The 54,403-nt window shown below is 67.4% G+C and carries 56 protein-coding genes, 1 tRNA gene and 1 pseudogene (2 of these 58 only partly in view); 20 read left to right on the top strand and 38 right to left on the bottom strand.

What is annotated here, in order from left to right:
• Nucleotides 1–134, bottom strand: partial view of a hypothetical protein gene (locus CJ014_RS17200; RefSeq protein ID WP_133121874.1) — the 5' portion only. Its footprint begins 52 nt before the window's first position; 134 of the gene's 186 nt are visible here — the first part of the coding sequence; the start codon lies at nucleotides 132–134; the stop codon falls past the left edge of the window.
• A gap of 172 nt (nucleotides 135–306) precedes the next feature.
• Here CJ014_RS17200 and CJ014_RS17195 point away from each other — a divergent pair, with 172 nt between their 5' ends.
• Together CJ014_RS17195 and CJ014_RS17190 are read left to right on the top strand one after the other, a co-directional pair.
• Nucleotides 307–1,107: an SDR family NAD(P)-dependent oxidoreductase gene (locus CJ014_RS17195; RefSeq protein ID WP_100081714.1), complete on the top strand. Its 801-nt coding sequence runs from the start codon at nucleotides 307–309 to the stop codon at nucleotides 1,105–1,107.
• Between the two features lie 143 nt (nucleotides 1,108–1,250).
• A complete protein-coding gene (locus tag CJ014_RS17190) occupies nucleotides 1,251–1,658 on the top strand; it encodes a DUF2177 family protein (protein ID WP_100081713.1) in 408 nt (135 codons plus the stop codon).
• Here CJ014_RS17190 and CJ014_RS17185 read toward each other — a convergent pair.
• From CJ014_RS17185 to CJ014_RS17175, 3 genes are read right to left on the bottom strand one after another with little or no spacing between them, the layout of a single operon-like run.
• Nucleotides 1,625–2,431 carry a DUF1295 domain-containing protein gene (locus tag CJ014_RS17185; RefSeq protein ID WP_100081712.1) on the bottom strand — a complete coding sequence of 269 codons (807 nt, stop codon included), beginning with the start codon at nucleotides 2,429–2,431 and terminating at the stop codon, nucleotides 1,625–1,627. The genes CJ014_RS17190 and CJ014_RS17185 overlap by 34 nt on opposite strands.
• A gap of 2 nt (nucleotides 2,432–2,433) precedes the next feature.
• Entirely contained in the window at nucleotides 2,434–3,081 is a 648-nt protein-coding gene (locus CJ014_RS17180) for a ChrR family anti-sigma-E factor (protein ID WP_100081711.1), read from the bottom strand.
• Nucleotides 3,078–3,659 carry an RNA polymerase sigma factor gene (locus CJ014_RS17175; RefSeq protein WP_100081710.1) on the bottom strand — a complete coding sequence of 194 codons (582 nt, stop codon included), beginning with the start codon at nucleotides 3,657–3,659 and terminating at the stop codon, nucleotides 3,078–3,080. Before CJ014_RS17175 ends, CJ014_RS17180 begins: the two co-directional genes overlap by 4 nt.
• A gap of 201 nt (nucleotides 3,660–3,860) precedes the next feature.
• Between CJ014_RS17175 and CJ014_RS17170 the strand changes: the two genes are divergently transcribed.
• From CJ014_RS17170 to CJ014_RS17155, 4 genes are all read left to right on the top strand, one after another.
• A complete protein-coding gene (locus CJ014_RS17170) occupies nucleotides 3,861–5,204 on the top strand; it encodes an NAD(P)/FAD-dependent oxidoreductase (RefSeq protein WP_100081709.1) in 1,344 nt (447 codons plus the stop codon).
• Nucleotides 5,201–5,977: a DUF1365 domain-containing protein gene (locus CJ014_RS17165; RefSeq protein ID WP_100081708.1), complete on the top strand. Its 777-nt coding sequence runs from the start codon at nucleotides 5,201–5,203 to the stop codon at nucleotides 5,975–5,977. Before CJ014_RS17170 ends, CJ014_RS17165 begins: the two co-directional genes overlap by 4 nt.
• Nucleotides 5,974–7,209: an SAM-dependent methyltransferase gene (locus CJ014_RS17160; RefSeq protein WP_100081707.1), complete on the top strand. Its 1,236-nt coding sequence runs from the start codon at nucleotides 5,974–5,976 to the stop codon at nucleotides 7,207–7,209. The genes CJ014_RS17165 and CJ014_RS17160 overlap by 4 nt, the downstream gene beginning before the upstream one ends.
• 174 nt (nucleotides 7,210–7,383) lie before the next feature.
• A complete protein-coding gene (locus tag CJ014_RS17155) occupies nucleotides 7,384–8,025 on the top strand; it encodes a nucleoside triphosphate hydrolase (protein ID WP_100081706.1) in 642 nt (213 codons plus the stop codon).
• 18 nt (nucleotides 8,026–8,043) lie between these two features.
• Here the strand turns inward: CJ014_RS17155 and CJ014_RS17150 are convergent, their stop codons facing one another.
• From CJ014_RS17150 to CJ014_RS17115, 8 genes are all read right to left on the bottom strand, one after another.
• Nucleotides 8,044–9,030 (bottom strand): LacI family DNA-binding transcriptional regulator, encoded by a 987-nt coding sequence (locus tag CJ014_RS17150; protein ID WP_165790877.1) that lies wholly within the window; start codon nucleotides 9,028–9,030, stop codon nucleotides 8,044–8,046.
• 84 nt (nucleotides 9,031–9,114) lie between these two features.
• Nucleotides 9,115–9,876: a glutamine amidotransferase gene (locus CJ014_RS17145; protein WP_100081704.1), complete on the bottom strand. Its 762-nt coding sequence runs from the start codon at nucleotides 9,874–9,876 to the stop codon at nucleotides 9,115–9,117.
• Nucleotides 9,877–9,910: 34 nt separating this feature from the next.
• Entirely contained in the window at nucleotides 9,911–10,831 is a 921-nt protein-coding gene (locus CJ014_RS17140; protein WP_100081703.1) for an ABC transporter substrate-binding protein, read from the bottom strand.
• 96 nt (nucleotides 10,832–10,927) lie between these two features.
• Nucleotides 10,928–12,064 (bottom strand): N-methyl-L-tryptophan oxidase, encoded by a 1,137-nt coding sequence (solA, locus tag CJ014_RS17135; protein ID WP_100081702.1) that lies wholly within the window; start codon nucleotides 12,062–12,064, stop codon nucleotides 10,928–10,930.
• Nucleotides 12,065–12,090: 26 nt separating this feature from the next.
• A complete protein-coding gene (locus tag CJ014_RS17130; RefSeq protein WP_280952343.1) occupies nucleotides 12,091–12,894 on the bottom strand; it encodes an amino acid ABC transporter ATP-binding protein in 804 nt (267 codons plus the stop codon).
• The gene (locus CJ014_RS17125; RefSeq protein ID WP_100081701.1) at nucleotides 12,891–13,766 is read right to left on the bottom strand and encodes an amino acid ABC transporter permease; all 876 of its coding nucleotides are present in this window, start codon (nucleotides 13,764–13,766) and stop codon (nucleotides 12,891–12,893) included. The genes CJ014_RS17130 and CJ014_RS17125 overlap by 4 nt, the downstream gene beginning before the upstream one ends.
• A gap of 404 nt (nucleotides 13,767–14,170) precedes the next feature.
• Nucleotides 14,171–14,947, bottom strand: a complete 777-nt coding sequence (locus tag CJ014_RS17120; protein ID WP_100081700.1) for a class I SAM-dependent methyltransferase — start codon at nucleotides 14,945–14,947, stop codon at nucleotides 14,171–14,173.
• A 69-nt stretch (nucleotides 14,948–15,016) separates the two neighbouring features.
• The gene (locus CJ014_RS17115) at nucleotides 15,017–16,474 is read right to left on the bottom strand and encodes a glycosyl transferase family protein (protein ID WP_245427415.1); all 1,458 of its coding nucleotides are present in this window, start codon (nucleotides 16,472–16,474) and stop codon (nucleotides 15,017–15,019) included.
• A 336-nt stretch (nucleotides 16,475–16,810) separates the two neighbouring features.
• Between CJ014_RS17115 and CJ014_RS17110 the strand changes: the two genes are divergently transcribed.
• The 5 genes from CJ014_RS17110 (at nucleotide 16,811) to CJ014_RS17090 (ending at nucleotide 22,936) form a co-directional block, all read left to right on the top strand.
• The gene (locus CJ014_RS17110; RefSeq protein ID WP_100081699.1) at nucleotides 16,811–17,728 is read left to right on the top strand and encodes a siderophore ABC transporter substrate-binding protein; all 918 of its coding nucleotides are present in this window, start codon (nucleotides 16,811–16,813) and stop codon (nucleotides 17,726–17,728) included.
• 66 nt (nucleotides 17,729–17,794) lie between these two features.
• On the top strand, nucleotides 17,795–18,766 hold the full coding sequence (locus CJ014_RS17105; protein WP_100081698.1) for an ABC transporter permease: 972 nt from the start codon (nucleotides 17,795–17,797) through the stop codon (nucleotides 18,764–18,766).
• Entirely contained in the window at nucleotides 18,756–19,724 is a 969-nt protein-coding gene (locus CJ014_RS17100; RefSeq protein WP_100081697.1) for an iron chelate uptake ABC transporter family permease subunit, read from the top strand. Before CJ014_RS17105 ends, CJ014_RS17100 begins: the two co-directional genes overlap by 11 nt.
• A complete protein-coding gene (locus CJ014_RS17095) occupies nucleotides 19,721–20,479 on the top strand; it encodes an iron ABC transporter ATP-binding protein (RefSeq protein ID WP_100081696.1) in 759 nt (252 codons plus the stop codon). Before CJ014_RS17100 ends, CJ014_RS17095 begins: the two co-directional genes overlap by 4 nt.
• 288 nt (nucleotides 20,480–20,767) lie before the next feature.
• Nucleotides 20,768–22,936: a FepA family TonB-dependent siderophore receptor gene (locus CJ014_RS17090; RefSeq protein WP_100081695.1), complete on the top strand. Its 2,169-nt coding sequence runs from the start codon at nucleotides 20,768–20,770 to the stop codon at nucleotides 22,934–22,936.
• A gap of 244 nt (nucleotides 22,937–23,180) precedes the next feature.
• Here the strand turns inward: CJ014_RS17090 and CJ014_RS17085 are convergent.
• A tRNA-Met gene (locus tag CJ014_RS17085) sits at nucleotides 23,181–23,257 on the bottom strand.
• 181 nt (nucleotides 23,258–23,438) lie between these two features.
• On the opposite strand from CJ014_RS17085, the gene CJ014_RS17080 reads away from it, so the two are divergent.
• Nucleotides 23,439–24,644, top strand: coding sequence for a lytic murein transglycosylase (locus CJ014_RS17080; protein ID WP_165790876.1), 1,206 nt, complete (start codon nucleotides 23,439–23,441; stop codon nucleotides 24,642–24,644).
• 43 nt (nucleotides 24,645–24,687) lie between these two features.
• On the opposite strand, the gene CJ014_RS17075 is transcribed toward CJ014_RS17080, so the two are convergent.
• The 3 genes from CJ014_RS17075 to CJ014_RS17065 form a co-directional block, all read right to left on the bottom strand.
• A complete protein-coding gene (locus CJ014_RS17075; RefSeq protein WP_100081693.1) occupies nucleotides 24,688–25,188 on the bottom strand; it encodes an Hsp20/alpha crystallin family protein in 501 nt (166 codons plus the stop codon).
• A gap of 217 nt (nucleotides 25,189–25,405) precedes the next feature.
• Nucleotides 25,406–26,668 (bottom strand): multidrug effflux MFS transporter, encoded by a 1,263-nt coding sequence (locus CJ014_RS17070; protein WP_100081692.1) that lies wholly within the window; start codon nucleotides 26,666–26,668, stop codon nucleotides 25,406–25,408.
• Between the two features lie 243 nt (nucleotides 26,669–26,911).
• Entirely contained in the window at nucleotides 26,912–27,142 is a 231-nt protein-coding gene (locus CJ014_RS17065) for a hypothetical protein (RefSeq protein WP_100081691.1), read from the bottom strand.
• 71 nt (nucleotides 27,143–27,213) lie between these two features.
• Between CJ014_RS17065 and CJ014_RS17060 the strand changes: the two genes are divergently transcribed.
• Entirely contained in the window at nucleotides 27,214–27,453 is a 240-nt protein-coding gene (locus tag CJ014_RS17060; RefSeq protein ID WP_100081690.1) for a type II toxin-antitoxin system Phd/YefM family antitoxin, read from the top strand.
• Nucleotides 27,454–27,466: 13 nt separating this feature from the next.
• Here the strand turns inward: CJ014_RS17060 and CJ014_RS17055 are convergent, their stop codons facing one another.
• From CJ014_RS17055 to CJ014_RS17030, 6 genes are all read right to left on the bottom strand, one after another.
• A complete protein-coding gene (locus CJ014_RS17055) occupies nucleotides 27,467–28,558 on the bottom strand; it encodes an ABC transporter ATP-binding protein (RefSeq protein WP_100081689.1) in 1,092 nt (363 codons plus the stop codon).
• Nucleotides 28,559–28,577: 19 nt separating this feature from the next.
• Nucleotides 28,578–29,327: an RraA family protein gene (locus tag CJ014_RS17050; protein WP_100081688.1), complete on the bottom strand. Its 750-nt coding sequence runs from the start codon at nucleotides 29,325–29,327 to the stop codon at nucleotides 28,578–28,580.
• 125 nt (nucleotides 29,328–29,452) lie between these two features.
• Nucleotides 29,453–30,733, bottom strand: coding sequence for an ABC transporter substrate-binding protein (locus tag CJ014_RS17045; RefSeq protein WP_133121873.1), 1,281 nt, complete (start codon nucleotides 30,731–30,733; stop codon nucleotides 29,453–29,455).
• 29 nt (nucleotides 30,734–30,762) lie between these two features.
• Nucleotides 30,763–31,605: a carbohydrate ABC transporter permease gene (locus tag CJ014_RS17040; protein ID WP_100081686.1), complete on the bottom strand. Its 843-nt coding sequence runs from the start codon at nucleotides 31,603–31,605 to the stop codon at nucleotides 30,763–30,765.
• An 11-nt stretch (nucleotides 31,606–31,616) separates the two neighbouring features.
• Nucleotides 31,617–32,552, bottom strand: coding sequence for a carbohydrate ABC transporter permease (locus CJ014_RS17035; protein WP_100081685.1), 936 nt, complete (start codon nucleotides 32,550–32,552; stop codon nucleotides 31,617–31,619).
• 4 nt (nucleotides 32,553–32,556) lie between these two features.
• Nucleotides 32,557–33,528: a mannonate dehydratase gene (locus CJ014_RS17030; RefSeq protein WP_100081684.1), complete on the bottom strand. Its 972-nt coding sequence runs from the start codon at nucleotides 33,526–33,528 to the stop codon at nucleotides 32,557–32,559.
• 106 nt (nucleotides 33,529–33,634) lie between these two features.
• On the opposite strand from CJ014_RS17030, the gene CJ014_RS17025 reads away from it, so the two are divergent.
• On the top strand, nucleotides 33,635–34,417 hold the full coding sequence (locus CJ014_RS17025; RefSeq protein ID WP_165790875.1) for an IclR family transcriptional regulator: 783 nt from the start codon (nucleotides 33,635–33,637) through the stop codon (nucleotides 34,415–34,417).
• Between the two features lie 35 nt (nucleotides 34,418–34,452).
• Here CJ014_RS17025 and CJ014_RS17020 read toward each other — a convergent pair whose 3' ends face one another.
• From CJ014_RS17020 to flhA, 13 genes are all read right to left on the bottom strand, one after another.
• A complete protein-coding gene (locus tag CJ014_RS17020; protein ID WP_165790874.1) occupies nucleotides 34,453–35,574 on the bottom strand; it encodes an extensin-like domain-containing protein in 1,122 nt (373 codons plus the stop codon).
• A gap of 478 nt (nucleotides 35,575–36,052) precedes the next feature.
• On the bottom strand, nucleotides 36,053–36,943 hold the full coding sequence (locus CJ014_RS17015; RefSeq protein ID WP_100081681.1) for a metal ABC transporter solute-binding protein, Zn/Mn family: 891 nt from the start codon (nucleotides 36,941–36,943) through the stop codon (nucleotides 36,053–36,055).
• A 19-nt stretch (nucleotides 36,944–36,962) separates the two neighbouring features.
• Nucleotides 36,963–37,835, bottom strand: a complete 873-nt coding sequence (locus tag CJ014_RS17010) for a metal ABC transporter permease (RefSeq protein WP_100081680.1) — start codon at nucleotides 37,833–37,835, stop codon at nucleotides 36,963–36,965.
• Nucleotides 37,832–38,587 carry a metal ABC transporter ATP-binding protein gene (locus CJ014_RS17005; RefSeq protein ID WP_100081679.1) on the bottom strand — a complete coding sequence of 252 codons (756 nt, stop codon included), beginning with the start codon at nucleotides 38,585–38,587 and terminating at the stop codon, nucleotides 37,832–37,834. The genes CJ014_RS17010 and CJ014_RS17005 overlap by 4 nt, the downstream gene beginning before the upstream one ends.
• The gene (locus CJ014_RS27880) at nucleotides 38,584–38,748 is read right to left on the bottom strand and encodes a hypothetical protein (RefSeq protein ID WP_165790873.1); all 165 of its coding nucleotides are present in this window, start codon (nucleotides 38,746–38,748) and stop codon (nucleotides 38,584–38,586) included. Before CJ014_RS27880 ends, CJ014_RS17005 begins: the two co-directional genes overlap by 4 nt.
• A complete protein-coding gene (locus CJ014_RS17000) occupies nucleotides 38,749–39,051 on the bottom strand; it encodes a nitrate reductase (protein WP_100081678.1) in 303 nt (100 codons plus the stop codon).
• Complete coding sequence (locus CJ014_RS16995; RefSeq protein ID WP_100081677.1) at nucleotides 39,048–40,034, bottom strand: CobW family GTP-binding protein; 987 nt, start codon at nucleotides 40,032–40,034, stop codon at nucleotides 39,048–39,050. The genes CJ014_RS17000 and CJ014_RS16995 overlap by 4 nt, the downstream gene beginning before the upstream one ends.
• Before the next feature lie 31 nt (nucleotides 40,035–40,065).
• Nucleotides 40,066–40,464, bottom strand: a complete 399-nt coding sequence (locus tag CJ014_RS16990; protein ID WP_100081676.1) for a Fur family transcriptional regulator — start codon at nucleotides 40,462–40,464, stop codon at nucleotides 40,066–40,068.
• Between the two features lie 123 nt (nucleotides 40,465–40,587).
• Complete coding sequence (locus tag CJ014_RS16985; protein ID WP_207765780.1) at nucleotides 40,588–41,283, bottom strand: class I SAM-dependent methyltransferase; 696 nt, start codon at nucleotides 41,281–41,283, stop codon at nucleotides 40,588–40,590.
• Nucleotides 41,273–41,737, bottom strand: coding sequence for an Rrf2 family transcriptional regulator (locus tag CJ014_RS16980; protein WP_100081675.1), 465 nt, complete (start codon nucleotides 41,735–41,737; stop codon nucleotides 41,273–41,275). The genes CJ014_RS16985 and CJ014_RS16980 overlap by 11 nt, the downstream gene beginning before the upstream one ends.
• Nucleotides 41,738–41,806: 69 nt before the next feature.
• A complete protein-coding gene (locus tag CJ014_RS16975) occupies nucleotides 41,807–43,069 on the bottom strand; it encodes a hypothetical protein (protein WP_100081674.1) in 1,263 nt (420 codons plus the stop codon).
• Nucleotides 43,070–43,100: 31 nt separating this feature from the next.
• Nucleotides 43,101–44,312, bottom strand: coding sequence for a GTP-binding protein (locus CJ014_RS16970; protein ID WP_100081673.1), 1,212 nt, complete (start codon nucleotides 44,310–44,312; stop codon nucleotides 43,101–43,103).
• A gap of 479 nt (nucleotides 44,313–44,791) precedes the next feature.
• A complete protein-coding gene (gene flhA, locus CJ014_RS16965; RefSeq protein WP_100081672.1) occupies nucleotides 44,792–46,891 on the bottom strand; it encodes a flagellar biosynthesis protein FlhA in 2,100 nt (699 codons plus the stop codon).
• Nucleotides 46,892–47,586: 695 nt separating this feature from the next.
• Here flhA and CJ014_RS16960 point away from each other — a divergent pair.
• From CJ014_RS16960 to CJ014_RS16935, 6 genes are all read left to right on the top strand, one after another.
• Nucleotides 47,587–48,591: an ABC transporter substrate-binding protein gene (locus CJ014_RS16960; protein WP_100081671.1), complete on the top strand. Its 1,005-nt coding sequence runs from the start codon at nucleotides 47,587–47,589 to the stop codon at nucleotides 48,589–48,591.
• Between the two features lie 230 nt (nucleotides 48,592–48,821).
• Entirely contained in the window at nucleotides 48,822–49,709 is an 888-nt protein-coding gene (locus CJ014_RS16955) for an ABC transporter permease (RefSeq protein ID WP_100081670.1), read from the top strand.
• The gene (locus tag CJ014_RS16950; RefSeq protein WP_100081669.1) at nucleotides 49,702–50,778 is read left to right on the top strand and encodes a quaternary amine ABC transporter ATP-binding protein; all 1,077 of its coding nucleotides are present in this window, start codon (nucleotides 49,702–49,704) and stop codon (nucleotides 50,776–50,778) included. Before CJ014_RS16955 ends, CJ014_RS16950 begins: the two co-directional genes overlap by 8 nt.
• A gap of 87 nt (nucleotides 50,779–50,865) precedes the next feature.
• Nucleotides 50,866–51,822, top strand: a complete 957-nt coding sequence (locus tag CJ014_RS16945) for an alpha/beta fold hydrolase (protein ID WP_100081668.1) — start codon at nucleotides 50,866–50,868, stop codon at nucleotides 51,820–51,822.
• Nucleotides 51,819–52,199 carry a VOC family protein gene (locus CJ014_RS16940; protein WP_100081667.1) on the top strand — a complete coding sequence of 127 codons (381 nt, stop codon included), beginning with the start codon at nucleotides 51,819–51,821 and terminating at the stop codon, nucleotides 52,197–52,199. Before CJ014_RS16945 ends, CJ014_RS16940 begins: the two co-directional genes overlap by 4 nt.
• Nucleotides 52,200–52,274: 75 nt before the next feature.
• Nucleotides 52,275–52,640 (top strand): glutathione S-transferase N-terminal domain-containing protein, encoded by a 366-nt coding sequence (locus CJ014_RS16935; RefSeq protein WP_100081666.1) that lies wholly within the window; start codon nucleotides 52,275–52,277, stop codon nucleotides 52,638–52,640.
• A 9-nt stretch (nucleotides 52,641–52,649) separates the two neighbouring features.
• Here CJ014_RS16935 and CJ014_RS16930 read toward each other — a convergent pair.
• The 3 genes and pseudogenes from CJ014_RS16930 to darT all read right to left on the bottom strand — a co-directional run.
• Nucleotides 52,650–53,048: pseudogene (locus CJ014_RS16930) on the bottom strand (GNAT family N-acetyltransferase).
• Between the two features lie 10 nt (nucleotides 53,049–53,058).
• Complete coding sequence (gene darG / locus CJ014_RS16925; protein WP_100081665.1) at nucleotides 53,059–54,123, bottom strand: type II toxin-antitoxin system antitoxin DNA ADP-ribosyl glycohydrolase DarG; 1,065 nt, start codon at nucleotides 54,121–54,123, stop codon at nucleotides 53,059–53,061.
• A 12-nt stretch (nucleotides 54,124–54,135) separates the two neighbouring features.
• Nucleotides 54,136–54,403: the end of a type II toxin-antitoxin system toxin DNA ADP-ribosyl transferase DarT gene (gene darT / locus CJ014_RS16920; RefSeq protein ID WP_100081664.1), read on the bottom strand. 389 nt of this gene lie beyond the right edge of the window; the window shows 268 of its 657 coding nt (coding positions 390–657); the start codon falls outside the window, past its right edge — the gene reads right to left on this strand; it ends in the stop codon at nucleotides 54,136–54,138.

Raw genomic sequence — 54,403 nt, 5'->3', positions numbered from 1 at the left:
TCGACCGGCTTGCCGGCGGCGGCCCGCTGGCCGGCCGCGTCGTCCTGGCGCTTCAGCTCGCGATCGACGATCTCGCGCGAACCCTCCACCGGGTCCTGCTCGCGATGTTCGTTGTTCTTGGCGTTGTCGTTCATGACGGCCTCCTTGCGATCCCGGGGCATCCGGGGCTCGGCCGGCGGTACCGACCAACCGGGACAACCGGTCATCGGGTCGATTGTTCCCGGCGGGAACATCGACGTCTCCCGCGGGTTTCGTCCATCCTGCGGCCGGCTTCGCCGGCCGCGCAACGAACCCGAGGAGAACACCATGGGCCAGATCTATCCCGACCGCGGCATCGCCGTCGTCACCGGCGCCTCGACCGGCATCGGCTTCGAGCTCGCCCGCTGCGCCGCCGGAGACGGCTATGACCTCGTCGTCGCCGCCGACGAACCGGGGATCCACGACGTCGCCGACCTGCTCGGCGAGCACGGCGTTTCCATCCGCGCCGTCGAGGCCGACCTGTCGACGCCCGAGGGCATCGCCCGGCTGATCGACGTCATCGCCTCCGACGGCCGGCCGGTGGAGCTCCTGATGGCCAACGCCGGCCGCGGCCTCGGCCACGGCTTCCTCGACCAGTCCTTCGACGACATCCGCCGGGTGGTCGACACCAACATCATGGGCACGCTCGACCTGGTGCACCGGATCGGCCGGCAGATGCGCGAGCAGCAGTTCGGCCGCATCCTGTTCACCGGCTCGATCGCCGGCTACATCCCGGGCGCCTTCCAGGCGGTCTACAACGGCACCAAGGCCTTCGTCGACAGCTTCGCCTACGCGCTGAGGGAGGAGATGACCGACACCAACATCACCGTGACGGTGCTGATGCCCGGCCCGACCGAGACCGAGTTCTTCGAACGCGCCGACCTGATGGACACCGAGATGGGCCAGGCCGACAAGGACGACGCCGGCTATGTGGCGCGGGCCGGCTATCGGGCGATGATGAACGGCGAGGCGGATATCGTCACCGGCTGGAGCAACAAGCTGCAGACGACGATGGCCGGCTTCATGTCGCCGGAAACCCTGGCCCGCCGCCACCGCAGGATCGCCGAGCCGGGGAGCGGCCTTAGATAGGCGAGGCACGCCGGGCGCCGGCTTTGGCATTCCAAACGGGCATTCCAACGGGCAGCGACGGCGGCCCGGCGATATCGGTTGTCGCCGGGCCGTTGATCCGAGCGGCGCGCCCGAACGTATGAGGGTCAACAAGGGAGACCGTCATGCCCCAAGCCATCGCCATCTACGCCGCCGGACTAATCAGCTTTCTCGCCCTCGACGCCCTCTGGCTCGGCACCATGGTGCCGCGCCTCTACAAGCCGGCGATGGGCGATCTCGTCGCCGATCCCTTCCAGCCGCTGCCGGCGGTGGCCTTCTATCTGATTTACGCCGGAGGGCTCGGCTATTTCGCCATCCAGCCGGCGCTCGCCTCGGGCAGATGGTCGACGGCGGCGATATCGGGCGCCGCGCTGGGCTTCGTCGCCTACGCCACCTACGACCTCACCAATCAGGCGACCGTCCGGGCCTGGCCGGTGGTGATCACCGTCGTCGATCTCGCCTGGGGAACGATTGCCAGCGGCCTTGCCGCGACGATCAGCTATTGGCTGCTGTCGCGGTGGCTTCCGGCTTGATCCTTTGCGGGCGGCAGCGGAAAGAACGGCGACACGCGGGCCTGATAGGCGCGGAAGGCTTCGCCCCGGCTTTCCAGCATGTGCCGTTCGAGCGGCGGAATGCCGGAGACGTGGACGAGCAGCCAATAGATCGAGACGGGCGCGACCAGGACGAGGGCGGTACGCCATTCGGCGCCGCCGACCCCGACGACGGCGATCCCCACCCAGAACAGCCATTCGAAGAAGTAGTTGGGGTGGCGCGACCATCCCCACAGGCCGCGATCGCAGACCTCGCCCGGCCGGTCGCGCCGGAAGGCGGCGAGAGTGCGGTCGGCCCGCCATTCGCCGGCGAGCGCGATCAGGACGATGGCGATCCCCAGGCCATCCTGTGCGCCGAGCGGGCCGGCACGGGCGGCGGCCGCCGCCGCCGAGAGCGCCAGCAGCCAGCCGGCGATGGCCTGCGTTTCGAGGAACAGCAACAGCCGGCGCGGCGCCGCTTCTCCCCATTCGCGGCGGAGAGCGGCGTAGCGCGGATCGTCGCCGTCGCCCCGAAGCGTGCGGCCGATGAGATGGCGGCCGAGGCGGACCGCCCAGATGGCGACCAGCGCCGATACCAGGAGCGGGCGTTCAACGGGGACGGAGAGACCAAGGATCAGCACCAGCGCGGCGACGCCGGTCGACAGCGCCCAGATGCCGTCGATGAAGCCCGACCGGCGCGTCCGTTCGGCAAGGATCGCCGCGGCGCCCATCGCCATCGCCAGGATTGCCAGTGACGGAATGGCATTCGTCGGCATGGCTAGAGACCGATCAGCGGGCCGACGAGGCGGCCGATCAGGCCATGCGGCCGAAGCCGGCCCTCGATGGAGGCGAGGCAGACGCAGGTCTCCCCACCGACGACGACCGGCGTGTGGTGGCTGTCGTCGTCCTCCTCGGCGAGATCGCCGGCGGCGCAACGCCCATGCTCGTCCTCGAAGGCGCCATGCAGGACCAGCGTCAGTTCCTCGCCCGAGTGACCATGCGTCGGCATGCGGCGGCCGGCGCCGATCCGGAACAGGACGAGGCTGGTGCGCGGATCCTCCGGCACGTCGAGGCGGGCGAAGGCCATGCCCGGCCCCATCCAGCGCCAGCCGGACGTCGCCCGTTCGGCGATCGGGGCGGGCAGCTCGATGCCGAGGTCGCGGGCCGGGCGCGCCGCCGGACGGGCGGCGGCGGGGCGCTTCTCGTCGAGGCGGGCCAGCGTGCGTTCGAACAGGCGGGCGTCGAGCTCGGAGGGGGACAGGCGTTCGAGGAGCAGGCCGCCGAGTGCCAGCGTTTCGCGGTGAGCGGCGGCGCAGCCGTCGCAGAGCGCCAGATGGCATTCCACCACCAGCGCGGCGGCCGGCGACAGCGATCCGGCCGCGTGGCGGGCGAGCAATTCGGGACTTGGGTGGCGGCTGGCGGTCATGACGGCTCGTCGAGCAGTTGGCGCAGGCGATTCATGGCGAGGCGGACGCGCGACTTGACGGTGCCGAGCGGTATGCCGAGCGATTTCGCGATCTCGGTCTGCGGCGATTGGGAAAAGAAGGAGAGGGCGATGACCTCGGCCTGTTCGGCCGGCAGCCGGTCGAAGGCGCGGCGCACCCGCGTCTCCTCCTCGCGGCTGATGATCTCGCCTTCGGCCGACGGGCCGGGATCGACGTCGCTCTCCGGCGGCAGGTCGGCATCCCCCAGGCGGCGGGCCAGCCGGCGGCGCCGGTCGATGCCGAGATTGCGGCAGATGGTGAAGATCCAGGTGGACACGGCGCCGATCTCGGGGTCGAACCGCCCGGCCTTGCGCCAGACGGCCAGCATGGTGTCCTGGATCAGGTCGTCGCAGTCGCTGGCGCCGAAGCCCTGCCGGGCGAGATAGGTCCTGAGACGCGGCGCATAGAAGGCGAACAGCCGGGCAAAGGCCTGCCGGTCGCCGGCCCGCGCGATGGCGGCGACGAGACGGGCGTTTTCCGCGCCGTCGATCGGCTCAACCGAGGCATCGACCGGTCTCATGGAACTGACCGCCGTCCCGAAGGTTGCCTTGCCGAAAAAGGAACTCGTCCGTCCACGTCTCATGCCTCTTCTACGCGTCAGCCGCCGCAATGGATCACAGATGCCGCCCTGAGAGCAAATTCGTGACCGCGCCGGTGATCCTGCGCAATGAGCTCAACGTAGAATGGTTCATAGCGTAACCGAGAGGCCAGCGGAGTTCACATGAACGACGACAAGGGAGCTACCGGCGAACGGCTGGAGATCGCCGTGATCGGATCGGGCATTTCCGGTCTGTCGGCTGCCTGGCTGCTCGCCAAACGTCATGACGTGACGCTCTACGAGATCGACCGGCGGCTCGGCGGCCACAGCAACACCGTGCTGGCGCCGACCAAGGGCGCCTCCATTCCGGTCGACACCGGCTTCATCGTCTATAACTACGCCACCTATCCCAACCTGATCGCCCTGTTCGCACATCTCGGCGTCGAGACGGAACCGACCGACATGTCGTTCTCCGTGTCGATCGACGGCGGCCGCCTCGAATATGCCGGCTCCGATCTCGCCGGCCTCATTGCCCAGCCGGCCAACATGGCGCGGCCGCGCTTCTACGCCATGATCTTCGACCTCCTGCGCTTCTACCGCCAGGCGCCGCGCGACCTCGGCCGGCTCGGCGGCATGACTCTCGCCGCTTATCTCGACGCCAACCGCTACGGCCGCGCCTTCCGCGAGGACCATCTCTACCCGATGGCGGCAGCCATCTGGTCGACGCCGGCCGCCGAGGTGGGCGCCTATCCGGCTGAGGCGTTCATCCGCTTCTGCGACAACCACGGCCTCATGAGGCTTCGCAACCGGCCGCAGTGGCGGACGGTGAAAGGCGGCAGCCGCGCCTATGTCGCCCGGCTGGCCGAACCGCTGGCCGGACGCGTCATGATCGGCCGCGACGTCAGGATCGTCGAGCGGTCGGCGGCCGGCGTGGCGATCGAGGACGGGGCGAGCCGGCGCCGCTTCGACAAGGTGCTGGTGGCCTGCCATGCCGATCAGGCACTCGGGGTGATCGAGGCGCCGACCGAGGCGGAACTGCGGCTGCTGGGCGCCTTCCGCTACAGCCGCAACCAGGCCGTTCTGCACGGCGACGACCGCCTGATGCCACGGCGGCGGGCGGCGTGGTCGGCCTGGAACTATCTCGCGGCCAGCGACCGCGCGGCCGGTCCGTCGGTCACCTACTGGATGAACCGCCTGCAGCACATCGATCCCTCGGTGCCGCTGTTCGTGACGCTCAACCCGCTGATCGAGCCGCGTATCGACAGCGTCTACGGCTCCTTCACCTACGAGCATCCGCTGTTCGATCAGGCGGCGATCGAGGCGCAGCGGCAGCTCTGGACGCTGCAGGGCTTCGGCAACGTCTGGTTCGCCGGCGCCTATTTCGGGGCCGGCTTCCATGAGGATGGCTTGCAGGCCGGGCTTGCCGCCGCCGAGGCGATGGGCGGCGTTCGCCGCCCCTGGTCGATCCGGGACGAGTCCGGCCGCATCCATCTCGGCCCCGGGCTTTGGAACGAGGCGGCGGAATGACGCCCGCCCTCTATGTCGGCGAGGTGCTGCACCGGCGCCTGCGCCCGGCGGTCCACAGCCTCAGATACGGCATCTACATGTTCCATGCCGATCTCGACCGGCTGGACCGGCTTCACCGCGCGAGCCGCCTCATGTCGGTCAATGGCCGGAACGTCCTGTCCTTCCACGAGGCCGACCATGGGCCGGCCGGCGAGGGGACGCTGGCCGAGCGCATGCGGCGCCTCGCCCGCGAACGCGGGCTGGCCTGGGATGGCGCCGAGATCGCGCTGATCGCCATGCCGCGCCTTCTCGGCTTCGTCTTCAACCCGCTCAGCATCTATTTCTGCCGCGACGCCGACGGGCGTCTCTCGTCGATCGTCTACGAGGTGCGCAATACCTTCGGCGGCATGCACCACTACGCCCGGGATGTCGCGCCGGAGACGGCCGGCACCATCCATCAGGCGGCGGAGAAGGCGTTCTACGTCTCGCCCTTCCTGCCGATGGAGATGCGCTACCGCTTTCACGTCAAGCCGCCGTCGGACCGCTTCACCATCGCCATCGAGGACCACGACGGCGACGGGCTGATGCTGACCGCCTCGATGTCGCTGACGCGCCGGGCGCTCGACGACCGCGCCATCGCCCGCCTCCTCGTCCGCTTCCCGCTGATGACGCTGAAGGTGGTGGCGGCCATCCATTGGGAGGCGCTGAAGCTCTGGCTGAAGCGCATCCCCTTCCACGCCCGCCCCGGCGGCGGTCCCAAAGGCTTCAATCCAACGGAAAGGTCTTCCGGATGACGTCAGTGTCGACCTCCCTGATCCTCCCCTCGATCGTCGGCCTGGCCTTGCCGGCCCGGCTGCGCGTCGCTTTCATCAAGCGCCTGCTCGGCCACGTCCGCCGTGGGCGCCTCTCCGTCGTGCTGCCGGACGGCGCGCGACTGGCCGCCGCCGGCGAGTTGCCCGGCGCGGTGGCCGAACTCCACATCGTGCGCTGGCGGGCGGTCAGCCGGCTGCTGAGCGGCGGCGACATCGGCTTTGCCGAGTCCTACGTCGATGGCGATTGGGAGACGCCCGATCTCGTCGCCCTGATCGCGCTCTGCGCCGACAACCTCGACACGCTGGTCACGGCGGCCGAGGCTTTCCTGCCGGTGCGCCTCGCGCGGCGCCTCCTGATGCTGGCGCGCCGCAACTCGAAGGCCGGCAGCCGGCGCAACATCATGGCCCATTACGACCTTGGCAACGCCTTCTATGCTCAGTGGCTCGATCCGGAGATGGTCTATTCATCGGCGCTTTACGAGGAGGGCGATGATCTCGAAGCCGCGCAAAGGCGCAAGCTCCAGCGCATCGCCGACATGCTCCACCTCGACGGCGGCCAGTCGGTGCTGGAGATCGGCTGCGGCTGGGGCGGGCTCGCCGCCCATCTCGCCGGCGCCGGCTCCGGGTCGGTAACCGGCATCACGCTGTCGCCGGCCCAGCTGTCGGCCGGCGAGGAGACGATGCGGACGCGCGGTCTCGACGGGAAGGTTTCGCTGGAGCTTCGCGACTATCGCGACATCGAGGGGCAATACGACCGCGTCGTGTCGATCGAGATGTTCGAGGCGGTGGGCGAGGCTTATTGGCGCGGCTATTTTGACAAGCTCAGGCAGGCGCTGAAGCCGGACGGCCGGGCCGTGGTGCAGGTGATCACCATCGCCGACGACCGCTTCGATCATTACCGCACCCACCCGGACGTGATCCAGACCCTGGTGTTCCCCGGCGGCATGCTGCCGAGCAAGGCCCGGTTCGCCAAAGTGGCCGCCGGGGCCGGCTTTGCGCTGCCCGAGCGCCTCGACTTCGGTCTCTCCTACGCCAGGACGCTCTGCGACTGGCGGCAGCGCTTCGAGGTGGCCTGGCCGCGGATTGCCGACCTCGGCTATTCCGCCGCCTTCAAGCGCCTCTGGACCTACTACCTCGCCTATTGCGAAGCAGGCTTCCGCACCGGCCGCATCGACGTCAGCCTCTACGCGCTGGAGCCGGCGCGGCCCTCGTGAACAGGCTCCTCGACACGCCGGCCGATCGGACCCGGCGATCTGCCGATCGCCGGCGGGTCCTCTCGCGCCGAAGGGCTTAGGGTGGAGAACCGGCTGGGGGTAGCGGCAAGCCGGCAGATGGGCTTGTATAGATATCGACCGGTATCGGATCGAATAAGGGGAGCGGGTGGGGAGATGACGGAAGAAGCGGACAGCGTGAGGGATCTCGGGGAGCGGATCCTGGGGATGCACGGCGGAAAGCGCCTGATCGTCGGCGTCGCCGGGGCGCCCGGCTCCGGCAAGTCGACGCTCGCCGAGGCGCTCAAGGCGGAGATCGACCGGGCGCGGCCGGGCCTTGCCGCGGTGTTGCCGATGGACGGCTATCACTACGACGACGCGGTGCTGAGCGAGCTCGGCCGTCTCGCCCGCAAGGGCGCGCCGGATACCTTCGACGTCGGCGGCCTGGCGCAGATGCTGCGCCGGCTCGCCGCCAACGACGAGGAGACCGTCGCCGTGCCGGTGTTCGACAGGCAGATCGAAACGGCGCGGGCCGGCGCCCGGCTGATCCCGCGATCGGTGGGGATCGTCATCGCCGAGGGCAACTACCTGCTGCTGAAGCGGCCGCCGTGGAGCCTGCTCGACGGCCTGTTCGACTTCACGGTGATGATCGACGTGCCGACCGACGTGCTGCGCCGGCGCCTCGAGGCGCGCTGGCAGCATTTCGGCCTGTCGGAGGCGGAGATCCGCCGCAAGGTCGACACCAACGACCTGCCGAACGGCATCACCGTGATCGAAGAGAGCCGCCCGGCCGACTGTCGCATCGCCTTCGACGGCTGAGGCGGGTGATATCGATCCTTACGGATAGCCGAGGCCGGCGGTGGCCACGAGCGTCGGCCGGAGGGCGATCGAGCAGACGGGCGGCGTGCCGGCCTGCTGCAGCAGGATGCGCTCGCCGGCGATGCGGCCGATCTCGTGGGGATCCTGGTTGATGGAGGCGATGCAGGCGCCGCTCAAGAGCGGGATCTCGTCGAGATCGAAGCCGACGACGGGAATGTCGTTCCTGCGTTCGGGCAGCATGTCGCCCAGCGCCTTGATGATGCCGACGGCCATCAGGTTGTTGGTGACGAAGACCGCGTCGAACCGGGCCTCCGACTGGATGATGCGCTGCATCGCCCGGTAGCCGCCGTCGAGGCGGTTGTTGCCGCGCTCGATCCGGACGATGTCGATCGCCGGGCTTGCCTTGGCGGCGCTCAGAAAGCCTTCCAGGCGGGCCTGGCTGGTCGGATTTTCGGGGCCGACCACGCAGGCAACCGTCCGGAGGTTCTGGCCGAGCAGGTGTTCGGCCCCGAGCCGCCCGCCCGCCATGTTGTCGGTCAGGATGGTGTCGTAGGCGCCGTTCGGCACGGCCCGGTCGACCACCACCACCGGGATGCCCGCCGAGACGATCCGCGTCAGATCGGTGGTGTCGGAGGAGGGGGTGATGACGACGCCGCCGACGCGTTCGGCCAGCGCCACTTCCAGGTAGCGCCGTTCCTTCTCCGGGTCGTCGTCGGAACTGCCGATGAACACGCAGGTGTCGCGCGGCTGGCAGATTTCCTCGACGCCGCGGGCAACGCGGGTGAAGAAGGCGTTCTCGAAATCCGGGACGATCAGCGCCCAAAGATGCGAGGTCGATTTCCGCATGCGCTGCGCGGTGCGGCTCGGCGTGTAGTTGAGCCGTAAAACCGTTTCCCGTACGCGCTCCACCAGGTCCTCGCGGACCTTGAGACCGTTGAGAACGCGCGACACCGTTGCAACCGACACGCCGGCGTGGCGGGCTACGTCGTAGATTGTGGCGGTCACGCCCTCACCCCAACGATCGAGAATGGTCAACGATCGGCCGGCCCCCCATGGGGTCGGCCGATTCTATTTCTACAAGAACATGCGCTAAATTTCACGCGCCGCCCATTTGGACATCCGCTCCCACAGCAGCCCGTAATTCTCCCATTCGTGGAGGTTGCCGCACCAGTGATAGACGGGGTCGGTGGTGTAGGCGACCGACCGGCCCTTGCCATACTCGGCGACCGCCATGAACACGTCGCCGCGCACCCTCATCAGCACCTCGGCCTCCGGCTTGGCCTCGACCTGGTTGTAGCCGAGGATGATGCGCTCGGGATCGAACGCGACGCCCTTCAGGATCGGGTGGTCGGCGGCGAGCACGTCGAGCCTGGCGCCGTCGGGCGTTTCGATGCGATCGTCGATGCCGCGCTGGATGAGCACCGGCAGGACCTTCTCGATCGGCGTGCCGCCCCAGATGCCCTTGCCCTCGATGCCGGAGAAGGTGGTGTAGCCGCCGGCCATGATCAGGCCGCCGCCGTTCTCCACCCATTTGCGGAAGTTGCCGACCCGGTCGGGACCCATGGGGACGATACGCTCCCGGTTGCCGGGCAGCAGCGCCAGGTTGTTGTAGCCGACGTCGCTCAGGATGATGACGTCCCATTCGGCGAACTGCTCGGGCGTCATCGGGAATTCCGCCCGCACCTTGTCGGCCGGCATGTGGGTGAGCGCTATGCCCGGGCGCGGCTTCAGCGCCTCGCGCAGGACGCTCGCCGAGTCCCGGTAGTAGTTGTTGATGAAGGTATCCATGCCTTTTGCGGAGATCAGCGTTTCCGCCTGGGTATCTCCGCAGTATAGCACCCGAACTGCCATTCTATCGTCTCCTCTTGGTGAAGGTGATGCCCGGTCAGTTGCTCGGCTGGTTGAAGCGCAAGCCGTCGTTGACCGTGAACGTGTCGAGGCCGTTGGCCTCCATTCCCCAGGCAGTCAGGATCTTGCCGTAGCTGCCGTCGGCCTTCAGTTCGGTGAGCGCGGCCTGGACCGCGTCGCGAAGCGCCGTGGAGGTTTTCTTGAACGGCATGGCGTTGTAGCCGCTGCCGTATTGCTCGAAGGCCAGCACCTCGAGGTTGGCGGCATCCGGCGAGGTCTTGATGATGTAGGCGGCGACGCCGTACTGGTACATGGTGGCGTCGGCGCGCTGGGTGCGCACCTGCAACAGGGCCTGGTTGATATCCGGGAAGACCTGGATGTTGATCGGGTTGCCGGCGCACTTCTCGTTCTGCTTCTCGACCAGCCCCTGCATGACCGAGCCCTGGAGCACGGCGGTGCTCTTGCCGCAGAGGTCGGCGATGGTCTTGATGCCGAGCGGATTGCCCTTCAGAACGACGATGGCGTTGCCGTCGGTGGAATAGTCGACGAAGTCGACCTTCTGCTCGCGGGCCGGCGTGTCGCCCATCGAGGTGATCGCCATGTCGAAGCGGCCCGCCTCGATGGCGGCGATGATGCCGGGGAACTTGACGGTCGACCATTCGACCTTCACCCCCAGCTTGGCGGCGATGGCGTTGCCGAGGTCGACGTCCGATCCGGTCAGCGTCGAGCCGTCGGCCTGATAGAAGGTGTAGGGCGGCACGCTCGGATCGGTGACGATCTTCAGCGTCCCGCCCTTCAAGTCGGCCGGCAGTTTCTCGGTGAGGGCCGGCGAGGCCTCGACCGACAAGGCTTCGCCGTTCGGGCCGATCTTCAGGTCTTCGGCCGACGCCGCATAGGTGCCGGTCATCAGGACGACGAAGGACGCAAGTGCGGCGACTGAATATTTGGACGTTAGCATTCTCGTTCTCCTCTGGTTTTGTTGGACCCTGCGTAATCAGGCCTGTTGGCGGCCTTTTTTATTTATTCCTGCTGGCGACAAGTCTTCGGATGGCGGTCAGGCCGACACGGCCGGGCGGCCGGCGGAAAAATGCGCGCGGATGTAGGCGGTGTCGCCGCCGTCGATGAGATCGGCGATGGCGACGCCGACGGCGGGCGCCATCTTGTAGCCGTGGCCGGAGAAGCCGGCGGCGATGACGATGCGCTCGCTTGCCGGGTGATGGTCGATGATCGGATGGTCGTCGGCGGTGAAGCCGTCGAGATAGACGCCGGATCGGGCCGGTTCCGGATCGACGCCTTCCAGCAGCGTTTGGGCGACGCGCCGCATGATCGCCGTGTCGGCGTGGCTGACGGTGCGGATCACCTCGTCGGGGTCGATGTCGCTCTGAAAATTGACCGGCGGCATGATCTTGATCGTCCAGCCGTCCATCGACGGGAAGCCCGAGTAATCGATTTCTGAAGTGCGCCGGATACAGACCGGGAAGCGGTCCGGCAGGTAGGCTCCGACGTCGTCGACGCCGAACCAGGTTCCGACCAGCCGCCGGGCGATGAAGCGCGGCGACGGCACCGAGATCGCCCGGGTTCCCCAGGCGCCGCAGGTGACCACCGCCGCGTCGAAGCGGCGGGTCGTTCCGTCCGCGGTGACGTCGACGCCGTCGGCGACGGGCTCGATGCGCTCGACCTCGCAGCCCTCGTTGACGGTGGCCCCGAGGGCTTTTGCCGCCCGGACCGCGGCGCGCACGCCGAGCTCGGGCCGGAGCAGCGCCCCGTCGACGTCGAACAGGGCGAATTCGCCGCCGGACAGCCGGTGCTGCGGGAAGCGGCGCCGCAGCTCCGTCTCGTCGAGCACCTCGTGGCGGACGTCGTGCTCGCGGGCGCCCTCGATGGTGCCGAGCAGCCAGTCGGCGCCGCGATCGCCGATGTAGAGGCAGCCGGTGGGGTAGTGGAACTTGCGGTCGGAGCCGGCCTGCAGCTCCTTCCAGAGTTCCAGCGAGCGCTTGAGCAGGGGGATGTATTGCTTTCCCTCGCGGTAGGCGAGGCGGAAGATCCGGGATTCCGCCCCGTGGGCGCCCATGTCGTGCGGAACGCCCATGCGGTCGAAGCCGGTCACCCGGTATCCTCGCCCGGCGAGTTGCCACAGCGCCATGCTGCCCATGGCGCCGACGCCGACCACTGCGATGCTTTTGGAAGCCATGGTTCTCTACTCCGAACAGGAGAGGTTCACTTGATTTTCGACAGAAAGGCCTTGGTGCGCGGCTCGGACGGGTTGGCGAGCACCTCGCCGGAAACGCCCTGTTCGACGATGCCGCCGCCATCCATGAACACGACGCGGTCGCTGACTTCCCGGGCGAAGCCGATCTCGTGGGTGACCACCACCATGGTCATGCCGGTCCCGGCGAGGCCGGTCATCACGGAGAGCACCTCGTGGACGAGCTCGGGATCGAGCGCCGAGGTCGGCTCGTCGAACAGCAGCACCTTGGGTTCCATCGCCACGGCACGGGCGATCGCCACGCGCTGCTGCTGCCCGCCGGAAAGCTGGGAGGGACGATGATGGATGAAGCGTTCGAGACCGACGGAGGCCAGCACGGCGCGCGCGATGTCGCGGGCCTCGGACCGCGGCAGCCTTTTCACCAGCCGCAGCGCCAGCGAGACGTTTTCCTCGGCGGTGAGGTTGGAGAACAGGTTGAAGCGCTGGAACACCATGCCGATGCTGGCGCGCTGCCGGGCGAACACGCGGGCCGGCAGCTCCCAGAGCACGCCGTCGATCTCCTGGCAGGCGACGCGCTCGCCATCGACCCAGACGCCGCCGGCATCCGGCACCTCGAGGAAATTGAGGCAGCGCAGGAAGGTGCTCTTGCCCGAGCCGGACGGACCGATGATGCAGACGACCTCGCCTCGCTTGACGTCGAGGGAGACGCCGCTCAGCACCAGGTGCGGACCGAAGGACTTGGTGATGTCGCGGGCTCGCAGCATCACGCGGGCGGCGGCCGTATCGAGGGCGACGGAGGGGGCGAGCGCGTTCATGCCTGCTCTCCCACCATGCGACGGATGGCCCGGTCGTCGCCGAAGCGGCGCTCCAGCCAGAACTGGATGCCGGAGGCGATGGTCGTCATCAGCAGGTACCAGAGCGAGGCGACGATCAAGAGCTCGATGACCTGGAAATTGCGGGCGTAGATGTCCTCGCTCTTGGTCAAGAGTTCCTGCGCCCCGATGACCGACACCAGCGAGGTGTTCTTCAGCATGCCGATGGTCTGGTTGGCGGTCGGCGGGATGATCACCTTCAAGGCCTGGGGCAGGATGATGTGGGCCATCACCTGGCCGCCGCCCAGCCCGATGCTCTGGGCGGCCTCGCGCTGTCCCTTGTCGACCGAGCCGATGCCGGCGCGGACGATTTCCGACATGTAGGCGCCCTCGTTGAGGCCCAGTCCGAGGAGGGCGGCCATGAAGGGCGTCACCAGGGCGTTGACGGAGACCGACCAGCCGCCGAAGCCAACGGTCGGGAACACCAGCGCGATGTTGAACCAGAAGATCAACTGCACCAGGAGCGGCGTGCCGCGGAACATCCAGACATAGAGCGCCGAGGCCGCCGAGACGGCCGGATAGCGCGAGACGGCCATCACGGCCAGGCAGACGCCGAGCAGGACGCCGACGATCATCGACAGGGCGGTCAGCTCCAGCGTCATCGCCAGCCCGGACAGGATGGCCGGATGGAAGAAGAAGGCCCAGATGACGGTCCAGTTGAAGGCGCCGCTGGTCAGGATGTAGGCGGCGAGCGCGGCGGCCGCGAAAATCACGAGGGAGGTGACGGCCATCCGCTTGCCGCGGCCGAGCACGCGAGGCTTTCCGGAGAGATAATCCTGGGCGCCGCTGACGGCGGAGGGAGACGCGTTTGCCATGTGTACCCCGCTCAGATATCGATTTCAGAGTATGTGAAATCGATATCTTGTCAACTCCAAATCATTCGCATTTTCACGTAAGACGCGTTTAGCCGCCTTATGCCCCCAGCGCGCGTCAAGGTCGATATTTCCCCAAGCACTGAAAAATCAGGACACTTTCCGGGCGCGCGCGCTTGGCGTTCTCAGCCGGCCTTGCCGGGCGACCGGACGGGTTGTCTATCAAAAATGTCTCTTTTTGATAGACAAAACCCTTTGCCTTTCATGGATGCCGCTCAAGATGGTTTGAGTGTCAGAAAGGGCGCTTTTTGAAAGCCAACGGACTTTGTCTCTCATCGCTAAACGGCATACGGGCTTGCTTCTCAAGCGCTGCCCAATTTGAGAGGCACGTCTTGCTGGATCAGCGGCTACGCCTTGCCCGAGGACACCAGCAGGTAGAGCGAGCCGCGATAGGCGGGCTCGCGGCGCAGGGCGCCGTATCTGGCGTCCCAGGCGCCGGATGCGAGGTCGGCGGCGAGGCGGGCGACGGCGGCGTCGGCCTCTTCGGGGGTGATGAAGCTCCAGGCCGAGCAGGACAGGCGCGCCGCCGGTTCCAGCAGCTTTTCCGGCCGGCCGTAATAGGCCTCGTTGAAGCCGTCGCGGCAGTCGAAGGGGATCGGCACGGCGATGCGGGTGATCGGCGTGCCGAGCCCTTCGGCCACCTTGTCGAAGGACGGATAGCGCCGCACCTCGGTGGCCAGCACCTTCGGCGCGTAGTCGGAGAGCCAGAAGGCCTCCACCTCCCGGGGATCGCAGGTGAGGATCACCACCGGGCCGCGGGTGACGCGGCGCATCTCGCGGAGGCCGGCGGCAAGGTCGGTCCACTGGTGGATGGTGAAGCTCGCCATGGCGGCGTCGAAGCTGTCGTCGGCGAACGGCAGGCGCTCGGCGGTGGCGTCGATGGCCGGCGCGAGCTCCGGCGGCCGCTGCGCCCGCATCGAGGCCGACGGCTCGACGGCGGTGACGTGGCGATCGGCCGGCTCGTAGGAACCGGCGCCGGCGCCGACGTTGAGCACCGTCCCGGCCGGGCCGAGCGCCTCGGCGATCATGGCGGCGATGCGCGGATCGGGCTGGCGATAGGCGCTGTAAGTGTGTCCGATCCGGCCGTAATCGGCATCGCCGGCGCTGCCGTCCCGATGGCGCATGGCTTCCCCCTTCCACGTCGGTCCCATCATAGGGACACAATGCGGCAAACGGATGGGCGGCGTTTGCCTTTATGCCTTCTGCCGCCGCCGCGCCCAGGCCTGCCGCGCCTGTTCGCGGGCGTCCTCGAAGCTGCCGCGATCGCCCATAAGGCACAGCAGGGCCACCGCCGCCGTGTTGACGATGGTCGCCTCGGCGAAGGCGTCGCGCGCCGCGCCGGTCCACACGGCCCGCCAGTATTCGTGCTGCGTGAACCCGATCGGGACGCGCTCCCGCTTGGCCGGCATGGCGGGCAGGTTGCTGTCCAGCGGCTTGCCGGCGACCAGGCGAAACAGCGTCGTCATGCGATCCGGCGTTATCTGGGCGAGGTCGCGGCTGGCGCCGATGATCGCCAGTTCGTCGACGCCGAGCAACTGGGCGACGCTGCGGTAAAGATCGCGGTTCGCTCCCTCGGCGGCGCCCAGCAAGACGGCCGGCGCCCTGAGCGGGTTGACGAGGGACACCGCATTGTTGAGCGGATTGCGCATCTCGAACAGCGGATAGGTGGCGAGCAGGGCGTGAACCTGCGGCGAGAAGCCGCCGACGGGGACGTAGGCGATCCCCCGCTCGTTCATGGCGGACGCCGCGTCGGGCAGGGTCAGGCAGACCGGGATGGACGATTCCTCGGCCGCGGCCTCCAGCTTTCCGCTCTCTGGCCCGCCGCCGAAATGCCCGTGCATCAGAACGCGATAGCCCGACATGGCGACCAGCCGCGCCGCGTGGATGAACCATGGCGGGTTTCGCCAGCGCGGCGAAAGGTAGGCCGGCCAATCGAGGTCGGGACGCACGTCCTCGCCGACGGCGGCCGGCCGGCAGGCCTGCTGGATGGCCTCGACGAAGCCGGCCAGCTCCGGCGCCGTCACGCCGCGATACTGGATGACCATCAGGAGGCCCCCGATCTGAAGCGGGTCGGCCTCGCCCCGCAGGATGATGCCGAGGGCGTCCCTGGCTTCCTCCCGGGTCAGCGGCCGGCTGCGCCCCGGTCCCGGCGAAACATGCGAGATGTATTTGGCAAGGCGCCGGTGCGGCGGGGCGCTGGCGCCGATCATCGCGCTTCGGCGCGCGATGTGCTCGGGCGACGGCGTGCCGTCAAGGGAATCGCTGCGCGTCACCGACAGCGGCGGCGGCGCCAGGCGCGCGCGCCTGTGCCAGCCGATGTCGCCGTCCCATGCCTCGTCTCCGGCCTCGCCATGCAGCAGGGCCTCGCTGTCCACCACGAAGCGTCTGACGCCCTGGCGCAGCGATTCCGCCAAAGGCGTCGGCCGCATGCCCCGGCCCGTCCGTACCATGATCGGGTCGCCGTAGTGGTCGCGAATTTCCGACAGCATCCGGCTGACGGCCGACAGTTGCAAGCCGAGGCTGTCGGCCGCCGCGCCGACGCTGCCTTCCCGGAGCAGGGCGTCCAGCACCATCAGCAGCTTCAGCCGACCGACCGGCGAAGACTTGCCGTCGTCCCCGACGGCGGCGGTGCTCTTCCTCGGCGGCATCATAAGGCTAGCCCTCTCGCGTTGGTCGGCCGACTATCCAAGGCGCCGGAGCCGCTGGCCCATCGGATGGCCCGCGGCTTGTTCCCCCGTGCTTCGGTCCGTAAAGCTGACTATAATATTCATCTTTTATGGGCACCAGCCGATTTTGAGAATCGGGCGCATTTCCAATTTCGCAATACGTAGAAGCGCTGCGGCCGCGTCCCTCCGCATGGCGAAAATGCAAATTGGAATGGTTCGAAATCGTGAGGATTGACCCGTTTGCGCCCGCCTCGCTAAGCACGGACCACTGCCGCACGGCTCGTCATCCGGACGGACCCGGGCCCGAAAGAGGTCTTCGAAATGAGATTATCGCTGAAGCTCGCGACGCTCCTGCTGGCCGCCATCGCCTGCACCGGCCAGCCGGGCGCCGCCGGCGCCGAGACGCTCGTCAAGCACGCCAAGGGCGAAACCGTTCTGCCATCGGTGCCGGAGCGGGTGTTCGTCTACGACCTCGCCAGCCTCGACACGCTGTCGGCGCTCGGCGTCGAGGTGGCCGGCGTTCCCGGCGGGGTCAAGCCGGACTATCTTCAGAAATACAACGCCCCCGAGGTCGCCAAGATCGGCTCGGTGTTCGAGCCGGATTTCGAGAAGGTGAGCGCCGCCGCGCCCGACCTGATCATCGTCGGCGGCCGCTCGTCCGCCAAATACGCCGATCTCGCCAAGATCGCCCCGACCATCGACCTGACGCCGGATTTCACGAACTTCGTCGGCAGCGCCAAGACCAACATCGAGACCCTCGGCTCGATCTTCGGCAAGGACGCCGAGGCCAGGGGGCTGATTGACAAGCTCGACGCCTCGATCGCCGACCTCAAGGGCAAGGCGGGGAAGGCCGGCAAGGGCATGCTGCTCTTGACCACCGGCGGCAAGCTCAGCACCTTCGGGCCGGGCTCGCGCTTCGGCATCCTGTTCTCCGAATACGGCGTCGAGCCGGTCGACACCGGCCTCAAGGTCGGCATGCACGGCCAGCCGGCGTCCTTCGAATATATCCTCGACAAGAATCCGGACTGGATCTTCATCATCGATCGCGACGCGGCCATCGGCCATCAGGGCGGCGGCGCCCTCAAGCTCCTGGACAACGAGATCGTCGGCAAGACCACCGCCTGGCAGAAGGGCCATGTCGTGGCGCTCGATCCGGTCAGTTGGTATCTGATCGGCGGCGGCGTCACTTCGCTGCAGCGGGAAGTCGACCAGTTGATCGCCGCCTTCGACAAGGGCTGACGGGCTCCGCCCTTTCCTATGGCGGGCGATCGTCCGGTCGCCCGCCAATAACTTTTGCGAACGACAGTGAAGCCTTTCCTCGCCGCCTTGCTGCTGGTGCTGCTGCTGTTCCTGGCCAGCCTGCTCGTCGGGGCGAGCGACAGCCTGTCCTGGCACAACGTCCGGGCGCTTCTGTCGGGCGACAGCGACGAGGCGGCCCTGCTGCTGATGGCGAGCCGGCTGCCGCGCGCCATTGCCCTCGTGCTCGCCGGCGCCGGCATGGCGGTGGCCGGCGCCATCATGCAGATGCTGGTCCAGAACCGCTTCGTCGAGCCGTCGACGGCGGGAACGGTGGAATCGGCCGCCCTCGGCATGCTGCTGGTGCTGCTGCTCGCCCCCGACCTGCCGGTGGTCGGCAAGATGCTGGTGGCCATGCTGTTCGCCTTCCTCGGCACCTTGCTGTTCCTCGCCATTCTCCGGCGCATTCCGCTGCGCTCGCCGGTCATCGTGCCGCTGGTCGGCATCATGCTCGGCGGCGTCATCAGCTCGGTCACCTCCTTCATCGCCTATCGCTACGAGATGATGCAGTCGCTCGGCGCCTGGATGAGCGGCGACTTCTCCACCATCCTGCGCGGCCGCTACGAGCTGCTCTGGCTGGCCGGCGGTCTGACGATCGCCGCCTACGCGGCGGCGGACCGCCTGACGGTGGCCGGCATGGGCGAGGAGCGGGCGGTGAACCTCGGCCTCAACTACCGCAGCGTCATGTTCTTCGGCCTGATGCTGGTCGCCGCCGTCACGGCGGCGGTCCTGGTCACCGCCGGCGTCGTTCCCTTCCTCGGCCTGGTCGTTCCCAACTTGGTCCGCCTGTGGCGGGGCGACCGGCTCCGTTCCTCGCTGCCGCTGATCGCCCTGATCGGCGCCGGCCTGGTGATCGCCTGCGACATCCTGGGGCGCACCCTCAACGCGCCCTTCGAGATCCCGGTCGGCACCGTGCTCGGCGTCGTCGGCAGCGTCGCCTTCCTGTTCCTGCTGACCGGGAGAAGAACCTATGCGGCGTGAGGCCAGGGACCGCCGCGGCCGCGGCGTCATCGGCCTGCTGGCGCTCGTCGCGCTGCTCGCCATGGTCGCCTTCATGGTGGTCGGGGCGCACGGCAACTGGGGCTTCGTGCTGCCCTTCCGGGCCGGCAAGCTCGCCGCCCTGCTGCTGGTCGCCTACGCGGTGGCGGTTTCGACCGTGCTGTTCCAGACGATCACCGGCAACCGCATCCTGACGCCGTCGATCATCGGTTTCGACGCCCTCTACATCCTGCTGCAATCGGCGCTGGTGCTGGCGATCGGCAGCGCCGCCACGACCGCCCTCGATCCGCGCGTGATGTTCGTCGTCGAGATGGCGGCGATGGTCGGTTTTTCGCTCGTCCTCTACCGCCTGCTTTTCTCCGGCGCCATCCGCAACCTGTTTCACCTCATGCTGGTCGGCATCGTCCTCGGCGTGCTGTTCCGCTCGCTGTCCACCGTGTTCCAGCGCGTCATCGATCCCACCGAGTTCGTGGTGCTGCAGGATCGGCTGTTCGCCAACTTCAACTCGGTGGATACGGCGCTGCTCGGCGTCGCGGCGCTGGTGGTCGGCCTGGTCACCGCTGCCGGCGCCACCATGTTCCATGCCTTCGACGTGATGGCCCTCGGCCGCGACCAGGCGATCGCCCTCGGCGTCGACCACCGGCGCGTCACGGTCCGCATCCTGGTGCTGGTGACGCTGCTGGTCTCGGTGTCCACCGCGCTCGTCGGTCCGGTGACCTTCTTCGGCCTCTTGGTCGCCAATCTCGCCTACATGCTGGTGCCCGACGCCCGCCACACCCGCACCCTGCCGGCCGCCGTGCTCGTCGCCGTCATCTGCCTGGTCGGCGGGCAGATGCTGCTGGAGCGCGTCCTCGACTATTCGACGGCGCTGTCCATCGTCATCGAGTTCGCCGGGGGGCTGTTCTTCATCCTGTTCCTGCTGCGGGAGGCCGTCCGATGATCGAAATCGCCAACGTCAGCAAGAGCTATGGAAAGAGCCTGGTCGTCGACGGCCTTTCGCTGACGCTTCCCAAGGGCGGAATCACCTCGATCATCGGCCCCAACGGCGCGGGCAAGTCCACGCTTTTGTCGATGATCGCCCGTCTCGTCGATCCGGACGGCGGACGCATCGCGGTCGGTGGCCTCGACGTGGCGACGACGCGCGGCGATCTGCTCGCCCGCCATCTCGCCGTGCTCCGGCAGGACAATCACCTGGCGATGCGGCTGACGGTGCGCGACCTCGTCACCTTCGGCCGCTACCCCTACGGCAAGGGGCGGCTCGGCCCGGAGGACGTGGCGCAGATCGGCCGGGCTCTCTCCTATCTCGGGCTGACCGAGCTTGCCGATCGTTTCCTCGACGAGCTGTCGGGCGGCCAGCGCCAGCGCGCCTTCGTCGCCATGGTGATCTGCCAGGACACCGACTACATGCTGTTCGACGAGCCGCTCAACAATCTCGACATCGGTAACGCCGTGGCCATGATGAAGCTGTTGACCCGCGCCACCCGCGAACTGGGCAAGACGGCGGTCGTCGTGCTGCACGACATCAACTTCGCCTCGCGATACTCCGACCATATCGTCGCCATGCGCGACGGCCGCCTGCACAGCCAGGGCACGCCGGCCGAGATGATCACGCCGGAGGTGCTGCGCGATCTCTACGGCACCGCGTTCGAGGTTCGCGACATCGGCGGCCATCGCGTCGCCGTCTACTACGGCTGAACCGGTACGGCGGCCCGCGGCAGCGCTTTCCATGGCGGCTGGAATGTAAGTATTCCGACCGGGTCCGCCGCGTCTTGTTGCCGCATATGCAAATTAAATTTGTTCTAAAAGAGGCGAATTGCCGACCTGAATGCGGCCGATAATATGCAGCCCATCCTCATAAATTATCAAGGGCTGGGTTATTCAATGAGTCCATCTGTCGTTTCGCGATCCGGTGCGGGGAAGTCTGCAAGCGCGGCGCTTCTTCTTGTGGGATGTTCGGTATTCTGCCTGGCCCTGGCGGCGCAGATGCAACCGTCCGCTGCCCAGTCGGCAGCGGACTCCGGCGCGTCCGGCCACGCGTCGGAGACCGGTGACGAGGCGTCCGCCGGCGACGATTCGGTCCTGCTCGATCCGATCGTCGTCACCGCCGAGGAGCAGCTCAAGCAGATGCTCGGCGTCTCGACCATCACCGCCGGCGACCTGAAGAAGCTGCCGGTCACCAACGATATTTCCGAGCTGGTCCGCAAGATGCCCGGCGTCAACCTGACCGGCACGTCGTCGACCGGCCAGCGCGGCAACCAGCGGCAGATCGACCTCAGAGGCATGGGACCCGACAACACGCTGATCCTGATCGACGGCAAGCCGGTGATGTCGCGCAACGCGGTGAAGATGTCGCGCGGTGGCGACCGCGACTCGCGCGGCGACAGCAACTGGGTGCCGGTCGACGCCATCGAGCGGATCGAGGTGTTCCGCGGCCCGGCGGCCGCCCGCTACGGCTCGGGCGCCGCCGGCGGCGTCGTCAACATCATCACCAAGCGCCCGCAAAAGCTGACGGTCACCGCCTCGACGCTGTTCGAGCTGCCGCAGCACGGCGAGGAGGGCAAGTCCTTCCGCACGTCGCTGACGGTCGGCGGGCCGGTCAACGATATCGTGTCGTTCAACCTGACCGGCAGCTTCAATCGCACTTCGCCGGATGGCCTCGACATCAACTCGGACGCGGCGGGCGGCACCAGCGTGGTCGCCGGCCGCGAGGGCGTCCGGAACTACGACGTGCGCGGCAGCGTCAAGATCGCGCCCGACGAGACCAACAAGCTGACCATCGACGGCGCGCTCAGCCGGCAGGGCAATCTCTATGCCGGCGACAGCCTGCTCAGCAACCTGACCGACGCCAACGCCTACCTGAAAGAGAATTACGGGAATGAAACCAACCGCATGACGCGCGGCGCGCTGTCGCTGCAGCACGACGGCAAATACGATTTCGGAACGTCGATGAGCTATCTCCAGTGGGAGCGGACGATCAACTCCCGCCTCGGCGAGGGCTCGACCGGCGCCATCGACGGACAGATCAACTCCGACGCCTGGAAGACGGTCCGCCTCGACAACCTCTCCGCCAAGAGCGAATGGAACCTGCCGTTCGAGCTCGGCTTCGAGCAGACCGCGACACTCGGCGCCGAGTTCCGCGGCGAGTTCATGTACGATCCGGTGTCGATCACCACGGCCACCGCCAACCCGATTCCCGGAACGCCGGCCAGCGCCGCCGACCGCGACAAGCGGACCGAGCAACTGATGCTCGGCCTCTATGGCGAGGACAACATCCGCGTCACCGACGACTGGACGCTGACGCCGGGATTGCGCTTCGACCAGTCCGACACCTTCGGCTCCAACCTGAGCCCCAGCCTCAATTCCTCCTACGAGCTGACGCCGGAAATCTCCATCAAGGCCGGTATCGCCCGGGCCTTCAAGGCGCCGAACCTCTATCAGCTCAACCCCAACTACGTTTACAAGACCCGCGGCAACGGCTGCCCGCCGGGCTATTCGGTCACCGACGGCTGCTACGTGGTCGGCAATCCCGACCTCGATGCGGAGACCAGCATCAACAAGGAAATCGGCATCAGCTACAACAAGGAGGATTTCCTCAACGTCGGCCTGACCTATTTCCACAACGACTACAAGAACCGTATCGCCGCCTCGACGGTGGCGGTCGGCGGCACGTCGGGGACCTACTATTACTTCCAGTGGGACAATACGCCGGAAGCGGTCATCCAGGGCCTCGAAGGCAACCTGTCCTTCCCGATCACCGACACGCTGAGCTGGTCGACCAACGCCACCTACATGATCGAATCCAAGGACAAGACCTACAATCAGCCGCTGTCGCTGGTGCCGAAATATACCATCAACGCCTCGCTGGACTGGCAGGTCCGCGAGGACCTCAGGCTGTCGCTGTCCGGCACCTACTACGGCGAGATCGCCGGCGCCGCCACCAACGTCGGCACCGGCAAGGCGCAGGACGATACGACCCGCGAGGCCTACGGCATCCTCAACTTCGGGCTGACCTACGACGTCACCGAACATCTCGAGCTGTCGGCCGGCGTGAAGAACATCCTCGACGAGCGGCTGTTCCGCACCGACGAGGGCGCCAACAGCTACAACGAGCCCGGCCGGTCGTTCTATCTCGGCATGAACGCCACCTTCTGAGAAAAAAGGCGTCAGCCAGGGAAAGCGGGGAGCGGCATGCCGCTCCCCGTCGGCGTTTGGCGCCTTTGTCCGCATCGATCGGTCTTCGTCGATCCGGACCGGCCCGCGAGGGGGCGCCCGGGCTCCGGCAGCGGCGGCGCCGGCCTGTCCGGGACGCTTCATCCGCGGCGGGCGGACAGGACGGGTCGGGGCGCCGGGAGATGGAAATCCCTGACCTTGCGACAGCTTTTACCGGGGAGAAGAGTGGTAGCAGCGGGTGGAATCGAACCACCGACCTACGGGTTATGAGTCCGTCGCTCTAACCAACTGAGCTACGCTGCCACGATCCGCCGGGCGGCGGAAAGTGCGCCGATATAAGGGCGGGTGAGGGGGGCTGTCAAGCGCCATTCCCCCCCGTGACGACCCTTTGCCGGCGGCGTTTGCCGGGCGGCAAAAAGCCGGCGCGCCGCGGTCCGCGCCGGCCGGCCTTGACCCGAGGCCCGCGGCGCGATTCCATCCGCTGATGAAGCGAATCGTCCTCTTCCTCGCCGCCGCGCTGGCGCTCTCCACCGAGGGCGCCATGGCCGCCGACGCCGCCTTTTCCCGCTGGCTGGAGACCGAGGTCTGGCCGGCGGCCCAGGCGTCCGGCGTCAAGCGCGCCACCTTCGAGGCGGCGGTCACCGGCCTCGAGCCCGATCTCCGCCTGCCGGACCTCAAGCCGACCGGCGGCGGCAACGCCTTCCAGGCCGAGTTCCAGAGCCCGGCCGCCTATCTCGCCGACAACAAGCTCGACGGTCTGGCGGCCGGCGGCCGCAAGCGGCTCGCCGCCAACCGGGCGGTGCTCGACAGGACGGCGCGGGCGACCGGCGTGCCGGCCGGCATCCTGCTGGCCGTCTGGGGCAAGGAATCGGCCTTCGGCGCCGCCAAGATCGAGAAGGACGCCGTCCGCACGCTGGCGACGCAGGCCTACATGGGCTCGCGCCGCGCCGAGTTCTTCCCCGAGCTGGTGGCGGCGCTCCGCATCCTGGAAGAGGAGCACATCTCCCGCGCCGCCATGAAGAGTTCCTGGGCCGGCGCGCTCGGCCAGCCGCAGTTCATGCCGTCGAAGTTCCTCGCCGACGCGGTGGATGGCGACGGCGACGGCCGGCGCGACATCTGGAACTCGGTGCCCGACGTCATCGCCTCGATCGGCCATTTCCTCAGGTCGCGCGGCTGGAAGGCCGGCGTGCCCTGGGGCGTCGAGGTGCGGCTGCCGGCCGCGGTGCCGTGCAGCCTGGAGGGTCCCGACCAGGGCCAGCCGCTGTCGGCCTGGATCAAGGCCGGGGTGACGCGCGCCGACGGCCGCCCGCTCGCGGCCGCCGATGTCGGGCCGGTCGGCCACCTGCTGATGCCGGCCGGGCGGATGGGGCCGGCCTTCCTGGTGTCGGACAATTTCTATGTGCTGAAGGCCTATAACGAATCCGACGTCTACGCGCTGACCATCGGCCTGGTCGGCGACCGGCTGGCCAAAGCCGGCACGATCCGGGGCGGCTGGGGCAAGGTGGGCGGTTTCAGCCGCAGCGACGTGCGCGCCGTGCAGCGGCGGCTCGAAGGCATGGGCCACGACGTCGGCACCGCCGACGGCCTGGTCGGCTTCCGCACCCGCGTCGCCATCGGCCGCTGGCAGGCGAAAAACGGCCTCGCCGTCACCTGCTATCCCGACAAGGCGGTGATCTCCGCCCTGAAATGAAAGGGGGCGCCGAAGCGCCCCCGCCATTGTTGCCGCCGGCTGCTCAGGCGGCCGGGCGGATATCGATCCGCTTGGTCGCCTTGGGCTGATCGGGCGAACGCGGCACCGTCACCTTCAGGACGCCCTTGTCGAACTCGGCCGTGATCTTGTCGCGGTCGGGCGTGAACGGCAGGGTGAAGGCGCGCATGTAGGTGCCGGTCGACCGCTCGGTCAGGTGATAGCGGCGCTTGTCGTCCTTCTCCTCCCGGTCGGACTTGCGTTCCGCCTTGAGGGTGAGCATGTCGTCCTCGAGCTCCAGCTCGATCGCCTTGGGATCGATGCCCGGCAATTCGGCGGTCATCTCCAGGCCGGTTTCGGTCTCGGCGATGTCGACGCGCGGGCTCAGGAAGCCGTCGCCGCCGGAGGCGAGCGTCGGCAGGCCCCAGCCGCGGGTGAAGCTGTCGAAAAGCTGGTCCATCTCGTGGCGCAACGACAGGAACGGGTCCTCGCGCGAGCGGGAGGGAGTCGAACCGCGCCCGAAGGGCATCAGGGATTTCTTGTCCATGGCTAACTCCTTTGTCTCGCGGAGTCCCAGGACGAGAGTTTGTTAATTGCTCCAACGTCTCACGAACGCCTTCTCGGCGTCCGCCAGGGACCCCGTAACGTGGCTCCTCATATATGGGGAGCGGGCGTTGCGGAGTGAAGAGCCGGAAACGCCGCCGGGGCGGGCATTTCTGCCGCGCCCCGGCGATTTTTCCGTCATGCGTGGCCGTTGTCCGGCGCTACTCGGCGCCGGCCGGCACGATGCCCTGGTGGTGCGGCTGGAACAGCCGGCCGCGCTCGGTCCAGTAGACGATCAAGAGCGTCACGGCCGAGAGGGCGAAGAAGCCGGCGGACAGCGGCGCCACCGTGCCGTCGAACGCCTGGCCGATCAGCGCGCCGCCGATGGTGCCTACAATCGTGGTGAAGGCGCCGATCAGCGAGGAGGCGGTGCCGGCCACCTCGCCGAGCGGGTCGAGGGCCAGCGCGTTGTAGTTGGAGATGGCGATCGAGAAGAAGAATTGCATCGCTATCATCAGCGCGATGAACAGCCAGAGCGGCGGCAGGCCGCCGAAGAGATGGGCGGCGACGAAGAAGGCGGCCGTCAGCCCGACGTGGACCAAGTGGCTGCCGTGCGACAGGCGGTGCATGCCCCAGGTGCGCACCAGGCGGCTGTTGACGAAGGCGGCGATGCCGCCGGTGATCGCCACCGAGGCGAAGGCCAGCGGGAACAGCACGCCGAGATGATAGCCGTCGGAGCCGAGGATCTGCTCGGCCGAGCCGATGAAGCCCATCAGCATGGCGAACAGCAGGCCGATGGCCAGCGAATAGCCGACCGCCTCGCGGTTGGTGACGCAGATGCGCGCCGCGTCGAGGATCGACCGCACCGACAGGGCGCGGCGGAACTCGGGATGCAGCGTCTCGGGCATGCGGACGTAGAACCACAGGCCGACGACGATGGACAGCGCCGCCATGGTGGCGAAGATCGACCGCCAGCCGGCCAGCGCCAGCAGCAGGCCGCCGAAGGTGGGCGCCAGCACCGGCACGATCATGAACACCATCATGGTGAAGCTCATGACGCGGGCCATCTCGCGGCCGGCATAGCGGTCGCGGACGATGGAGACGGCGATGACGCGCGCCGCGGCGGCGCCGACGCCCTGCAGCACGCGGGCGACCAGCAGGTGGTCGAAGTCGGAGGCGAGCGCCGAGACGATGGCGCCGGCGATCAGGATGATCAGGCCGGCGATCACCAGCGGCCGGCGGCCGTAGACGTCGGACAGCGGCCCGTAGACGACCTGGGCGACGCCGAAGCCGATCATGTAGGCGTAGACGACGAGCTGCAGCTCGTTGGCCTCGGCCAAGGCGTAGCTGGCGCCGATGGCCGGCAGGGCCGGCAGCATGGTGTCGATGGCGAGCGCCGTCAGGCCCATCAGGGCGGCGACGAGGGCGACGGTCTCGGCAAAGCCGGGACCCTGGCGAACCGGCTGGCCGGTCGTGGTGATCATGACGAAACCTAAAATGCGGGGAGCAGGGCCCGGAGAATGCCGGGACGCGCAAACAAAAACGCTGCGGCCTGCCTGGAGCTGCCTTGTAGCGGTTCAGAGACGTTTTTTCCAGCCCGATCGAGCCAAGTCAGAAAAAATTGATCGGGAAACTGCTTAAGACGAAGGGATAGGTCGGCGCGAATGCGCTTCCGAAGCCGTAAAGGCCGGGCAGCCGGATGCCGCGCAAAACGGCCGAAGAGCCGATCAGCCGGCCAGCTTCCTGTAGAGCGGGGCGAATTCCCGGTGGCTGGTCCGATAGGCGGCCATGACGCCGGCGCGTGGCTTGCGATGTTTGCGCTTCTCGATCAGATCGGCCAGAGCTTCGTCGACGAGCGCCTGAATCTCGCGGCCTTCGCGCTTTGCAAGATCGCGCAGGGCCGCCAGACTCTCGGAATCGACCACGGTGGCGAGCTTTTCGCGGGATTGGGACGCCATGGCGCATCTCCACCAGGAGTGGCATCGTATCGCGACGGGCTTTGATGCTTCAAGACATATGGAGGGCCGCGATGTCCTGCACCGTTCCGGCGTCCGAGGTGGAGAAGAATTTCGGCGCCTATCATGATCGCGCCCTGAGCGAACCGGTCAGGGTCACGAAAGACGGCCGGGAGACGGTGTATATCGTCTCGGCCGGAACCTATCGAAAGATGCGGCGGGCATGGCGCGAGGCGCTCGCTTCGGCCGATCTCACCGATGCCGGACTGGCACGGATCGAGGCGGCCGAGATTCCCGGCGAACATCGCTATTGAGCTGACGGCGCGGTCACTTCGTCCGTTCGTAGGCGAGCTGCTGTTCGGAAAACAGGTTCGATCGCTCGGGAATGAAGCGGACGCCGACCGGATCGCCGCGCGTGGCGGTGGCGGTTCCCGCGACCTTGGCGACGAAGGGGTCCGCCGCGCCGACGTCGACATGCAGGATGGTCAGCTCGCCGAGCTTTTCGGCAAACAGGACGCGGCCGGCCATCACGCCTCCGCCGGCGTCGACGATTTCCGCGTGCTCCGGCCGGACGCCGAGCCAGGCCGACCTGCCGATGTCGTCGGCCGCGAGGGCGAAGGCGTCGGCGGGGATCGTTCCCTGGCCGTGGCGCAGCACCGGGCCATCGGCCGGGCCTTCGATGACGACCGGCAGGACGTTCATGGCCGGCGAGCCGATGAACCGGGCGACGAACATGTTGCGCGGCCTCTCGTAGAGCTCGAGCGGCGTGCCGACCTGTTCGATGCGGCCATCGTTGAACACCACGATGCGGTCGGCCAGCGTCATCGCCTCCACCTGGTCGTGCGTCACGTAGATCATGGTGGTGCCGGGCATCGCCGTGCTGAGATTGGCGATCTCGATGCGCGTCGCCACGCGGAGGGCGGCGTCGAGGTTGCTGAGCGGCTCGTCGAACAGGAAGACCAGCGGGTCGCGCGTCACCGCCCGGCCGATCGCCACGCGCTGCCGCTGGCCGCCCGACAGGCTGCGTGGGCGGCGGTCGAGATAGGGCGAAAGCTGGAGCATGTCGGCGGCGCGCCGGACCCGCCGGTCGATCTCGCCCTTGTCCATGCCCTTCAGCTTCAGGCCGAAGGCCATGTTGTCGTAGACGCTCATATGCGGATAGAGCGCGTAGGACTGGAAGACCATGGCGATGCCGCGCTCGCCCGGCGGGATGCGGTTGGCGAGCTCGCCGCCGATCCGCAGTTCGCCGCTGGTGATCTCCTCGAGGCCGGCGATGACGCGCAGCATGGTCGACTTGCCGCAGCCGGACGGGCCGACGAAGACCACGAACTCGCCCGCCGCGATCTCGAGGTCGATGCCGTGCAGCACCTCATGGGCGCCGAACGACTTGGTGACCCTGGAAAGTGAGACGCTTGCCACCGCTTCCTCCACCCGTCGTCTATGGCTGCTTGGCCGCTCCGCCCTCGGCGCGGCGCCAGGCGAGGTATTCGTCCTGGGCGGCCGGGCTCAGCGGGTAGTACGTCCTGAGATCGCCGCCCTGCGACAGCCGCAGCCGGGAGAAGTCCTCCCATTCGGCGTGCCGGGTGGCGCGCTCGATCGTCTGCTCGGCGAGGCTGACCGGCACCACCACGGCGCCGTCGTCGTCGGCGACGACGATGTCGCCCGGCATGACGAGGATGCCGCCGCAGGCGATCGGCACGTTGACGGCATGGGGGAAGATGCCGGTCTGGGTGTGGTAGTTGGGGGTGACGCCGCGCAGCCAGATCGGGAAGTCGAGGGCCTCGGCCTTGCGGCAATCGCGGATGCAGCCGTCGATCACCGTGCCGGCGCCGCCGCGTCCCTTGAGATAGGTCAGCATCATCTCGCCGAACACGCCGCTCAGCATGTCGCCGCGGGCGTCGACCACCACGACGTCTCCCTCCTCGACCTGATAGAGCACCTGCCGGTGCATCTGGGCCTCGGGGTCCTGGTATTCGTCGATGTCGTAGACATCCTCGCGCTTGGGCAGGAATTGCAGCGTCAGCGCCGGCCCGGCGATGGTCTTGCCGCGGATGAAGGGCACCGGACCGCAGATGAACGGGTTGCGAATGCCGATTTTGCTGATCTCGCCGGCGATCGTGGCGGTGCCGATTTCGGCCAGCGCCTTGACCAGGGCTTTGGGAGGTCTCTGAATGGTTGGAATTTGCATGTCCTGAGGGTCCTGAAGGCCGACGATGGTCGGCGGTCGCGGTGCGTGCCGTTCGGGACGAGGTGACGCCCCGCGGGGGCTTCCGCCGACCGGCCGGCCGGCGGAAGGGGTGTCGCGGTCGAGGATTACCGGGCCTGCCTGGCCTTGATCCCCTCGATCTCCTTGGTGGCCCAGGCGACGGCGTCCGCCGGGCTGTAGCCGTCGACCAGCATGTGCTGGACCGAGGTCGAGACGACCTTGGCGTTGTAGATCTCCGAGGCGAGCGGCGTCGGCGGACCCTGGAAGCCGATGGCGAGGCCGTTCCTCGCGAGATCGTCGAAGCTGGCGAAGGCCGGATTGTCCTTGAACAGCGGCATGGTCTGCATCAGCTTCGGGAAGATCGGCACCCAGCGGCCGCCGGTCACCTCGATCAGCTTTTCGTAGTTGTCCGGCTGGAAGAAGTAGCGGATCCAGTCCTTGGCCAGGGCGTCCTGCCGGGTCTCGCTGCTCAGCATCCAGGCGAACGAGCTGATCATCGTGGCGCTGCGGCCCTTCGGGCCCGGTCCCTTGGGAATGGCGATCATGGCGCTGTTCGACAGCAGCGTCTGGTCGTTCTGGACCATCCAGGAATAGACGCTGGCCGGGTTCATGATGAAGGCGGCGCGGCCGGTCTGGTAGGCCGTGTTGTTGCCGGCGTCGTCCCAGGTCAGGGCGCTGCGCGGAATGGCGCCGGCCTTGAACAGGTCCTCGATATAGGCGTAGGCGGCCGTCGTCTCCGGCGAGCTCCAGGTCACGGTCGAGCCGTCCTCGGCGAACATGGCGCCGCCGAACGACCAGACCAGCATCAGGATGTCGGACTCGGCGTCGTTGGCTGTGCTCACCGGCAGGCCGAGGCCGGTATACTGCGGGTTGGCCTTGACGATCGCCTTGGCGGCCGCGCCGAGCTCCTCCCAGGTCTTGGGCAGCTCCATGCCGGCCGCTTTCAGCAGGTCGGTTCGGGCGAACATCGGGACGACGTCCACCTCGAGGGGGATCGAATGGGCGACGCCCTTGTAGGTCGATTGCAGGGCGAGGCTCTCGTAGATGCCGCCGTCGACGGCGCGCATCTCGGCGAGGAGGTCGTCGACCGGCTTGGTCAGCCCCCGGTCCGCGTAGTAGGGGGTGCTCTGGCCGATCTGCATGTAGACGTCGGGCGCGGCGTGCCCCTCGAAGGCGGCCGCCAGGCGCTGCGTCAGCACGTTGGCGGGCACGACGACGTATTCGACGTCGACGCCGCGCGATTTGCCGAAGTCCTGGGCCATCCGGCCGATCAGGGCGTCGGCGTCCTTGTTGAAGGCCTGGAGCCCCCAGACCGTCAGCTTTTCGGCCTGCGCGGCCGTTGCCATCAGCGCGATCGCCGACGCGGCAAGCAATGTTCTCGTGTTCATGAAGCCTTCCTCCCAGTTCAGGCGGCTCTTCAACCCTTGACGCTGCCGGCCGCCAGTCCTTCCACGATGTATTTCTGGGCAGCGATGTAGATGATGAGGATCGGGGCGATGGCGATGACCGAACTGGCCATCAGTTCGCCCCAGATGAACGTGTCCCCCATCACCAATCCGGAAAGTCCGGCGGTGAACGTCTTGCTCGTGTTCGAGTAGACGTAGACCAGAGCGTAGAGAAATTCGTTCCAGGCATGGGTGAAGGCGAACAGGGCCACCACCGCGATGCCGGGCGTGGCGATCGGCAGCACCACCCGGGTGAGCGTCTGCAGGCGGCTGGCGCCGTCCATCAGCGCCGCTTCGTCGAGCTCCTTGGGGATGGTGCGGAAATAGCCGATCAGCATCCAGGTGCAGAAGGGCACGGTGAAGGTCAGATAGGCGAGGACGAGGCCGATCCTGGTGTCGATCAGCCCGAGCCGTTGCAGCACGATGAAAAGCGGGATGAACAGCAGCGAGGGCGGCAGCAGGTAGGCCGCGACGATCAGCCGCGCCGAGGTCGCCCGGCCGGGAAAGCTCATGCGCGAGATCGGGTAGGCGGTCAGCGCGCCGATGACGGCGGAGACGGCGGTGACGCCGAGCGCCACGACGAAGCTGTTGAGCACGAAGCGGGCGAATTGCGAGCCGAACAGGGCGTCGCGATAGTTGTCGAGCGTCGGCGCGCGCGGCAGCAGCGTCGGCGGGATGCTGTAGATCTCCTGCGAGGTCTTGAGCGAGGTGACGACCACCCAGTAGACCGGCGCCAGCGACCAGGCCAGGATGCACAGGATGCCGACGGCGGTGACGATCCGCCGGACGACGATGGTGCGGGTGCGTTCGACCATCTCTTCACCTCTCAATCGAGATCCTGCCGCAGCATTCTGCGGGTCAGCAGGAAGATCAGGACGACGAACACCGGGATCACCGAAACGATGACGGCCGAGCCGAGGCCGAGATGGCTTTCGCCGATGGCATACTGGTAGGCGAGCGTCGGCAGGATGTGGGTGCGGTTGGCCGGTCCGCCGCCGGTCAGCACGAACACCATCTCGAAGGAGTTGAAGGTCCAGATCGTCGACAGCATCACGGTGACGGCGATCACGCCGCGCATCTGCGGCAGCGTCACCGACAGGAAGCGCCGGATGCCGCCGGCGCCGTCGATGGCGGCCGCCTCGTGCAGATCGGCGGGAATCGAGGCGAGCGCGGCGAGGAACATCATGGTGAAGAAGGGCAGGCCCTGCCAGACCATGGCGGCGGCAACGGAGAACAGCGCGATCGCCGGATCCGACAGGAAATAGACCGGCCGGTCGACGAGGCCGAGGCTGAGCACCAGATATTGCAGGACGCCGCTCTGCTCGTCGAATATCCACTTCCAGGCCAGGCTGGCGATCATGCCGGGGACGGCCCAGGGCAGAAAGGCCAGCGCCCGCACCAGGCCCCGCATCGGGATGGCCTGGGAGAGGACGAGCGCCGACGCCAGCCCGAGGACCAGCTTGAGCGCCACGGTTCCCGCCGTCAGCAGCAGCGAGTTCCAGGCCGAGTGCAGAAAGACCGGATCGGCGAACAGGCCGGCGAAGTTGGCAAAGCCGACCGCCTTGCCGGGCTGGGCGATCGCCCGGTCGGTGAAGGCGGTGGCGATGCCGTCGATGAGCGGGTAGGTGATCAGGGCGGCGAAGATCGCCGCCGCCGGCGCCATGAACATGTAGGCGACCAGCCAGTCCGGCCGGTGGGTCCGGCGGGGACGCTCGGGCGGCGGCGGGCTGGAGAAGCCCGCGGGCACGGCGCGCGCGTTCATGGCGTCAGCGCCCCGCGTCCGCTGCGACGGCCTCCATCAGGCCGCGCATGTAGCCGATGGCGTAGATGTGGCCGAGCGACTTGTAGCCGGGCTTGCCGTTGTCCTCCCCCCACATCACCGGCGCATGGTCGGTGCGCATGACGCCGGAAAAGCCGATGTCGCGATAGGCGCGCATGGCGGCCAGCATGTCGGTCTTGCCGGCGTCATGGAAGGTTTCCGTCATCCGGTAGGCGTCGCCGACGATGTCGCGGAAGTGGGCGAAGTGGATGCGGCCGTCGCGTCCGAGATGGCGGATGGCGGCCGGCACGTCGGCGTTCATCGCCGCGAAGTTGCCCTGGCAGAAGGTGATGCCGTTGGCTGGGCTGTCGACGAGCTTCAGCGCCGTGTCGAACGCCTCGACCGAGCGCATGATGCGGCCGACGCCGAACAGCGGCGACAGGGGTGGATCGTCCGGATGGATGGCGAGCTTGACGCCGGCCTTCTCGGCGACCGGAACGATGGCCTTGAGGAATTGCTCCAGCGTCTCCCACAACAGGTCCTCGCTGACGACAATGCCCTGCCGGGAGCGCGGATCGCGTTCGGAAACCGCGTGGTCGTAGCTGCTGGTCAGCGCCCCGCCGCGCGTCGGCGTCGCCGTCGAGGTGCGCGTCCAGTTGTTGACCGCCATCCAGCTGTAGCAGAGGACGCCGATGCCGAGCTTACCCATGTTCTCGATGACGGCGATCATGCGCTTGAGGTCGAGATCGGCGTCGGGCTTGCGCAGGCGGAAGCTGTCGAACGGAACCCAGCCTTCCAGGACGGCGACCCTGAAGCCGAAATCCTCGTAGGTCTTCTTGACGCGTTCGAGGACCGGCAAGTCCCAGATCGGCACCTCGTCGGTCTGGTCGCGGATGGCGACGATGTCGGTGATGCCGAGCTCGGCTGCGTAATGCCAGTTTGGGCCGACGACCGGCTCGAGACTAAGCGATGGTTTCACCTTTTCCTCCCGCCGGCGCCTCCCAGCACCGGTACGATAAGTTCATATTTGAACTTATCGAGTTCATATGATAAACATACGCCGTTCAGCGGAAAGGGTCAAGCTGATGGACACCGAGGCGGGCGAGGCGAACGGCAATCCGGCCATAGAGCGGATGATGAAGATTTTCGCGACGATCGAACGGCAGCCGGAAGGCGCGCCGTTCCGGGACATCGTCGAGCGGACGGGGATCGCCCGGTCGACCGTCTATCGGCTCCTCAACTCGCTCGAGAGCCACAGGATGGTCCAGCAGTTGCCGGACGGCTCCTATTGCCTCGGCGCACGGCTGCTCGAGCTCGCCGACAACGTCACCGTGGCGTCGCGCTTCTTCAAGTTCACGCGCTTCATCCAGCCGGCGCTCGACCGGCTGGCGACCATCACCGGCGAAACCTGCAAGGTGTCGGTGATCGAGCGCGACGCGATCATCCTGGTCGCCGGCTCCACCGGGCGCAGCCTGCACGCCTTCAGCTACACGCTCGGCGAGCTCCTGCCGCCGCATGCCGGCGGTGCCAGCAAGGTGCTGATGGCCAATCTTTCGGAAGACCAGCGCGACCGGATGCTGCCGAAGCAACTGGTCGCCTTCACGCCCCGCACGTTGACGACGCGGCAGGAGCTGGAAGCCGAGTATGCCAGGGTGCGGGCGCAGGGATGGAGCCACGATCCCGGCGAATACAGCCTCAACGTCCTGTCCTATGCGGCGCCGATCGGCGGACCGAACGGCGAGGTCGCCGCCGCCCTCAGCATCACCTTCATGGCGGGCGCCGACGATGCCTACAAGGAACGGATCCGCCAGGCGGCAATTTCCGGCGCCGCCGACATATCCACGACGATCGCCGGCAAGCTGCCGTGATCCGTGGGGCGGTTCCGCGAGGGAGCCTGCGTTGCTCAGTCGTCCGAATAGGGCGCGATGGAGCCGGTGATGTCGGTCGGCGAATAGCCCTGGACGGGCTGGGCGCCGACGCTCCAGCCGATGTTGCCGGCGCCGGTGGGCGGCGGCACGTAGGTGCCTTGTCCCACCGGCGTGCAGATGTAGCCGGCCGGGCAGCCGGGCGGCTGGGCGGCCGGCGTGTCGGCGTAGGTCGGCTGGGCCGCGGGGTAGGCCGGCTGCGGCGCCGGATAGGCGGGCTGGGCGGTCTGGTAGGCCGGCTGGGCGCCGTTGCCGATCGGGGCGGGCGGCAGCGGCGCGTCGAAGGACGGGTTGCCGCTCGTATAGGTCGGGGCGGCGGGCGCCGGCTGGGCGGCGGCCGGCCACACCGGGTTGGCCGGCGGCAGGCTCGCCATCGGCACGTTCTGGTCGGGCGTGAACATCGGCGCGGTGCGCGGCGGCACCTCCGGGTGCGGCTTGCAGTAGCGGTAGGTGCCGGCGTTGTTGTGGCGGGCGAGGTCGAGGTGCAGGTGGTCGTCGTGCGAGCGGTCGGCGCCGGGGCCCAGCACGGTGGTGAAGGCGCCGCAGGCGCCGCGCGTCACTTCGCGCAGGAAGGCGCGGTCGGTGGCGTTGCCGTACCAGCCCTTCTTGACGGTGACGGTGTAGCCGTTGGACAGCACGATGCCGGCGAAGTCGAAGGCGTTGGCGAAGGCGTGCTCGGACAGGCGGGCGCCGGAGACGTTGTTGCGCGGCCGGCAGTTGTAGGTGCCGAAGTTCTTGATCTCGACCACCGGCAGGCCGTAGCGGGCGAGCGCCGCCGGCATGACGCTTTCGGCCACCCAGCGTTCGAGCGCCGCCGTCATCGGGCAGGAGAGAACCAGCGATCGCGAGCCGAGGCTGACGGTGCCGTCCTCCAGCGCCTTCACCTTGAGCGGCCGGTCGATGCCGCAGATGCCCTTGCCCTTGATGGCATTGGCCGGCTGGATCAGCGGCGACAGCTTGACGAGGTTGCGGGCGTAGCAGGCGGCCTCCGCCTGGGCGCGCCAGGGCTCGCGCTCCTCGGATTCGAAGAAGCCGCAGCCCGCCAGCGCGGCGGACAGGATGAACGACAGCAGACCGGACGCGATACGAGAGGGTCTCATGCCCCCAGTTTGGCGGGAATGGCTTAAGGTCCGGTTTACGTTAACCGGGGGTGGGGAGCGCCATATCGGCCGATCGCTTCGTCCTGCCCGAGGTCCTATGCCTTCGCATAGGATGAAAGTTTTATATTGGGGAACAAAGGGATAGGTCGGCACACTGGCACCTGGGGGTAAATTCCCGGGCACGCTGGCGCAGTTCCCATCACGCCGCCCCCGCCGCGCGCATCGCTTCCCATGGATTGTCATCCTCACGAAGGCGAGGACCTCAGGACGAGAAGGGGATGAGGGGTGTATCAGGCGCCCCAGCGTTGCTGGAGCGCTATATCGGCCGATCGCTCCGTCCTGCCTGAGGTCCTATGCCTTCGCATAGGATGACAGTGAATTATATAAATAAATCAATATCATAATTCGTCAACCTCCGCGAAGGCGGGGGCTCGGGCAGAAAAGGGCGACAGGAATCCCGCCGCCCATCGTGGTGATGTTACTTGGTCATGCCGGCGACCAGCAGGTCGACGTTGTGCTTGAACATCGTGAGGTAGGTCGGGGCGGGGCCGTCGGCCGGCGACAGCGCTTCGACGTAGAGCTCGCCGCCCGGCTCGGCGCCGGTGGCGTCGGCGATCTGGCGGACGAGGCGCGAATCGTTGGAGCTTTCGAAGAAATAGACCTTCACCTGCTCGGCCTTGATCTGGTCGATCAGTTGCGCGACGTCGCCGGCCGAGGCTTCCGCCTCGGTGGAGATGCCGACCGGCGACAGGAAGGTGACGCCGTATTCGCGGCCGAAATAGCCGAGCGCGTCGTGGCTGGTCAGCACCTTGCGCCGGTCCTCGGGAACGGCGGCGACGGCCTTCTTGGCATAGGCGTCGAGGTCGGCGACCTCCTTGCCGTAGCGTTCGGCGTTGGCGCGGAAGGCGGCGCTGTCCTCGGGATCGGCCTCGGCGAGCGCCTTCTCGATGTTGGCGATCCAGATGCCGACGTTGGCCGCCGAGTTCCAGACGTGCGGATCGGTGACGGTCTCGCCGTCCTCCTCCATCTGGCGGGCGGCAATGCCGTCGGAAACGACGACCGGTTCGCCCTTGTAGCCGGAGGCGCCGACCAGGCGGTCGATCCAGCCTTCGAAACCGAAGCCGCTGACGAACACGAGGTCGGCGCCGGAGAGGTTCCTGGCGTCGGCCGGCGTCGGCTCGAACTCGTGCGGATCGCCGCCGGTGGGCACCAGGCTGACGACGTTGACGTTGTCGCCGCCGACGTTCTTCACCACGTCGGCGAGGACGCCGAAGCTCGCCACGACGTTGAGCGTCCTGGCCTCGGCGAGGCTGGCGGCGCCGAGGAGCGCCGATACGGCGACGAGGCTGCCGAAAAGCTGCTTGATCATGCGGAAGGTCCTTCTGGGTTCAGCCCGCGAGATGCGGGCGGCGAAAGAGCCGGCTCAGGGCGCCGGTGGGACCGGCGATCAGCGAGCCGACGTAGATCAGGGCGGCCACCAGAACGATGGTCGGTCCCGAGGCAAAGCCGAGGTGATAGGAGGCGATCAGGCCGACGAAGCCGGAGACGACGGCGGTCAGCACCGACACGGCCATCATGGCCGGCAGGGTCCGCGTCCAGAGCTGGGCGACGGCGGCCGGCAGCATCATCATGCCCACCGCCATCAGGGTGCCGAGCGCCTGGAAGGCGGCGATCAGGTTGAGGACGATGAGCAGCAGGAATAGGAAGTGATAGAGGCCGCCGCGGCCGCCGACCGAGCGCAGGAAGCCGGGGTCGAAGCATTCGACCACCAGCGGCCGGTAGATGAAGGCCAGCGTTGCGAGGCTGAGCGAAGTGATGAGGGCGATCAGTTCGAGCGACGCGGCGTCGATGGCGAGGATGCTGCCGAACAGCACGTGCAGCAGGTCGCGGCTGGAGCCGGCCGCCGAGACGATCAGCACGCCGAGGGCGAGCGAGGCCAGGTAGAAGGCGGCAAAGCTGGCGTCCTCGCGCAGCACGGTGGTGCGGGTGACCAGGCCGGAGAGCAGGGAGACCGTCAGCCCCGCCACGAGGCCGCCGGCGCCCATGGCGAACAGCGAATAGCCGCCGGCCGCCAGGAAGCCGATCGCCGCGCCCGGCAGCACCGCGTGGCTCATGGCGTCGCCGACCAGGCTCATCCGCCGCAGCATCAGCAGCACGCCGATCGGCCCCGAGCCGACGCCGAGCAGCAGGCAGGCGACGAGGGCGCGCCGCATGAAGCCGTAGTCGGAAAACGGCACGATGAGAAGGTCGTATAGGCTCATGCCGCATCCTCCACGGCTGGCCGGCAGACCGGGGCGTCCTCGAGCCAGCGCTCGGCCAGGGCGTTGGCCCGGTCGAGATTGGCCGGCGACATCGCCTCGCCGGTGGCGCCCCAGGCGACGCACTGGCGGGCGAGCAGCAGCGTCTCGGGGAAATGCCGGCGGATCTGGCCGTGGTCGTGCAGCACGGCGATCACCGTGCGCCCCTCCGCGTGCCAGCGGGCGACGATGGCGAGGAGATCGGCGGTGGTGCGGGCGTCGACGGCGGTGAAGGGTTCGTCGAGCAGGATGACCGGCGCGTCCTGCAGCATCAGGCGGGCGAACAGCACGCGCTGGAACTGGCCGGCCGACAGGTCGCCGATCGGCCGCTTGCCGAAGCCGTCGAGGCGCACGGCGGCGAGCGCCCGTTCGGCCGCCGCCCGCAGCGCCCGCGACACGCCGCCGAAGGCGCCGCAGCGGCGCCAGGCGCCGAGCAGCACGGTGTCCAGCACGTCGATGGGAAAGCGCCGCTCGATTTCGGCCGCCTGCGGCAGATAGCCGATGGCCGAGCGGTCGAGGTCGTCGAACAGCACCGCGCCGCCAGCCGGCCTGAGGTCGCCGACGATGGCCTTGACCAGCGTCGACTTGCCGGCGCCGTTGGCGCCGGCGATGGCGGTCAGGCTGCCGGGCCGGAAGCTGCCCGACAGGTGGTGGACGGCCGGATGGCCGCCATAGGCGACGGTGAGGTCATCGAGGCGAATGGCGGGTCCGGTCATGGCAGCGCCACCGCCCAGGCGACCAGCAGCCAGAGGAGGGCGAGCACCGCCATCGCGGCAAGCAGCCGCGCCATGGCGGCGACCGACAGCCAGGTGGCCGGCGGCTTCGGGGGTTCGGCGGCGAGGCCGGCGGCGCCGGACAGGGTATCCGGATGGTTCATTCAGGAAACCTTCCTTGCGGGCTGTTGCCGGAGCGCGGCGTCGATGGCGGCCCGGACGTCGTCCTCCGTCACGTCGGCCAGCGGCTTGGCAAAACGCAGGACGCGCAAATCGGCATTGCTGACGTCGATCATCACCAGCGTTTCGGCGCCGCCGCAGGTGGAGTGCCGGCAGGCGATCTGGCTGACGGCGACGGTGACGGCGTCGCCGAAGCCGATGGCGGCGCGAACCCAGTCCTTGACGAGCCCGACCCGGCCGGAGGCGCCGCCGGGACGCCGGGGCGCGAAAGGGTTGAGAAAGCTCAATGAACTTCGACCTTCATGACGGCGCGCTCGAAGCCGTCCCGCAGCACGTCGCGCGGCAGGTTGCGGCCGATGAAGACGAGCCGCGACAGGCGCGCCTCGCCCTTCTTCCAGCGGCGGCCGTGGTCGCCCTCGATCAGCATGTGGATGCTCTGGATGACGTAGCGGTCGGGATCGTCGGCGAAGGCGAGGATGCCCTTCATGCGCAGGATGTCGCCGCCGAGCTTCTGGACGACGTCGCTGATCCACGGCAGGAAGCGGGCCGGGTCGAGCGGCTCCCGCGACACCAGGGACAGGCTGGATACCTCGGTGTCGTGATCGTGGTCGTGGCTGCCGTCCAGGAACTCGGGCTCGGCCTCCAGCACGCGGTCGAGACTGAAGGCGTCGCGGCCGAGGATGCGGTCGAGGGCGATGTCGCAGCGGTTGCAGTCGAGGATTTCCGCCGTCGGGTTGAGGGCGCGAAGCTGCCGCCTGAGGGCGTCGAGATCCCGGGGCGACACCAGATCGGTCTTGTTGATCAGGAGGATGTCGGCGAAGGCGGCCTGCTCGTCGACTTCCGGCGCCTTGTCCCGCTCGCCGAGGAAATGGCGGGCGTCGACGACGGTGACCACGGCGTCGAGCCTCGTCTGGCGGCGGACGTCCGGATCGACGAAGAAGGTCTGGGCGACGGGCGCCGGATCGGCGAGGCCGGTGGTCTCGATCAGGATGCCGTCGAAATTCCCCTTGCGCTTCATCAGCCCGTCGATGATGCGGATGAGATCGCCGCGCACGGTGCAGCAGATGCAGCCGTTGTTCATCTCGAAGATTTCCTCGTCGGCATCGATCACCAGGTCGTTGTCGATGCCGATCTCGCCGAATTCGTTGACGATGACGGCGTAGCGCTTGCCGTGCTTCTCGCTCAGGATGCGGTTGAGCAGCGTGGTCTTGCCGGCGCCGAGAAAGCCGGTCAGCACCGTGACGGGAATGGCGGCCATTCCTTGCCTCATGTGTTTGTTGGGTGGATTGCGAGAGAGCCGGTCAGCCGGGCGGCGGCCGGCAATTGCCGCAGAAGCCGTGCAGTTCCAGCGTCAGCGAGCGGACGTCGAACAGGCTGACGTCCCTGGCCGCGACGCTGGCGAGCGCCTCGTCCCAGAAGGGGGAGACGGTGCCGCAGCGGTCGCAGATGGCCACGCCGAGGGTCTTCTCGGGGGAGGCGGTTTCCTTGCCGGCGGGAACGGCGAGAAAGGCGTTGAGGCTCTCGATCCTGCGCACGCGGCCCGCCGCCCGCAGCCGGCCGAGGGCCCGGTAGACCGTCATGGCCGAGTTGACGCCGCGGGGACGGATGGCGGCGAGGATTTCATAGGCCTTGAGCGGCCGGCGCGACGCGTCGAGACATTCGAGCACCAAGCCGGCCGTTCGGGCTCCATTGATTTGCATCGACCTTGACCTCGCGTCCCCAAACCGTCGTCTCTATATGTACGTTACGTTATAACATAACGCCTGACAAGAGGCTTGAGGGCATCGGTCGGGCGCATCGCGGCCGGCGCGCGGGAAACGGGTTCAGGCGTAGGCGACCCAGCCGCGCCAGGTGAAGGCGGCGTAGAACAGGGCGACATCCGAGAAGCCGGCCGCGCGCAGGATGGCCTCGTCCTGCCGTGGGTCGAGCAGCGGCACGTTGGCGTCCACGCTGGCGCGCATCTTCTCCGCCTGTTCGGGATCGGCGCCGGCGGCGACGGCGAAGGCGGCGTAGCGCGACAGCCAGAGGCCGCGCTCGCCTTGCGGAAAGCTGGAATGCGCCGCCACGAAGGGCGCGCCGGACTTGAGGCGGCGGCGGAGCTCGCGGAGCGTTCGCGTGCGCTCCTCCGCGTCGAGGAAGTGCAGCGTCAGGAGGCAGGTGGCGGCGTCGAACGGGCCCTCCGGCGCGTCGTCGATATAGCCTTCGCAGAAGCTGGCGCGTGCCGCTGCGGGGCCGAGCACGCGCCTTGCCTCGTCCAGCATGGCGGCGGCCGGATCGACGCCGACGAAGCTCCAGCCCGGCTCGGCGTCGGCCAGCGCCCGCAGTTCGCGGCCGCCGCCGGCGCCGAGCACCAGAACGCGGGCATCCGCCGGCGCGCGCTCGGCCAGCAGGATCGCCGTCATGCGGTGTAGGTCGTCGGCGCCGGGCACGAAGCGCTGCGGGCCGTCGCCATAGCGTCTGGCGGCTTCCGGATCGTTGAAGGCGGCAAGCAGCGACCGCATGGCGTCGTCAGTCGGCATGAACGGTCTCCAGATCGCTGGGCTGCCGGTGCGCGGCGAGCCGACGGTGGAAATCGGCGCTGAGGTCGGCGAGCGTCACCGCGCCGAAGCGGGCCAGCAGCATCGCCTCCGCCTCGTCGAGGGCACGCCCCAGCGCGGCATTGACCACCTGCTCGACCAGGCAGCCCGGCGCCTCGGTCCGGTTGCCGATGGCCAAAAGCGACGGCTCGCCCAGCGCCTCGTGGACATCGCGCAGCGTCAGCTTCGCCAGATCGCAGGCGAGCGTCCAGCCGCCGCCGTGGCCCTTTTCCGAGCGCACGTATCCGCGCTCGCGCAGGCCCGCCATGATCCGGCGGATCACCACCGGATTGGTATGCATCGCTTTCGCCAGCGCTTCGGACGTCGCCGGCCCGCCCCGCTCGGCCATGTGCAGCAGCACGTGCAGCACGCCCGACAATCGACTATCCCGTTTCATGTAACATTCGATATTACATGAAACGGGATCCGTCAATGCAAGGGCACGGTGCCGGGCCGCCGGCCGGGTTCAGCCGCCGCTCGGGCCGCCGGCGATGGTCGACGGGGCGCCGCCGACGTCGAAGCTGAGGCCCTGTTTGCCGGTCGCCAGGTAGAATTCGTGGATCTTGCCGCCGGCCGGATCGGTGACGAAGGCGCTGGTGCCGGACAGGGCGAGGCGCGGCGTCGGCGTCGGCGCGCCGAAGGCGCAGTCGAACGGCGCCACGGCGTCGAAGCGGGCCACTTCCTTCCAGGCCGGCGTCACCTCGTAGAGCCTGAGCTTGCCGTCGCCGGCAAGGTGTACCAGGGTGCGGCCGTCGGAGGCCAGCGCGAACTGGCAGACCTGCTGGCCGTCGGCGATGTCGAACACGTCGTCGCCCTTCAGCGCCGGGGCCGCCGGGTCGATGCGCAGGAAGGCGGTGTAGGGGCTGCCGCTCCTGCCGTAGTTGGCGACCATGACGTCGCCCGAGGCGGTGATGGCGCTCGAGGCGCGGTCGTCGGGGTAGGCGAGCCGCCCGGCCTTCCAGGCGCCGGCCGCCTCGGCCTTCAGTAGGGCGATGCCGTCGGCGCAGCCGAAGGCGTGGGCGCCGCCGAGCTCGGCGTGGCCGTGCATCAGCGGGCAATCATAGCTTTCGAGCGCCTTCCAGCCGTCCTTGGCGTCGACGAGGTCGAAGCTATTGGGCCGCGACGAGGCCGACTTGTCGTCGCCCTTGGCATAGGCCGGATTGGGCGTCGAGAGGAACCAGCGGTCGTCGCCGAGCGGCACGGCGACGCCGTGCTGCGGCGCCGGGCTCATCCAGCTCAGCCGCTCCGGCTTGCCCGCCTCCAGGCTGGCGATCGGGATCAGGTCGGCGCGCGCCTCGCTCGGCCGCAGCCACGGCCGCTGGCCGTCGAAGAACACCGACAGCCAGCCGTGGCCGGACAGCACGTGCGCCGGCTTGTCGCCGGTCAGCGTCAGGTCGATGAAGCCGGGATCGATCTTGTCGATGTCGACGTGGTCGCCGTGCGGCTCGCGCAACAGGCCGCTGTCGAACAGGCGCACCGTGCCGGCCTCGTCGCCGACCTTGACGACGACGAAGCGGCCGTCCGCCGTGGTGTCGAGCGACGGGTTGGGCTGCGGCAGGTCGAAGCTGTGCGTCACCTTGCCGCTGTCGAGGTCGAGGATGCGCAGCGTGGCGTCCTGGTGGTCGCCGAACACCAGCCGGCCGCGCAGCACGACCTCGTGGGAGAGAGCCGGGGCGGCGAGCGTGGCGACAAGCGCGGTGGCGGCGAGCAGGCGGAAAGACAAGGTCATCGAAAACTCCTGTTGCGGACGAAAAAAGCGTTCAAGACGCCAGGCCCCATTGCGGGAACGGGTCGGGCAGGTGGCGATAGCGGTCGGGGTTGAAGCGGGTCGTCGTCAGGGCATCGCCGACCAGGCAGGCGTCGAGGCCGCTGCGGATCGCCGCCTCGTCCATGCTGGCGCCGATGAACACCAGCTCCTGCCGGCGATCGCCCCAGACCGAGTGCCAGTTCCGCTGCACCGCCTGACGCCACTCGGCATGGTCGGGCCAGCGCGCCTGCGGCACCGCCGCCCACCAGCGGCCGAGCGCGCCGGTGCGGCAGACGGCGCCGGCGATCGACAGCTCGCCGCACCAGTCGGGCCGGGTGGCAAGCCAGAAATGGCCCTTGGCGCGGATGACGCCGGGCAGGGGCTGGCGGAGAAAGGCGTTGAAGGCGCAGGGGTGAAAGGGCCGGCGGGTGCGGTAGACGAAGGAGCCGATGCCGTATTCCTCGGTCTCCGGCACGTGGTCGCGGAAGCCGTAGAGCTCCCGCGCCCACAGCGGGTGGCGCTGGGCCCGGTCGCGGTCGTAGAGGCCGGTGTCGAGCACGGCGTCGAGCGGCACGCGGCCGAAATCCGCCTCGATCACCCTGGCGTCGGCGTTGAGCGCCCGGACGATCTTGCGGGCGAGCTCCCGCCGCTCGGCGCCGGCATCGGACACCTTGTTGAGCACCACGACGTCGGCGAACTCGATCTGGTCGGTCAGAAGGTCGGCGAGCGTGCGCTCGTCGTCGGCGCCGGCCGTCTCGCCGCGGTCGCCGAGCAGGTCGTGCGAGCCGAAATTGGCGGTGAGGTTGATGGCATCGACCACCGTCACCATGGTGTCGATGCGGGCGATGTCGGCCAGCGAGAAGCCGGTCTCGTCGCGGAAATCGAAGGTGGCGGCGATCGGCAGCGGCTCGGCGATGCCGGTCGCCTCGATCAGCAGGTAGTCGAAGCGGCCGGCGCGGGCGAGGTGGGCGACCTCGGCCAACAGGTCGTCGCGCAGGGTGCAGCAGATGCAGCCGTTGGACAGCTCCACCAGCTTCTCGTCGACGCGGGACAGGCCGCCGCCCTCGCGCACCAGGTCGGCGTCGATGTTCACCTCGCTCATGTCGTTGACGATGACGGCGACGCGGCGGCCGGCGCGGTTGTTGAGGATGTGGTTGAGCAGCGTCGTCTTGCCGGCGCCGAGAAAGCCCGACAGCACGGTCACGGGCAGGAGGGCAGGGGTCATGAGGCATCCATCCGAAGTGTTACGTTATAACATAACATTTGCCTACCAAGCGGCCGGTGTCCTGTCAACGCCCCTGCGCTTGGCCTGTGCGGGATCCCCGCCGGCGTGGATGACGTGAATTATATAATAAAAACAATATGATAACCTGCCGCCCTCCGCTAAGGCGGAGAACCTTGGGCCGAAAGCGGCGAGGAATGGATATCGGGCGCCATCGTTTTCGGAGCGCTATATCGGCCGATTGCTTCATTCTTCCCGAGGTCCTCCGCCGGCGCGGAGGATGACAATTCATCTATAAAACAAATACATAGATCGAAACATCCGTGCCCGAGGCAAATTCCCGGGCAAGCTCGAAAAACTCCGCTTGAAAGACGGTGGCAATGTCCATCAAGTAATTGAAATTTCTCAATCTCGCATATGCGAGATCGGAATATTGCACCTGCGTGCCCGGGAATTGCCCCGGGTACGAAACGTCCGGCCGCCTAGATGGCGCTCACCGTCTTGAGGCGCACCTTGGGGTGGACCTCGGCCTGGCTCATCACCGTGGTGTGGGCGCGGAAGCGCTCGACGATGGAGCGGACGAACGGCCGGTTCATCGGGCTGGTCATCAGCACCGGCAGCTCGCCCTTCTTGGCGGCTTCCTCGAACTGGTCGCGGACGGCGCCGACGAATTCCTGCAGCTTGCTGGGCGCCATGGCGAGGCGGCGGTCGTCGCCCTCGCCGACGATGCTCTCGATGAACGCCTGCTCCCAGGCCGCCGACAGGCTGATCAGCGGCAGGTAGCCGCCGGGCGCCATGTTGGCGGCGCAGATCTGGCGGGCGAGGCGGGCGCGGACGTGTTCGGCGATGGTCTGCGTCGCATGCGAGATGGAAAGGCCCTCGGCGATGCCTTCGAGGATGGTGCCGAGGTCGCGGATCGACACCCGCTCGGCCAGCAAGAGCTGCAGGATGCGCTGGATGCCGGAGACGGTGATCTGGCTCGGCACGATCTCGTCGATCAGCTTGGCCTGGTCGGTCGGCACCTCGGACAAGAGCTTCTTGACGTCGGCGTAGGACAAGAGCTCGGAGACGTTGGTCTTCAGCGTTTCCGAGAGGTGGGTGGAGAGCACGGTGGCCGGGTCGACGACGGTGTAGCCACGGATCGCCGCCTCCTCGCGCAGCCGGCCGTCCACCCAGGTGGCCGGCAGGCCGAAGGTGGGTTCGGTGGTCTGGGTGCCGGGGATGGTCACCTTGCCGCCCATCGGGTCCATGACCATGAACTGGCCGGGGAACAGCGTGCCCTTGCCGGCGTCCACCTCCTTGATCTTGATGACGTATTCGTTGGCGCCGAGCTGCACGTTATCGAGGAGCCGCACCGGCGGCATGATGTAGCCGAGGTCGGCGGCGATCTGCCGGCGCAGCGCCTTGATCTGGTCGGACAGCTTCTCGCCGCCCTTGCCGTTGTCGTTGATCAGCGGCAGCAGGCCATAGCCGAGCTCGACGCGCAGGTCGTCCATCTTGAGGGCGGTGGTGATCGGCTCCTCGGCCGGCGGCGGCGGCGGCGCCTCGGCCTCCGCCTTGGCGGCGACGGCGGCGAGCCGGCGCTTGGCGTTCTCGCGCTTGGCCCAGAAGGCAAGGCCGCCGGCACCGGCGCCGAGGACGGCGAACGGCAGGAAGGGCAGGCCGGGCAGCAGCGACAACATGCCCATGACGGCGCCCGAAAGGCCGAGGGCGGCCGGATAGCCGGTGAGCTGGCCGGAGAGCGCCTTGTCGGCCGAGCCGGAGACGCCGGCCTTGGACACCAGGAGGCCGGCGGCGGTGGAGACGATCAGCGCCGGGATCTGGCTGACCAGGCCGTCGCCGACGGTCAGCACGGTGTAGGAATGGCCGGCCTCGGCGAGCGTAACGCCCATCTGCATGGTGCCGATGATGATGCCGCCGACGACGTTGATGAAGGTGATCAGCAGGCCGGCGATGGCGTCGCCGCGCACGAACTTGGAGGCGCCGTCCATGGCGCCGAAGAAGGAGCTTTCCGCCTCGAGGTCCTTGCGGCGCTTCCTCGCCTCGTCTTCCTTGATCAGGCCGGACGACAGGTCGGCGTCGATGGCCATCTGCTTGCCGGGCATGGCGTCGAGGGTGAAGCGGGCGGCCACTTCGGCGATACGGCCCGAACCCTTGGTGATGACCACGAAGTTGACGATGATCAGGATGGCGAAGACGATGATGCCGATGACGAAGTTGCCGCCCATCACGAAGCCGCCGAACGCCTCGATGACGTGGCCGGCGGCGTCGGTGCCCTCGTGACCGTGGCTTAGGATGAGGCGCGTCGACGCGAGGTTGAGCGACAGGCGCAGCATCGTCGAGATCAAGAGGATGGTCGGAAAAGCGGTGAATTCCAGCGGCGTCTGGATGAACAGCGCCGTCATCATGATCAGCACGGCGAAGATGATCGACACCGCCAGCATGAAGTCGAGCATCATGGCCGGCATCGGCAGGATCAGGATGACCATGATCAGCATGATGCCGACGGCGAGGCCGATGTCGCCGCGGAAGATCGTCGAGCGAAGGTCGGCGCCCGTCGGCACGCTGAGGCCGAAAGGCATCCTGGACGGCGCCGCCTCGGGGGCTGAAGTGATGTCGCTCAAGTCGATCGTTCCCGAATTGCCGGTCGCGACGCACACCGCGCCACCCGGCAGAATTTGCCGAGCGTATGGTTAACGGGTGGTTAACGGACGGGCGGCGTCCCCCGTTGAATGTCCTCCTGCCAACCGCTGCCACCCCTTGTAGATTATGTCGATGGCACGGCGAGTCGGTGGCGAAAATGGGAAGAACAATGCGCTCCGAATATTTGACTCGCCCACAGGATGTGTTTTGAATTTTCTTCAATTTATGGACGCGCGAACCGGAAAGCCGCCTATTTCCGAACAGGTTGGCGGCGGCCAAAAACCGGAGTCTGAAAAGGGAAAAAGAGAAAGTCCAACTTTAGCCATTTGGACTACCCGAAATCAAAATATACGTGAATCCCTCTACATTTTGCGTATTTTTTATAATGAATTTCGTATAAATTGATGTCGTGAAATAAAAATATGGAGTTGTCTCGTATTATTTCGAAGTAACAACGAGGTTGCCTCAGGGACTTCGGTCTATATACTGCCGGCGCGTGCTCGGCAGTGGCGGGCACGTCGACGAATGACTGAACGCTCAGTTCCAAATGCAAGGCGCCCCGCTGTCAGGAGGTTCGGGGTCGTGGGCTGTTTCATCATTCGCAACGACCAGAACGCGAAGCCCGGAGATCAAGATGAAACAGCTTCTCGCGACCACGTTTTTCGTAGCGGCGTCGGCCTCCCTCGTCCCGGCGCTCGCGGCGGACGGCACCTGCGGACGCGTCACGATTGCGAACATGAACTGGCAGTCCGCCGAACTCATCGCCTGGGTCGACAAGGCCGTCCTGGAAAACGGCTACGGCTGTAGCGTCGACCTGGTGCCCGGCGACACCCAGCCCACCCTGACCTCGATGGCCGAGAAGGGCGAGCCCGATATCGCCCCCGAGGCCTGGATCAACGCCATGCGCGAGCCGCTCGACAAGGCGGTCGCCGAAGGCAAGCTGGTCTATGCCGTCGAGGAACTCGGCGAGGGCGGCGTCGAAGGCTGGTGGGTGCCCGACTATTTCGCCGCGGCCCATCCCGACATCAAGACGATCGACGATGCGCTGAAGCATCCCGAATTGTTCCCCGATCCCGAGGACCCGTCGAAGGGCGCCGTCCACAACTGCCCGTCGGGCTGGAACTGCCAGATCACCACCGGCAACTTCTTCAAGGCCTATGACGCGGAGAGCCGGGGCTTCAATCTGCTCGACACCGGATCGGCCGCCGGCCTCGACGGCTCGATCGCCAAGGCCTTCGAGCGCCAGCAGCCCTGGCTCGGCTACTACTGGGCGCCGACCGCCATTCTCGGCAAGTATCACCTCGTCAGGCTCGACTTCGACGTGCCCTATGACGAGGCGGAATGGAATGCCTGCACCTCGGTGGCCGACTGCGCGGCGCCCAAGAAGAACGCCTGGGCCAAGTCCGAGGTGTTCACGGTGGTGACCACGCGCTTCGCCGAACAGGCCGGCCCGGCCTACGACTACATCAAGGCCCGCTCCTTCCCGACCAACGAGCCGGTCAACGAGATGCTGGCCTGGATGACCGACAACCAGGCGACCGGCGAGGAAGGGGCGCGCTACTTCCTCAAGGAAAAGGCCGACATCTGGACCAAGTGGGTCCCGGCCGAGGTGGCCGACAAGGTCAAGGCGGCGCTTTAGCATCGGACCGGAAACTGGACTCCGGTTTCCGGAAAATCCGATGCGACAACAAAGAACTAGATCGTCATCTTGCGTCCGTGGGCGCGCGCGACGATCTAGGCGCCTGCCTTCGCAGCACGGTCCGAATCCCGGTGACGCACCGGTCCGGCGGGGTACCTCGAAGGGCCCCGCCATTCCCGCACATCAAGTGACGCGGCCGGCATTCGACGACACGAGGAGATATGCGACGCATGTCATTTTTCGACGGTTTTCCGGTGATGGATGCCGACACCCTCACCGCTCTCAAGAAAGCCATCGACGGTGGCTTCCGCGCCTTCACGCGCGAATTCGGCGCCACCGTCGAGGACTTTTTCCTGCCGCTCCGGTCGTTCCTGATCTTCGTCGAGCGCCTCCTGGTCACCACGCCGTGGCCGGTGGTGCTGGTGGTGATCGCCGGCCTCGTCTATCTCGCCAGCCGCAGTTGGCGCCTCGTCGCCGGCGCCGTCGTCGCCCTGCTGGCGATCGGCTATTTCGGCATGTGGGAAGACACCATGCGCACGCTCGCCATGATCGTCGTGGCGACGCTGATGTCGGTGGCGATCGGCATTCCGCTCGGCATCCTTATGGCCTGGTCGGCAAAGGCGCGCGCCGTCATGCTGCCGGTGCTCGACGTGATGCAGACCATGCCGAGCTTCGTCTACCTCATTCCGGTGGTGATGCTGCTCGGCATCGGCAAGGTGCCCGGCCTGATCGCCGTGGTGATCTACGCCGCGCCGCCGATCATCCGCCTCACCAACCTCGGCATCCGGCTGGTCGACAAGGACGTGCTGGAGGCGGCCGACGCCTTCGGCGCCTCGACCTGGCAGAAGCTCGGCAAGGTGCAGTTGCCGCTGGCGCTGCCGACCATCATGGCCGGCATCAACCAGACGATCATGGCGGCGCTCTCGATGGTGGTGGTGGCGTCGATGATCGGCGTGCAGGGCCTCGGCCAGCCGGTGCTGAAGGCGATCGCCAACCAGTATTTCACGCTCGGCGTGTTCAACGGCTTCGCCATCGTCGGCATCGCCATCATCTTCGACCGCACCAGCCAGGCCTTCGGCCGCCGGCTCCAGAAGCATCGCGAGGCCGAGCATGCCTGAGTCCCAGACCTCCATCGAAATCCGCAACGTCTACAAGCTGTTCGGGCCGCATCCCGAGCGCTACGTCGGGGCCGTCCGCGACGGCGGCATGAACAAGGCCGAGCTCCTCGACAAGCACAACCACGTGCTCGGGCTCAGCAACGTGTCGCTCGACATCGAGGCCGGGCACATCCAGGTGATCATGGGCCTGTCAGGCTCGGGCAAGTCGACGCTGATCCGCCACATCAACCGGCTGATCGAGCCGACCGCCGGCGAGGTGATCGTCGGCGGCACCGACGTGCGGGCGCTGAAGCCCCGGGAGCTGCGCGACTTCCGCCGGACCAGCGCGGCCATGGTGTTCCAGAAGTTCGCCCTGCTGCCGCACCGGACGGTGCTCGGCAACGTGGTGTTCGGCCTGGAGATCCGCGGCCTGCCCCGCGACGCGCAACTGGAGAGGGCGCGGCAGTGGATCGACCGCGTCGGCCTCACCTGCTTCGAGGACAAGTATCCGAGCCAGCTTTCGGGCGGCATGCAGCAGCGGGTCGGCCTTGCCCGGGCGCTCGCCAACGACGCGCCGATCCTTTTGATGGACGAGGCCTTCTCGGCGCTCGATCCGCTGATCCGCGTCGACATGCAGACCATCCTGCTCGACCTGCAGGCCGAGGTCAGGAAGACGGTCGTCTTCATCACCCACGACCTCGACGAGGCGCTGAGGATCGGCGACCGCGTCGCCATCATGCAGGACGGCGAGCTGGTGCAGCAGGGCCGGCCGGAGGAGATCGTGCTGTCGCCGGCCACCAGCTATGTCGAGGACTTTGTGCGGCAGGTCAATCGCGGCCGCGTCGTCAAGGTGGCGGCGCTGGCACGGCCGCTTGCCGGCCCGCCGGCCGCCCTCAGGATGCCCTCGGCGCTGTCGCTGGCCGACGCGGCGCTGCGCCTCGTCGAGGCCAGGCTGTCGTTCGCCGACGTCACCGACGGCAAGGGCGCCGTCGTCGGGCGGGTGCATCTCGACGAGGTGGTGAGGACGCTCGCCCGCTCGGCCGGCGAGGCGGAGGCCAGCGACGATCCGCCGGCCCGGCTGGCCGGCTGACGGCGATGACGAACGTTTGATCGGCATCGCCGTGGCACCGCGGTTACATTGGCAGGCCCTGGGCATTCAACGAAACGGGCCTTGCCGATGCTGCGACGTTTCCTCGGGGTCATCTGTCTGCTGCTCGCGGCCGCCGCGCCGGCGCTCGCCGTGCCGAAGTGGCAGCGCTTTCCCGTGCCGCCGCCGATGCCGCCGGCCGACGAGAGCGGCTTTGCCGACATCCGCGGCATCAGCATGTTCTATTCCGTCTACGGCAAGGGCAAGGGATCGCCCATCCTGCTGATCCACGGCGGCCTGTCGAGCGGCGACGTCTGGAGCTTCGAGGTGCCGACGCTGGCCAGGAGCCACGAGGTGATCGTCGCCGACAGCCGGGGGCAGGGGCGCTCGAAGCACGGCCTTGCCTGGCTGACCTATCACCGGATGGCCGAGGACTATGTGGCGCTGCTTGCCGAGCTCAAGGTCGACAAGGTGACGCTGGTCGGCTGGAGCGACGGCGGCATCATCGGCCTCGATATCGCCATGCATCATCCGAAGCTGCTCGACCGGCTGTTCGCCCAGGCGCCCAACGTCACGCCGGACGGGCTGACCTCGATCCCGGAGATCGACCCGCCGCCGCTGTCCGAAAGCCTGTCGTCGGACGAGGCGGACCAGCCCGACCCGGCGGCACGGGCGCGCAGCCGCCAGATGGCGCGCGAGCGGATATTCCGGCGGCTGTGGGCGACCGAGCCGAACTATTCGGACGGCGATCTCGCCAGGATCCGCGTGCCGACCGAAATCGTCATCGGCGACCACGATCCGGTCATCCGGCCCGAGCACGCCGCCCATATCGCCAAGGCCATCCCGGGCGCCAGGCTGGTGGTGCTGAAGGATGTCGGCCATCCCGCCCATTCGCAGGACCCCAAGCAGTACCTGAAGGCGATCGAGGATTTCATGGCAGCCGGAAAGCCCGCTGCCGCCCGGCCGCCGGCGATCGCCGCCCGGAAACCGCCTGCAAGCCCGAATTCCCAGACGGCGGGGCTTGCCAGCCAGGGATCGGTCCAGTGATCCTCGAAACCTTCATCCGCGTCTTCGTCGACGCCGACGCGCTCGATCCGACCGTCGCCTTCTATACCGAACTGCTCTCGGGCCGGGAGACGCTGCGCTTCGCCTATCCGGAGGCCGGCCTCGAACTGGCCGCCGTCTCCTCGGCGAAGCTCTCGGTGCTGATCATCGCCGGCCCGCCCGAGCGCCGCGCTCCGTTCGAGGCGACGCGGCTGACCATCCAGGTCGACCGGCTGGAGTCCTATGCCGATGTGCTGAACGCGGCCGGCGGGCAGCAACTGGAGCCGGTCCGGAGGACGCCGGTGGGCCGCAAGACCCGCTTCCGGCATGCCGACGGCATGATCGTCGAATATGTCGACCACGACGAGGCCCATGGGTGAGGGCTGAGCGGCTGGAACATCCGCGCGACGGGACGGTTCCTTTAAACTCAAGCTCGATTGCAATCGGAGGTCCGCATGTCGCTGATTTCAGAAAATCCCGTCCTGTTCGTCAAGCATGGCTGCCCGTTCTGTCTGAAGGTGCGCCTTTATCTTCTGGAGGCCGGTCTCATCGATACGGTCACCCTGCGCGAAAGCCGCTCGCCCGAGGAGGAGGACGCGATGAAGGCGGAGCTGTCGCCCCACCTTGCCAAGGTCAGCTATCCGACGCTGCGCCTGGGCGACACCTACATGACGGAGTCGGACGACATCATCGCCCACTTCGTCAAGGAGGGCGGGCCGGCGCCGGCGCAGTTGCCGACGTTTCAGGCCTACGTCGACGGGCCGTTCAAGCAGCTTCTGGCGCTCTACAAGGAAAATGCCGAGCTCAAGCAGGGGGCCTGAGGCGGCTTGTCAGCCCGCCCGATCCTGCCCGAGGTCGATCAGGCCGGCGGCGGTCGGGCGGAAGCCGCAGCCGCGATAGAAGTCCGCGAGGTGGGGCTCGAAATCGACGTGCAGCCAATGCGCGCCGCGCTGGCGGGCGAGTTTCTCGGCCTCGCTGACGAGGCGCGTGGCGACGCCTCGCCTGCGAAAATCCGGATGGACGCAGGTGTCGAGGAGGAAGGCGTGCAGGCCGCCGTCCCATGCGACATTGACGAAGCCGACGATCGTCTCGCCGTCATAGGCCCCGACATGCCCGAGGCTGCGGGACAGGATATCCGCAAAGCGGGGCGGCATGGGGCCGCTTCAGGCGGCGCGCCAAAGCGCCCCGAGGTCGGTCTCGGCCGGAAACGGGTCTATCCTGAACTCCAGAGACGCCTCCTCATGCCGTGGCGATGCGGCTGGTGCCGGGGTCGGGAGAGGATAACCAGCCTTTCGTTTGAAGGGTGTCGTAGGCGATGCCGATCTGACGCGGCGAAAAGCGTCTCTTGCGCCCATTCCAGGCATGAACATGCGCAGTCGCTTCTTCAGCGTTCGTTGCGTTCTCGTGCATTGCCACCCAATGCACAGTGGCAAGAAGTTCAAGGCCAAAGGGAGTCTCGAAGCCTTCCACGAGTTCGCCCACCCGGTCAAAGCGATCTCGCGTATCGCTGTCGTTGCCCAGGAATGCCTCGGCGTCTTTGACCGCACCAGGAACCAATTCCAGTTGCTTATCTGGCGCGTCCCCGCCATCATGATAACCTGAGACAAGGTGGCCTTCGATCTTGGTCAATACATGACGCAGATTTTCGGCATAGGGGCCATAGTGATGCTTGACGTAGTTGAGTCGAAGCGGCTCGCCGGCCTCCTGCATGAAGTACATAAGCTTTTGCACTTCGATCAAAGTCACGAAGGGGTCCATCAGCCCGCTCAGATAGCGATGGATCAGCACCACGAGGGCAGCCCGTCCCGCTGTCATGTCCGGCACGTCTCTCGACTTCGTCGCGACGGGCGCGCTGTTCGGTTCAAATACGAGGACCTGCGTATCGTTGAAGCCACGCAGCGCGTCGACGATACGCGGGCGCACGTCGGCCCAGTCAAGTCCACCGAGGCCGCTGCCAAGTGGCGGGATGGCAATCGAGCGAATGTTACGGCGGCGGATCTCCTCCGCCAGCGCCGCCAAGCCGGAATCGATGTCCTCGATGCGGCTCTTGCCGCGCCAATGGCGTTTGGTCGGAAAATTGATGATGAACTTCGGGTTGCTCAGGCGATGTGTTTCAAATACGAACATCCGGCCCGGCTGCACTTCTTCGCGTGCACAGGCGGCTGCATAAGCCTTGAAATTGTCGGGAAAAGTGTTTTTGAATTGTAAAGCGATGCCGCGCCCCATGACGCCAACGCAATTCACCGTGTTGACGAACGCTTCCGCATCCGCTTGCAGGATGTCGCCTGTCGTGAATTCGATCATCGCCACCCTCCCTCAATAATACCAATCTCGCCGAATTTCGATCGTCGGTCGGTACATGGCGCCTTGCATCGCAGTAGATGTCGGTGCCACATAGGCTTGGGAAAAAACACCAATTCGCTCGAAAAGATGCCAAGGAAAAGAGTTTTCGATCAAGAACTCAGCCTGCTTGCCTTCCTTTACCGAGCGTGAAATGCCATTGCCGCTCCACTTGAGAGCTTGCACCGCGGCCCAATTGATGTCACCGAGCTGTTTAGTATCTGATCGATCCTCGAAGTAATAA

Origin of the sequence: Pleomorphomonas carboxyditropha (assembly GCF_002770725.1) — a bacterium.
Taxonomy (GTDB): domain Bacteria; phylum Pseudomonadota; class Alphaproteobacteria; order Rhizobiales; family Pleomorphomonadaceae; genus Pleomorphomonas; species Pleomorphomonas carboxyditropha.
The sequence above is the reverse complement of the archived record's forward strand: the minus strand, read 5'-3'. Positions and strand labels throughout refer to the sequence as shown.

Coding starts and splice junctions, on each gene's coding strand:
- CJ014_RS16945 (WP_100081668.1), top strand. CDS start 50,866: ATGCTGCGACGTTTCCTCGGGGTCATCTGTCTGCTGCTCGCGGCCGCC.
- CJ014_RS17070 (WP_100081692.1), bottom strand. CDS start 26,668: ATGATCACCACGACCGGCCAGCCGGTTCGCCAGGGTCCCGGCTTTGCC.
- CJ014_RS17155 (WP_100081706.1), top strand. CDS start 7,384: ATGACGGAAGAAGCGGACAGCGTGAGGGATCTCGGGGAGCGGATCCTG.
- CJ014_RS17035 (WP_100081685.1), bottom strand. CDS start 32,552: ATGAACGCGCGCGCCGTGCCCGCGGGCTTCTCCAGCCCGCCGCCGCCC.
- CJ014_RS17020 (WP_165790874.1), bottom strand. CDS start 35,574: ATGAGACCCTCTCGTATCGCGTCCGGTCTGCTGTCGTTCATCCTGTCC.
- CJ014_RS17125 (WP_100081701.1), bottom strand. CDS start 13,766: ATGGCAAACGCGTCTCCCTCCGCCGTCAGCGGCGCCCAGGATTATCTC.
- CJ014_RS17075 (WP_100081693.1), bottom strand. CDS start 25,188: ATGGACAAGAAATCCCTGATGCCCTTCGGGCGCGGTTCGACTCCCTCC.
- CJ014_RS17190 (WP_100081713.1), top strand. CDS start 1,251: ATGCCCCAAGCCATCGCCATCTACGCCGCCGGACTAATCAGCTTTCTC.
- CJ014_RS17090 (WP_100081695.1), top strand. CDS start 20,768: ATGCAACCGTCCGCTGCCCAGTCGGCAGCGGACTCCGGCGCGTCCGGC.
- CJ014_RS17145 (WP_100081704.1), bottom strand. CDS start 9,876: ATGGCAGTTCGGGTGCTATACTGCGGAGATACCCAGGCGGAAACGCTG.
- CJ014_RS17170 (WP_100081709.1), top strand. CDS start 3,861: ATGAACGACGACAAGGGAGCTACCGGCGAACGGCTGGAGATCGCCGTG.
- CJ014_RS17050 (WP_100081688.1), bottom strand. CDS start 29,327: ATGCAAATTCCAACCATTCAGAGACCTCCCAAAGCCCTGGTCAAGGCG.
- darG (WP_100081665.1), bottom strand. CDS start 54,123: ATGATCGAATTCACGACAGGCGACATCCTGCAAGCGGATGCGGAAGCG.
- CJ014_RS16935 (WP_100081666.1), top strand. CDS start 52,275: ATGTCGCTGATTTCAGAAAATCCCGTCCTGTTCGTCAAGCATGGCTGC.
- CJ014_RS17180 (WP_100081711.1), bottom strand. CDS start 3,081: ATGACCGCCAGCCGCCACCCAAGTCCCGAATTGCTCGCCCGCCACGCG.
- CJ014_RS17080 (WP_165790876.1), top strand. CDS start 23,439: ATGAAGCGAATCGTCCTCTTCCTCGCCGCCGCGCTGGCGCTCTCCACC.
- flhA (WP_100081672.1), bottom strand. CDS start 46,891: ATGCCTTTCGGCCTCAGCGTGCCGACGGGCGCCGACCTTCGCTCGACG.
- CJ014_RS17120 (WP_100081700.1), bottom strand. CDS start 14,947: ATGCGCCATCGGGACGGCAGCGCCGGCGATGCCGATTACGGCCGGATC.
- CJ014_RS17160 (WP_100081707.1), top strand. CDS start 5,974: ATGACGTCAGTGTCGACCTCCCTGATCCTCCCCTCGATCGTCGGCCTG.
- CJ014_RS16975 (WP_100081674.1), bottom strand. CDS start 43,069: ATGACCTTGTCTTTCCGCCTGCTCGCCGCCACCGCGCTTGTCGCCACG.
- CJ014_RS17185 (WP_100081712.1), bottom strand. CDS start 2,431: ATGCCGACGAATGCCATTCCGTCACTGGCAATCCTGGCGATGGCGATG.
- CJ014_RS17130 (WP_280952343.1), bottom strand. CDS start 12,894: ATGAACGCGCTCGCCCCCTCCGTCGCCCTCGATACGGCCGCCGCCCGC.
- CJ014_RS16950 (WP_100081669.1), top strand. CDS start 49,702: ATGCCTGAGTCCCAGACCTCCATCGAAATCCGCAACGTCTACAAGCTG.
- CJ014_RS17060 (WP_100081690.1), top strand. CDS start 27,214: ATGTCCTGCACCGTTCCGGCGTCCGAGGTGGAGAAGAATTTCGGCGCC.
- CJ014_RS17015 (WP_100081681.1), bottom strand. CDS start 36,943: ATGATCAAGCAGCTTTTCGGCAGCCTCGTCGCCGTATCGGCGCTCCTC.
- CJ014_RS17165 (WP_100081708.1), top strand. CDS start 5,201: ATGACGCCCGCCCTCTATGTCGGCGAGGTGCTGCACCGGCGCCTGCGC.
- CJ014_RS17115 (WP_245427415.1), bottom strand. CDS start 16,474: ATGATGCCGCCGAGGAAGAGCACCGCCGCCGTCGGGGACGACGGCAAG.
- CJ014_RS17065 (WP_100081691.1), bottom strand. CDS start 27,142: ATGGCGTCCCAATCCCGCGAAAAGCTCGCCACCGTGGTCGATTCCGAG.
- CJ014_RS16985 (WP_207765780.1), bottom strand. CDS start 41,283: ATGCCGACTGACGACGCCATGCGGTCGCTGCTTGCCGCCTTCAACGAT.
- CJ014_RS17110 (WP_100081699.1), top strand. CDS start 16,811: ATGAGATTATCGCTGAAGCTCGCGACGCTCCTGCTGGCCGCCATCGCC.
- CJ014_RS16970 (WP_100081673.1), bottom strand. CDS start 44,312: ATGACCCCTGCCCTCCTGCCCGTGACCGTGCTGTCGGGCTTTCTCGGC.
- CJ014_RS17010 (WP_100081680.1), bottom strand. CDS start 37,835: ATGAGCCTATACGACCTTCTCATCGTGCCGTTTTCCGACTACGGCTTC.
- CJ014_RS17005 (WP_100081679.1), bottom strand. CDS start 38,587: ATGACCGGACCCGCCATTCGCCTCGATGACCTCACCGTCGCCTATGGC.
- CJ014_RS16955 (WP_100081670.1), top strand. CDS start 48,822: ATGTCATTTTTCGACGGTTTTCCGGTGATGGATGCCGACACCCTCACC.
- CJ014_RS17025 (WP_165790875.1), top strand. CDS start 33,635: ATGGACACCGAGGCGGGCGAGGCGAACGGCAATCCGGCCATAGAGCGG.
- CJ014_RS17095 (WP_100081696.1), top strand. CDS start 19,721: ATGATCGAAATCGCCAACGTCAGCAAGAGCTATGGAAAGAGCCTGGTC.
- CJ014_RS16990 (WP_100081676.1), bottom strand. CDS start 40,464: ATGCAAATCAATGGAGCCCGAACGGCCGGCTTGGTGCTCGAATGTCTC.
- CJ014_RS17195 (WP_100081714.1), top strand. CDS start 307: ATGGGCCAGATCTATCCCGACCGCGGCATCGCCGTCGTCACCGGCGCC.
- CJ014_RS16980 (WP_100081675.1), bottom strand. CDS start 41,737: ATGAAACGGGATAGTCGATTGTCGGGCGTGCTGCACGTGCTGCTGCAC.
- CJ014_RS16995 (WP_100081677.1), bottom strand. CDS start 40,034: ATGAGGCAAGGAATGGCCGCCATTCCCGTCACGGTGCTGACCGGCTTT.
- CJ014_RS17040 (WP_100081686.1), bottom strand. CDS start 31,605: ATGGTCGAACGCACCCGCACCATCGTCGTCCGGCGGATCGTCACCGCC.
- CJ014_RS17140 (WP_100081703.1), bottom strand. CDS start 10,831: ATGCTAACGTCCAAATATTCAGTCGCCGCACTTGCGTCCTTCGTCGTC.
- CJ014_RS27880 (WP_165790873.1), bottom strand. CDS start 38,748: ATGAACCATCCGGATACCCTGTCCGGCGCCGCCGGCCTCGCCGCCGAA.
- CJ014_RS17100 (WP_100081697.1), top strand. CDS start 18,756: ATGCGGCGTGAGGCCAGGGACCGCCGCGGCCGCGGCGTCATCGGCCTG.
- CJ014_RS16960 (WP_100081671.1), top strand. CDS start 47,587: ATGAAACAGCTTCTCGCGACCACGTTTTTCGTAGCGGCGTCGGCCTCC.
- CJ014_RS17045 (WP_133121873.1), bottom strand. CDS start 30,733: ATGAACACGAGAACATTGCTTGCCGCGTCGGCGATCGCGCTGATGGCA.
- CJ014_RS17175 (WP_100081710.1), bottom strand. CDS start 3,659: ATGAGACCGGTCGATGCCTCGGTTGAGCCGATCGACGGCGCGGAAAAC.
- solA (WP_100081702.1), bottom strand. CDS start 12,064: ATGGCTTCCAAAAGCATCGCAGTGGTCGGCGTCGGCGCCATGGGCAGC.